Source organism: Mesorhizobium sp. LEGMi-168a (assembly GCF_058312955.1).
Genome location: NZ_JBZEGV010000011.1, coordinates 115,344 through 171,913 on the forward strand (window position 1 = coordinate 115,344; position 56,570 = coordinate 171,913).

The window sequence follows — 56,570 nt, forward strand, 5'->3', positions numbered from 1 at the left end:
CAGGTGGCGAAATACCGTCCCCTTCGTTGTCTGCAGCTTGTTGGCGAGTTCGCTGACGCCGATCTCGCCGGGCTCGAAAGCGACAGCCTCGAGCACTTCGAACGCCAGGTGGACGGATTTCACGCCAAGCCTCTGATCGTTGGATTGGGTCACGTTCTACCTTTCGTTTCAGGGATCGTTCGGACTGGCGCCTGGAGGAGTCGGCTTGTCGACTGATGAATTTCTGTATCATAGTCGGGAACACGGTTTTCTCAAGCGGAACAGATTGAGATGCAAAATCGTCGAAAGACGGTGTCGCGCCTGCGTCGCTATACGTCTTGTTATGAGATACTCTGTTTCTCTTGACAATACGATCAAAGCGATCTTAGAAAGGGTCTCGGCTGGATTGTAATGACCCGTCAGGGGAGATCGTGCCTTGGTCCCGATGGTTCGTCGGACGCTATGGCAGAGCAGGTTGCTCCCCAGGGGCATCGGCAAAGGTGCCGCCAACCGGCGAGGACTGCGTGACTTCGGAAAGGGAGGCGTAAGAGTGGTGCATGCCCGCGGCGGTGCCGTCCAGCGGAGTAGATTTGTCGAGTTCGCGGGGGTCCAGAAGAGCTACGGCAGCGTGAATGTCGTGCGCGACCTCAACCTTGGCATCGAGCGCGGCGAGTTCATCACCCTGCTTGGACCGTCTGGTTCCGGCAAGACGACGTGCCTGATGATGCTGGCCGGTTTCGAAAACCTGTCGGCGGGCGATATTCTGCTCGACGGCGCGTCAATAGGCTCGATGCCGCCGCAAAAGCGCAACATCGGCATGGTTTTCCAGAGCTATGCCCTGTTCCCGCATATGACGATCGCGGAGAACATCGCGTTCCCGCTCCAGGCCCGCGGCATTGGCAAGTCCGAAACGGCCGAACGGGTGGCCAAGGCCTTGGCGATGATACGCCTGGACAGCCTCGGCGGGCGTCTTCCGGGTCAGTTGTCCGGTGGCCAGCAGCAGCGTGTGGCCCTTGCCCGCGCACTGGTGTTCGAGCCGTCCCTGGTGCTGATGGACGAGCCTCTCGGCGCGCTCGACAAGCAGCTTCGCGAGGAGATGCAGTACGAAATCATGCACATCCAGCAGCGGCTTGGCGTCACTGTGGTCTACGTGACCCACGACCAGACCGAGGCGCTGACCATGTCCAGCCGCGTAGCGGTGTTCAATGGCGGCAAGATCGAGCAACTGGGCCCGCCGAAGCAGATCTACGAAGAGCCGGTCAACAGCTTCGTCGCCCGCTTCATCGGTGAGAACAACCGGCTGAACGGCATCGTGCGGACAATCGACGGCGACAATTGCACGATCGACGTGGGCGGCGAGCAGAGCATCCGCGCTGCCGCAATCAACGTCTCGGCAGCGGGGGAGCGGACCACGCTGTCGATCCGGCCCGAGCGCGTCGTCATCGGCGCTGCCGCCGCGAATGCGGAGAACTGCTTCGAGGCGACCATCGACGAGGTCGTCTTCCATGGCGACCATCTGCGCATGTCGGCGACGCTGTGCTCGCAGCCCGGCTTCATCGTCAAGATCCCGAACAGTGCCGGTGTCGGCATGGGTTCGCCGGGCGACCGCATCAAGATCGGCTGGGCAGCACGCGACTGCCGCGCCCTCGACCATGGCTGACTGCGAAGGCGGCCGGATATCAACCTCAAATGAAAACGAGAAGGGGAACAGGAAATGAAGAAATCGAGGCTCATAGGCGGTCTGCTGGCCGCTCTGGTCCTGGGCGCCGGCATAGGCCATGCCTTCGCCGAGGACGTCACCGTCGCCACCTGGGGCGGCACCTATACCGAGAAGCAGCGCAAGTCGATTTTCGACCCGTATACGGCGAAATCGGGCGGCGCCGTGCTCGATGCCGTCTACACCGGCGGGCTTGGCCAGATCCAGGCGATGATCGAGTCCGGCAACACCACCTGGGACGTCATCCAGATGGGCGCGCCTGAAATGTTCAACGCCTGCGCCCAGGGCCTTATCGAGGAACTCGACACGAGCAAGCTCTCCTCGGCGGCCGACTTCAAGGATCCCGGCATCACCAAATGCGGCATCGGCGCCATCGGCTGGGGCATGGTCATCGCCTACAACACCAAGCTTACCGGCGACCAGCCGAAGAGCTGGAACGATTTCTGGGACCTGAAGAAATTTCCCGGCAAGCGCGGCATGAAACGGGAGCCGCAGAACAATCTCGAGGGAGCGTTGCTTGCCGACGGCGTCGCTCCCGCCGACGTATACAAGGTCCTGTCCACACCGGAGGGCGTCGATCGCGCCTTCAAGAAGCTGGATGAGATCAAGGCCGATATCCAGTGGTGGGAGGCCGGCGCGCAGCCGCCCGAATGGCTCGCCAACGGTGGTGTGGCCATGTCCACAACCTTTGTCGGCCGCATCCTGGAGGCGCAGGCCGAAGGCGCCGCCATCAAATTCGGCTGGCCGGGCTCGCTCTATTCCGTCGACTATTGGGCCATCGTCAGCGGCACCAAGAAGAAGGATGCCGCTTATGCCTTCTTGAGCTACGCGACCTCGCCCGAGGCGCAGGCGGAGTTCTCCAAGATCCAGCCGGTGGCGCCGGTCAACCTGAAGGCGTCGGCGCTGCTGTCGCCGGAGCGCATCGCAATCATGCCGGTGGGCGACAATCTCAAGGAAGCGGTTCCCACCGACAGCAATTTCTGGAACGACAATCTGGAAGCGCTGACCGAAAGGTTCAACGCCTGGGCCTCGAAATGAAAAAGGCCGTCCCCGGCGCGGTTCGCCAAGCCGGGGACGCCGGCCGTCTGCAGCGATAGTCGAGCGAGCAAAACCCGAGCATGGCCAGCATATCGATTCCCGCGGATTATAGCCGAAGCGGCTGGGCAGTCCTGATAAGGGTCTGTCGGCCGCTGATGCGCCACGGGCTCCTGCTGCCTTGCCTGCTGTTCATGGCCTTTATCTTCGTCTGGCCGATTCTTTCGCTGCTGGCCAAGGGCGTCTACAGCCCGGAAGTACGCGATACCTTGCCGCAGACTGCCGCGGCGGTGCTCGCATGGGATGGTTTCGGCGAGCCACCGGACGCGGTCTACAACGCGCTGGTGGCCGATCTGCGCGTCGCCGACCGCCGCGACGTCGCCAATGCCGGGCGCCGCCTCAACTACGAAATCCCCAGCTACCGCAGCCTGCTTATCAAGACGGCGTCCGCCTTGCAGAAGGACTCGACCCAGCCGCCGCGCCAGCAACTGGTGGCGATCGACGCCAAATGGCAGGACCGGACCTTCTGGACGGCGATGCGGCGGGCTGCCCCAGCTGTCACGCCTTACTACGTCCTGAAGGCCCTGGATCTCGAGCAGAAGGACGGTGGCGGCATCGGCCGGGTTAAGCCGGAGGAAGCCACCTTCGTCGACGTGCTGGCCCGCTCGCTATGGATATCGGCTGTGGTGACGGCGATCTGCCTTGTGCTTGCCTTTCCGGTCGCCTTCAGGATTTCAGCCGCTTCGCTTCGCTGGCGCGGCCTGCTGCTGCTGCTGGTGCTGCTGCCCTTCTGGACGTCGCTGCTGGTACGCACCAGCGCCTGGGTGGTGCTGTTGCAGGACAACGGCATCATCAACTCGCTGCTGTTGTGGAGCGGCATCGTCAACCAGCCGGTCCACCTGATCTTCAACCGCATCGGCGTCTACATCGCCTTCGTGCATGTCATGCTGCCGTTCATGATCCTGCCGATCTACAGCGTCATGGTCGGCATCTCTAAGGACTATACGCGCGCGGCCTATAGCCTCGGCGCCAGCGGGCCGCGCACCTTCTACAAGGTGTATCTGCCGCTGGTGTGGCCCGGCATATGGTCCGGCTGCCTGCTCTCCTATGTCATTGTCGTCGGCTACTACATCACCCCGCTGCTCGTCGGCGGCAGCCAGGACCAGATGCTGAGCTACTTCATCGCCTTCTACACGAAGCAGACGGTGAACTGGGGCCTGGCCTCCGCACTGGCGATCCTGCTGACGACATGCGTCCTGGTGCTGGTCGGCCTATACGGCCTGCTCGGCCGCAAATCCCAAATCGTGGTGAAGGCCTAAGCGCGATGTCCGGTTCGTCAATGCACAAGCCGAGGCCCGATATCTGGCGCACGCTGGCAAGCGTGGTAACCGTGCTGGTCTTCCTGTTCCTGTTGGTGCCGATCGCGGCCGTGCTGCCGCTTTCCTTCAGTTCAGGCTCGTTCCTCTCCTATCCTATGCCCGGACTGTCGCTGCGTTGGTACGAGGAACTGCTCACCAACTACAAATGGCTGCTCGCGCTCAAGAACAGCGCGGTCGTCGGGGTCGGGGCAGCGGCACTGTCCACCGTGCTTGGCCTGTCGGCAGCCATCGCCATGAACGGGCTTGGTCCGCGGGCCCGCAGCATCGTCAACGGCTTCCTCATCGCGCCGCTGGTCATGCCGGTCATCATCATGGCGGTCGGCCTTTATCTGTTCCTATCCGGCCTCGGTCTCGCCGGCACGATTACCGGCATGATCCTGGCCCACACCGTCATCGGCACGCCCTATGTGGTCATCTCCGCGACCGCGGCGCTTCAGAACTTCGACATGCAGTTGATCCGTGCCGCCAAAAGCCTGGGCGCGTCGCCCTGGATGGCCTACCGACGCGTGATGCTGCCGGCAATTCGCCCGGCCATAGTCGCGGGATCGCTTTTCGCCTTCGTCGCCTCGTTCGACGAGGTCGTGATCGTGCTCTTCCTCGCCGGCCCCGGTCAGGTGACGCTGCCGGTGCGTCTCTTCGAGGGCATCCGCGACGAGCTCACGCCGGTCGTCATCGCCGCCGCGATGGTGATGATCTCGATCTCGATCGGTCTGATGGCGGTCATCGAGATCCTGCGCCGCAAGTCTGTTGCCCGGCGCGGCATGGCGTGAACGGCACGAGAGAGGGATTGCGTCCGCCGGCGTTTGAGCAGCGCTTGCCGATCGCCGGGCTCCACACTTCAAGCCTCGCTGAGCCGGCCGACGCTATGCCGCCAGGGCGTTCCAGCCCGCAGTTTCAACGTCCGGCAAATCCATTCAGGAACGCTGCAAGCGAGCTCCCGAGAATAGGCGAAGGGTAGCCGCCCTCCTGAACGATCAACGTCGGCCTCGTCAGCGCGGCCAGGATTTCCCCCATCCGGCGGAAGCCGGGTTCGTCCACGGCCATGCAGGCGAAGGGGTCGTCCTTGGAGGCGTCTAGTCCCAAGGCGATAATTAGGACGTCCGGCGAGAACTGCCGAACCGCCTCGCATGCTTTCGCAACTGCCGCCAGATATGCTTCTGTCCCGCTCATCAGAGGCACCGGCAGATTTAGATTGTACCCTTCTCCGTAACTGGCTCCGATCTCGTCGGCGTAGCCGGCATAATAGGGGTAGAGGTGAGCTGGATCGCCGTGCACGGATACCGTCAGAACGTCGCGCCGGTTGTAAAAAAGTGCCTGGGTGCCGTTGCCGTGGTGAACGTCGACATCGACGATTGCCACCCGCGCTTCTTGTGAGGCCGCCAGGTTGGCCGCGATGGCTGTGTTGTTCAAATAGCAGAAGCCGCCCGCCTGATCGCGATAGGCGTGGTGTCCGGGCGGGCGGCAAAGCGCGTAAGCGGAGCGTTCTCCCTCCAGCACCCTGGTCATCGCATCGACGGCGGTGTTGGCGCTCGCTCGGGCCGCCTCCCAGGTTCCCTCCACCAGCACGCAACTGGCGTCCGCCTGATAAAAGCCGGCGCGGCCGAGCAGGTCGCGGGGCAGGCGGCTCATGTGGCGGCCGGGATGGACGCTTGATCGGAGTTCGGGACCGACGCCCGGCAGCTTCCGCCACGCCTGGAAGCCGGTTTGCAGGAAGGTGAGGTAATCGCGATCATGCATTGCCGCGATGATCTCGAACGAATGCTCGTGAGGAGGTTGGACAGCAATACCAGCCTCTTCAAGTCCAGAGAGCAGGGCCGCGATCCTTTCTGGCTGTTCAGGACTGGGTCTCAACTCGCCGCCGGCGATCCGGGTCAACGGGCGATGCAGCAGTTGCCGCTCATCGAAGATGGCTAGCATTGGGATCCCCAGGAATGGCGCGGCTGGATCAACGGTCGTTGGTCGCTTTGACACCGTCGCGGCGGACAAATTGCGCAGCGATGAGAACGAAGATCGACAGAACCACCAGCATGGAGGAAATCGCCGCGACAGTCGGGTCGACCTGGTCGCGGATGTTGGCGAACATGCGCTTGGTCAGCGTCGATGTCGCGCCGCTGGAGATGAAGAGCGAGACGACGACTTCATCGAAAGAGGTGATAAAGGCGAACAGCATGCCGGAGATGACCGCGATCCGGATCTGCGGCAGGGTCACCGTCAGGAATGCGCGCAACGGCGAGGCGCCCAGGCTGCGCGCAGCTCGTTCCTGGTTGACGTCGAAGCTGGCCAGGCCATTGCCGACGGCGATGATCACAAATGGAATGGCCAGCGTCGTGTGCGCCAGCACGAGGCCCGTCAGCGTGTTGTTGAGGTTGAGTCGAGCGAAGACGAAGAAGGCGCCGATGGCGACGAAGATGAGCGGAACCATCATCGGCAGGATCAGCGCGCCGCGCACGACGGCATTGAAGCTGCCTGAGCGTTTGTGGAGCCCGTAGCTGGCAAGCGTGCCGAGCACTGTCGCCAGGATCGTCGTCGAAGATGCGACCTTGAGGGAAACGACAGCCGAGCGCAGCCACTCATCGGAGGTGAAGAAGGCTTCGTACCATCTCAGACTCCAGCCGCGCGGCGGGAATTCCAGATACTGGGAGTCGGAGAAGGACAGCGGGATGATGATCAGGCAAGGGATGACGAGGAAGGCCATCACCAGCGCCACCAGCACGTAGAGCCAAAGGCGCTGCCCGTGCGTGATCTGGGTGGAGGAGGCGGGCTGGCTCGGCATCAATGCTCTCCGACCGATGATCCCAAACGCTGCACGCCCCACCTCATCAGCAGCAGGATAAAGCCTGTAACCACCAGCAGCGCCACGCTCAGCGCGCTGGCCGCGCCCCAGTTGGCGAACTTTGACACCGCGTCGGCGATCTGGGTGGACCACATGGCGACGCGGCCACCGCCCAGTAGCGCCGGTGTCAGGTAGAAGCCGAGACAGAGCACGAAGGTCAGGGCGCTGCCTGCGCCAAGGCCCGGCGCAGACAGCGGCAGGAAAACTTGGCGAAACGCCTGCGCCGGCGATGCGCCGCAATTGGCCGCGGCCCTGAGATAGACCGGATCGATGGCGCGCATCGACGAATAGAGCGGCAGTATCAGGAAGGGCAGCATGACATGCACCATGCCGATGACGGTGCCGGTCAAGTTGTTCACCAGCGGCAGGGAGTCGCTGATCAACCCAAGCTGCTTCAGCCAGGTGTTGATGATGCCCTCGCGCTGCAAGAGAACGAGCCAGGCATATGTCCTGACCAGAACGGACGTCCAGAAGGGCAGGATGATGAACACCAGCAGGATTTGCGCCGCGCGCTGCGACAGTTGCGAAAGCAGGTAGGCAACGGGATAGCCGAGCAAGACGCATATACCGGTGACCAGCGCGGACACTTCGAGCGTGCTGAGAAAGCTGTTGATGTAAGCGGGCCGCAGGAGGCGAGCGTAGTTCTCGGACGACAGGGCGCCGGAAGCGTTGAAAAGCGACAGCCAGGTCAGCCAGGAGAATGGAGCCAGCAGCACAAGGGCAACCAGCAGGAGGGCCGGCATGGACAGCCCGAACATTGCGAACCCGTGACGGCGCTCATCGGCGCCAAGCAACTCGACGTTGAGCGATGGGGTTTCGTAGGCTGCCACGCTCACGAGGAGGTTTCCCGCACCAGCACGCTCGCTTCCGGCCTCAGCCACAAAGTAAGCGTCTGCCCGGGCTCCGGCAGAGGCTTGCTCTCGGTCGGCGCGCGCCGGATCGATATTTCATGGTCGCCCGGCAGCTTCAGAGAAATGGAATGGCTGTCGCCACGATAGACGACATCGACAACCAGGCCTTCGATGCGGTTGTCGCGCTCGTCGTCGCCCTGCCAGCCGAGACGCTCCGGCCTGATCATTAGCCATTGCTCGTCTAAAGGGGAGGGCGGCTGCGCCAGTTTCAGCCGGCGTCCGGCCAATTCATATCCGTTGCTGGTCTTGCTGACAGGCAGCATCCTCGTCTCGCCCATGAAGCTCGCCACGAAGTGACAATTGGGTCGGTCGTAGATGTTTGTCGGCGTGTCGAGTTGCACGATCCTGCCGTTGCGCAGCACCGCGATGCGGTTCGACATTGTCAACGCTTCCTGCTGGTCATGGGTGACGTAGACCGTCGTCATCCCGAGCCTGTCGTGAAGGCGTTTCAACTCGATCTGCATATGCTCGCGCAGGTTCTTGTCGAGAGCCGAAAGCGGCTCGTCCATCAAGAGCAGCTTCGGCTCGAAGACGATGGCGCGCGCGAGCGCGACGCGCTGCTTCTGGCCGCCGGACAATTCAGTGATGCGGCGCGCGGACAGATGCGCCATCTGCACGACGTCGAGCGCTTGCTTGACGCGTTCACGAATGTCGGTCACCTCGCGTCGGCGCAGCTTGAGCGGATAGGCGACGTTGTTGAAAACGTCCATGTGCGGAAACAGCGCGTAGTTCTGGAACACCATGCCCAGGTCGCGCTTGTGGGGAGGCCTGGTGATGAACTCGACGCCATCGACCATCAGGCTGCCACTGTCCGGGCGTTCGAAACCGGCAATGACGTTGAGCAGCGTCGTCTTGCCCGAGCCGGAAGGCCCGAGCAAGGTCAGGAATTCACCGGGCTCGATATCCAGCGATACGTCGTCGAGCGCCCTGAACGCGCCAAATGCCTTCGAGACATTTCGTATGGATACGGCGCCCGACGTCATGCCACTCCCTCCTGCCAGAGCCCTTAGTTGGACATCAGGAGGCTATAGTCTTCGCGTACCAACTCACTGTTGTCACGCCACCAGTTCGTGTCGATCGGCGTCTGCTTGGCGACGTTGTCAGGCGACATATTGGATTGCGCGAGCACCTCGGGTGAAAACTTGCCGACTTTGAAAGCCAGGCTGTTGGAGGGCCCGTAATACGGCATCATCTGGGGAATGCGCGCCTGAAGCTCCGGCGACACCACGCCGGCGATGAACTTCTGCGCCGCGGCTACATTCTTGGAGCCCTTGAGGATCGCCATGCAGCCATAGCCGAGAAGGCCGTCCTCATAGGTGAATTCCACCGGCGCCCCATCCTTGATGACCGAAGCGACACGGCTTCCCCAGATGGCCATCATGTCGACTTCCTTGTCCTTGAGGATCTGCGCCGACTGGGCGCCTGACGACCACCACACGGCAATGTTCGGCTTGATCTCCTTCAACCGCTCGAGCGCAAGCTTCGTATCCAGCGGGTAGAGGGCATCCTTCGCCACGCCGGCGCCGAGCAACGTGATTTCCATCATCTCCTGGGGATAGGCGCTGAGCGCGCGCCGGCCGGGAAACGCCTTTACGTCCCAGAAATCCTTCCAGCTGGTCGGATGCTTGTCCTTGTAGACGTCGGTGCGCCAGGCAAGCACGACCGAATAGGTATTGGTCGCGATCCAATCCTTGTCGTAGGCCTTCTTGTCGAAGCCGTCCGCCTTGACCAGCTTATAGTCGAGCGGCTCGAAGAGGCCCTCCTTGCTGCCGACGGCGCATTCGTCGGCGCCGAGATGCACGACATCCCAAGTCGGGCTGCCCGACTGCACCTGAACACGCACGGCCGCGATACCGTCCTGCGTCTCCTCCGAAATCGACACTCCGGCGCCCGCGGCGGCAGGTTGCCATAAGGTTGCACTCAGATCCTTCTGCAGGTTGCCGCCGAGGCCGGCGACAGTGAGCGTATCGTTTGCGAATGCGCTCGACGCTGCGCAAATTACGGCCGTTCCAATCAGGCTCGCAAATGCAAATCGCCTCAAATGCATGGTGTTCTCCCTTTTGATTGAGCTGTTCCGCCGCGCCGGCCCTTCTCTGTGGCTTGGCGTGCGCAAGATCGACAAGACGCCGGGGTCGTGGCAATCTGGTTGATGAGATGAACTATCTGGTTTACGTTGTCAACTAAATTTCGACCCAAGTCGATCTCTCGCCCCAGCTTCGTAAAGGCCAATCATGAACAGATCAAAACAGGGATGGGCGGCTTCCGTCCATTCGCGAGGCGAGGGGGCTCCGAGATCAGCGGCCGGGCAGGATCGCGCCGTTCGCGCGAACCGATCCTTGGGGGAGGATCCTGCACCGGACATCCGGGACTTGTTTTCATTCGAGCTCCAGCGGCTGGCCGGTCTGTCGACGCGCATCGCAACCTTGTCGATCCGGCCGAAATACGGTGTGACGACCCGGGAGTGGCGTGCCCTGGCCGTCTTGAAGTACCTGGGCACTGTGCCATTGCAGGAGTTGGCCAAGCACAGCGGCCTGCTCAAGAGTCAGATGAGTCGCACTGTGTCGGGACTGATCGACAGGGGCTATATCCAGAAGACCGCGAACCCGGAAGATGGCCGCAGCATTCTGTTGCGTCTCAGCGCCGAAGGTCTCGCGCTGTCAGAACAGGTGCTCGACGACTCTTTCGATCGAAACGAGCAGATGCTGTCCTCGCTCACCAATGCCGAGCGGCTGATGCTGATTGAACTCATGCGGCGCGTCATCCGCACCAGTTCGGACTACTTCCACGACCTCAAGCAATTGGCCAGCCAGTCGGACCTCGATCAACTGGACGAGGAATAGCTCGCTTTCAAAATATGGTTGACCATGTGAACGATATAGTTCACAAGAGCAACCAATAATAGGCGGGCAAAGCGCTCGAACATTTGCACTCCGGCGAGTGGTCGGACGTGCGTGCGCTGAGTTCGCGCCATCGCATCGCATGGAGCGGGTTTGCTTTGAGCTGCGTGTGGCAGGCCGAAGCAGGGACAGATTATGACGGAAGCTGCCGCCTCATCACTCGACAAGGTCTTGTCCGTGCCACTGCCGGACTTCGAAGCCGGTGATCTTGCTGCAGCACTGCGCCAACACTTCGGCATCGAAGGCTCGCTTTCGCGTATCAGCGGCGAACGCGATTTGAATTTCAGGGTCGACGCTTCGGACGGTCGTACTTTCGTTTCCAAAATTTCAGGCCCTGCAGATGCCTATGATGAGATCGCGTTCCAGAACGCGGGCCTGATCCATCTGGCCTCGCGGGATCCATTGCTGCCGGTCCCTCGCGTCATCCCTGCACTGGATGGCCGCATGATTGTCCCGCTCGAGCGGAATGGTCGCAATTGCCTGCTGCGTGTCTTGAGCTTCTTGCCTGGCGAGCCGGTGATCGGTCACCGAGCTACGTCCGCCCAGCGCACGAAGCTCGGCGAGCTCAGCGCCAGGCTCGATGTCGCGCTCGCCGACTACGCGCATCCGGCGGCGGAGCGGTCGCTGATCTGGGATCTCGTTCACTTCTCCGCTCTCAGCGGCAAGCTTGGATTTGTCGAGGACGACAGTCAAAGAGCGCTGGCGGGACGGGTTTTCGAGCGGTTCACCAGAGTCGTCGCGCCGCGCATGCCCGCATTGCGCCGGCAGATCATCCACAATGACCTCAATCAGAACAATATCCTGATCGGCCGCGATGGCACCGTTTCCGGCTTCATCGATTTCGGCGACATGGTCCGAACCGTCCTTGTGGCGGAAATCGCCATTGTAGTCGCCCACCAGCTCTATCGCGAAGACGACGTATCGTCGGTCATGACGGAGATCGTCGCAGGCTATGCAAGGGCGCTGCCGTTGCGGGACGAGGAGATCGCCGTCCTGCCGGTCCTGGTTCAGTCGAGGCTGGCGATGCGAGAATTGATCGTCGCCTGGCGCAGCAGGACCAACCCGGCCGCTACCACCTCCTATCGAAACGACATCAGCAAGTTTGGCTGGGCAGCGCTTGCGCGTTGCGAGGCGCTGGATGAGCGGAAAGCTCACGACTGCCTCGCCGAGGCTGCCCGGCTCTGACACGGATTTAAGATAAGGATCAGTTGGATGTATGACGTGCTCATGGAACGCCGGGACCGCTTCCTGGGCCCGGTCTACAAAGAATTCTACAGAACGCCGTTTCTGCCGGTTCGCGGCGAGGGCGTGTGGGTGACGGATAGCGACGGGAAGCGCTACCTCGACGCCTACAACAATGTTCCGCATGTCGGGCACTGCCACCCGCGGGTCGTCGAGGCGGCAAGCCGCCAGCTTGCAATCTTCAACTCCAACACCCGCTACCCGAGCGATCTGATCGTGGACTATGCGGAGCGGCTGGTCGCCACCTTGCCGAAGCCGCTCGAGGTTTGCATGTTCGTCTGCTCCGGCACCGAGGCCAATGAGCTTGCCTGGCGCATCGCCGCGGCGAATACCGGCGCGGATGGCGCCGTCGCGACGCGTTCCGCCTTCCACGGCAACTCGACGATCATCGGGGCGCTCGATACATCGACCATCCCGCCGGAACGTCGGCAGAGCTGGGTCGCCGCCGTGCCGGCGCCAGAATCCCGGGAAACCAGCGATCCGGGCCTCCGGCAGACGGCCGATGAGTATGCCGCGCACTATCGGCATGCCATCGGCGATCTTGCGAATCGAGGACATAGACCCGCGGCGCTGTTTTTCTGCCCGGTCTTTGCAAGCGACGGGCTCTACAACACGCCCGCCGGATATCTGGAGTCGGCGATGACGGAGGTGCGCAAGGCCGGAGCTCTGGTCGTCGCCGACGAGGTGCAGTCGGCCCTCGGCCGTACAGGGACGCATTTCTGGGGCTTCCAGCATGCGGGGATTGCGCCCGACATCGTCACCATGGGAAAGCCGATGGGCAACGGCTTGCCTCTGGCGGTCGTCGCCACCAGTCGCCGGCTGGTCGAAGGCTTTCTCAGGAACGAGCGCTATTTCAACACGTTCGGCGGCAACCAGGTCGTGGCGGCTGCGGGTCTCGCCGTGCTCGACGTCCTGCGCGACGAAGGTCTGCAGCAGAACGCGTCGGACGTAGGTGCCTATCTGCGTGCCAACCTGAAATCCTTGATGCCGCGCGACAGTCGCATAGGCGACGTCCGCGGCACCGGCCTGTTCGTAGGCGTCGAGATCGTCAAGGACCGGGATGGCTACGCGGCAGCTCCCGAGACGGCTCGCGCGATCATCGAGGATCTGAAGCAGCGCGGTGTGCTGGTCGGTATCACCGGACGTCAGCGCAACCTGCTCAAGATAAGACCGCCGATGGTCTTTTCGCGAGAGAATGCCGATCAGCTTGCCGAGACGCTCGGCCGCACGCTGACGTCATTGTCCCAATGAGAGTGAGATAGCTCATGAACCGCGAGGTCGTGATCTGTGAGTGCTTTGCCCGCGATGGCCTGCAGCATGAGCCTACCTCCATGGGCACGCAGGCTAAGATCGGGATCATAGACTCCGTGGCCGAGGCCGGATTTTCTCGCATCGAAGCAACCAGCTATAGTCATCCTGCTCAGGTCCCCGCTTTCGCCGATGCCTCCGAAGTGCTGAGGGGCATTCGCCGGCGCCCGTATGTGTATTTCAAGGCCACTTGTCCGAACCGGAAAGCGGTCGAGCGCGCGCTGGCGGACTTCAGAGCCGGCTATGGTGCGGAAGAGTTGAGCCTGCTCGTCTCGGCGACCGAAGCGCACACCGAACGCAATCTGCGCACGACACGCGAGCAGCAATGGCGCAATGTCACCGAGATGGCCGTGCTGGCCGGGGGTCATTTTCGCCTCATTGGGGTCGTATCCATGGCTTTCGGATGTCCGTTCGAGGGACGTGTCGATCAGGGTGCGGTGATCGCCGACATCGCGCATTTCGCATCGGTTGGCGTACGGCATGTCACGGTGGGCGACACGACCGGTCACGGCACGCCGTCAACCGTGCGCGCGTTGTTCAAGCGCATCGCCCAAGATATGCCGGAGGTGACGGCAATCGCGCATTTCCACGACACGCGCGGCACGGCGCTCGCAAATTGCGCGGCCGCCTACGAGGCCGGCTGCCGTTGGTTCGACAGCGCACTGGGTGGCGTCGGCGGTCATCCGGCGCAGATCCAATACGGTGAGGGCTATACCGGCAATGTCGCGACCGAGGACCTGGTCAACCTGTTCGAGGCCGAAGGCATCGCAACCGGCCTCGATCTGGATCGTCTGAGCGAGGCCTCGCTGCTGTGCGAAAAGCTGCTCGGTCGGCCGCTACAGAGCCGCGTGGCCCGCGCCGGCTATGGATTTGTCAGCTAGGAATTCGGCATGGGACAGACAATGGAAACTCCGCTGCTGGCGATCGAAAGCCGAGGTCCGGTGCGCGTCGTCGTGCTCAATCGTCCGGACAAGCTGAATGCACTCGACACCGCGTTGACGCAGGCCTTGCATGACGCCCTGGAGGCGGCCGATGGCGATGCCGATGTGCGAGCCATCGTGCTCACGGGCGCCGGGCGCGGCTTCTGTGCCGGCGCCGATCTGTCGGAATTCAAACACCTCACCCCGGCCAATCAGGACGCGGTGGAACGTCGGGCGGATCTCACCTGCCGCACCCAGGCGATGCTGCAGAAACTGTCGAAGCCGGTCGTCTCGGCAGTGCGCGGCGCAGCCGTTGGCGGCGGCGCGGGCCTTGCGATCGGCTGCGACATGATGGTGGCGGGCGCCGACCTCAAGTTCGGCTATCCCGAGCTGAAGCATTCGATCGTGCCGGCGCTGGTGATGACCGGACTGCAACGTTCGCTGGGACGCAAGGCGGCTTTCGAGATGATTAGCCTCGGTCGACTGATCGGCGCCGAGGAGGCGCTCAAGCTCGGCCTGGCCAATCGTGTCGTCGAGCCGGATCAAGTAATCGAGGCGGCCGTTGCGATTGCCGAACAATGGGCGGCCGCCAATCCACGCGCGATGGCGGCGGTGAAGTCGCTCTACTACCAGGTCGCCGACTTGCCCTATGACGAGGCGATGGCGGTAGGCCGCGACGTCAACGCCAGGATGCGCGCCTTCAGGGATGACGAAGCATGAGCCCGCTCGAGGGAATACGCATCCTCGATTTCTCGCGGGTGCTCGCGGGGCCGATGGCCACGCAGATGCTGGCCGAGATGGGCGCCGAGGTGACGAAGATCGAGCGCCCGGGGACCGGCGACGAGTCGCGCAGTTTCGAGCCGCGCGTGGCCGGCGGCGAGAGCGCCTATTTCTTCGCCTTCAACAGGGCCAAGCGGTCGCTGACGTTGAACCTGAAATCGGCGAAGGGGCAGGATCTGGCGCGGCGGCTGGCGGTTGCTTGCGACGTCGTGGTGGAGAACTTTCTGCCTGGCGAGATGGAGCGCTTCGGCCTCGGCTATGATCAGCTCGCCAACCTCAATCCCGGACTGATCTATGTATCGAGCACCGGCTTTGGCCAAACCGGGCCTTATCGGGACCGCCCCGGCTACGACACGGTTTTCCAAGCCCTTTCCGGGGTCATGCATCTGACTGGCCATGCCGACGGACCTCCTGCCAAGGCCGGCGTGCCGATTGCCGATCTGAGCTCGGGTCTGTGGGTCGCCATTGCCATACTGGGCGGCCTGGTCGGCAAAGCGCGGCATGGCAAGGGCTGCCGTGTCGACCTGTCGATGATGGATGTACAGGCAAGCCTGCTGGCGCTCGCGGCCGCCAGATTGTTTGCGCTGGACGAAGACGTGGCGCGCGCCGGAACGGAGCATCCGGGCCGCGTTCCTTCCGCCGCGTTTGAATGCCGCGACGGCGGCTGGCTGCATATCAGCGGCAGCGACCAGCACTGGCCCGGGCTTTGCTCCGCGCTCGGGCTTTCCGAGCTCGCGGCGGATCGCGCGCTCGACAAGAACGCCGAACGTGTCGCCCAGCGTGAACGCGTCATGGCGGCAATTCGCGCCGCCATCCTCATGCACGAACGCGCGCAGCTGGCCGAAAAGTTGCGGGCGGCCGGCATCCCCGCCGGAGAGGTTAACACCGTTCGCGAGATACTGAACGATCCTCATATGACGGCAAGAGGCGTCGTTGGCGCCTTCGAGCATCCGAGCGCGGGGCGCTTCCCGGCCCTGCGGACGCCCGTGCGATTCGATGGATTCGACGATCCACAGATCGGCTGCCCGCCGCGGCTTGGCGCCGACACGGGTCGGATACTGTCCGAGGAACTCGGGCTTGACGCCCGCGAGATTGCTGCGCTGAAAGCCGAAGGAGTGATTTGAGCATGAGCGTGCCAGTACCGGTTATCTGCCGCCGCGATGGACCTGTCGTCCATATCGTCCTCAGTCGTCCGGAAGCGCGCAACGCGCTGAACCTGCAAATGTGTCTCGACCTGCGCCGTCATTTCGAGGAACTGGATGGCGACAAGGACATAAGGGCGGTGCTGCTGACCTCGACCGGCCCGGTCTTCTGCGCCGGCGCCGATCTCAAGGAGCGTGTCGACAAGGACGAACGCTGGGTGCTGGAACGCCGCAGGGCCTCATTCGCGGCCTATGACGCGATCGCCCGCTGCGGCAAACCGGTGGTGGCGCTTACACAAGGGCCAGTGGTCGGATCCGGGGGTGAAATATTGATGAGCTGCGACTTCGCCATTGCATCCGAGAAGACCACCTTCCGTTTTCCCGAACCGCAATGGGGAACCGTCGGCGCTACACAGCGCCTCCAACGCGTCATTGGCAAGGCGCGAGCCAAGGAGCTGCTGTTCACCGGCCGCATCATGCCGGTCGAGGAGGCCTATCAGCGCGGCCTCGTCGCGCGCGTTGTGCCGCACGAGGACCTGGCCAAGGCGGGCGAGGAGGTTGCGGCAAGCATCGCGGCCGCCCCGCCGCTGGCGATCGCGCTGACCAAACAGGCTGTAGACCTTGGCCACGAGACGGACCTCGGCAACGGCATCCGCATCGAGCTCGCAGCGATCGAGCGTTGTCTTGCCGACGGCGGCTGGCGCGACGGCATCAGGAACTTCATCCGACAGACCGAGGCTGGAGCGGGCAATGGCGAAGGCTGAGCTCGATCTCGCGGGCTTCTTTCCGCTCACGATCGCAGAGGCGCTGCGCCGCACGGAGGCAACCGCTCCCGATGTCGAGGCGATTGTCGCCTCGGACGGGCGCATCGCCTGGGGTGCCTTGGCCAAAGAGGTCGGATGTGTGAGTGCCGGCCTTTCTGCCCAGGGCATACGCAAGGGCGACCGCGTCGGCCTTTGCCTCGGCAACTCCGTGCGCTGGGTGACGATCTTTCTAGCCCTCGGTTCGCTTGGCGCGGTCACCGTGCCGATCAACACTCGCTTCGTCGCAAGCGAAATGGCCTATGCGTTGCGCCAGTCGCGCGTCAGCACGTTGATCACCTGCGACAAGCTCTTCAAAATCGATTTCATCGCCATGTTGCGGGAGGTCTGTCCGGCTGTCGATCGGCGGCTCCCCGACGATGTGATGCCGGCGCTGGCGAAGGTCATCGTGATCGGTGATGACGTCCCGCAAGGCGCGGTCGGATGGGGTTCTGTGGAGGCCGCAAGTGCCACCGGCGCCCCGGATATCGAGGCATGCAGCGCCAACGATCCGCTGCTTATCCAGTACACGTCCGGCACCACCTCCTTTCCGAAGGGGGTGGTGCTGACCCATTGCAACATGCTTGCCAATGCCTGGTTCTCGGGCTTCAGAATGGGGTTGCGGCCAGCCGATCGCTTCCACAGCGCCCGGCCATTCTTCCATGTCGCCGGCACGACGCTTTCCATCTTGTCGGTGCTGCAGCACGCCGCCACGCTGGTCAGCATGGACCGCTTCGAGGCGGGAGAGGCGCTCAGGCAGATGGAGGCGGAGCGCTGCACGCATTTTTCCGGCAACGACACCATGGCTCTGATGCTGCTCAACCATCCCGATAGGGCGCGGCGCAAGCTCCATCTGCGCGGCGCGTGGCTGGCCGCCTCGCCGACGATCGTGCGGCGGGTGATAGACGAGCTCGGCGCCCGCGAATGCGTGGTTGGCTATGGGCTTTCGGAGGCATCTCCCAACGTCGCGCAATCCTGCTTCTGGGAACCGGAGGAGATCCGGGTCACAGCCGCGATGCGGCTTGAGCCAGGCGTCAGCGTGCGCATCCGCCGCGCCGATGGCAGCGACGCGGAGGCCGGCGAAAGCGGCGAGATCCTAGTGCGCGGCTGGAACGTCATGCTCGGCTATTTCGACAAGCCGAAGGAGACCGCCGAAGCGCTCGACCCCGAGGGCTGGCTGGCGACCGGCGACCTCGGCGTGCTCGATCGCAGCGGGCGCCTGACCTTTCTCGGCCGCGCCAAGGAGATCATCCGTGTCGGTGGCGAGAATGTCTCGCCGGCCGACGTGGAGAACGCATTGCACCGCCATCCGGCGATCAGGCAGGCCGCGGTCGTCGGCGTGCCCGAGGAGCGGTTGGTCGAAGTGCCCGCCGCCTTCGTCATCCTCAACGAGGGTCATTCGGCGGCCCCCGAAGACATCAAGGCCTGGGCAAAGGGCGAGATGGCCGGCTTCAAGGTGCCACGTCACGTCTGGATCGTCGACAGCTTCGAGGCCATCGGCATGACCGCCAGTTCCAAGATCCAGAAGAAGCAGCTTGCCGCGCATGCGCGTGGCCTGCTCGGCCTCTGAGGCGGCATCGTGCGGATCGACACACAAGTCACGCGGCTTCTCGGCATCGATCTGCCGATCATCCAGGCCGGCATGTCCTGGGCGTCGTCGAACGCGGCCTTGCCGCTCGCCGTGTCACGTGCCGGCGGTCTCGGCGTCATCGCGGCCGGTCCCATGTATCGCGACGACCTTGCACGGGCCATCGACGCGGTTCGCGCCGGCACCGACCGGACCTTTGCCGTCAATCTGCCGCTTTACCGCAAGGGCGTGGACGAGATCATCGATCTGCTGGTCGAGAAACGCGTGCCGGTGCTGATCGCCTCGCAGGGCGGGCCCAGGAAATATCTGGAGCGCTTCAAGGCGATCGGCACCATTTGCCTGCATGTGGTGGCTGGCGCCGAGCATGCGCTGAAGGCCGCCGACGCGGGTGTGGACGGATTGATCGCGGTCGGCGGCGAGGCGGGCGGCCACCCGCCGCCGGAGCTCGTGTCGACGCTGGTGCTCGGCCGCGCGATCGCCAAGGCGGTGCCCGACATGCCGCTCGTCCTCGGCGGCGGCTTTGCCGATGGTCGCGGCCTGGCGGCCGCGCTCGCGCTCGGCGCCGGCGCCGCGCAATTCGGCACCCGCTTCATGCTCTCGCGAGAGGCCAGGCTCCATGACGCCTACCGGCAGCGCCTCCTCGGCGCCTCGATCTCCGACACACTCGTCGTCGGCCGCGGCCTCGGCATGATCCGCGTGCTCAGGAACCGCTTCGCCGAAGCGATGAACGAGGCCGAAAACAGCGGCGTCGCCGACGAAGCGCGCCGCGAGATCTTTGCCGCCAGCACATTGAAGGCCGCTGCCTTCGACGGCGATGTCGACCAGGGCAAGCTGGAAGCTGGCCAGAGCGTCGGGCTTGTCGGCGACATCTTGCCGGCCGCCGAGATCGTCCGCTCGATCGCCTTGGAATATGCCGCTGCCGTGGCCGTGCTGCCGCGTCCGACCGAGAACTAGAAGAGGAACGCCTCATGCTCGACAAGTGGTTGCGACACTGCGGGCCATGCGGGACGCCGTCGGACAGGCACGCCTGAGGGGCACTGGTTTGCAGACCTACGACTACATCATCGTCGGCGCCGGATCCTCCGGCTGCGTGCTTGCCAACCGCCTGGTGAGTGCCGGCAGAAATGTCCTGCTTCTGGAGGCCGGTCCGCGCGACAACACGCCCTTCATAAATATCCCGGCGACGTTCGTGCGCGTGCTCGGCACAAAGCGAACCTGGATGTACCGGACGGAGCCCGAACCCGGCGCCAACGGTCGCGTGCTGACCGTACCGCAGGGACGTACGCTGGGCGGCGGATCGTCGGTGAACGCGATGATCTACATTCGCGGGCAGGCCGAGGATTACGATACATGGCGCGATCTCGGCTGCGCCGGCTGGGGCTATGAGGACGTGCTGCCGATCTTCCGGCGCAGCGAGGACAACGAGACTTTCTCCAACGCCTTTCACGGCGTCGGCGGCCCGCTCAAAGTGTCGGAGCCACGCTATCGTCATCCGATCAGCTCGGCCTTCGTGCGAGCCGCGCAGGAGGTCGGCCTGCCTCACAATCCCGACTTCAACGGCGCGGCGCAGGCTGGTGTCGGTTTCTATCAGACGACCACCTTCGCCGCCCGGCGCGGATCGACGGCAGCTACCTATCTGAAGGCTGTCCGTCACTCGAAACTGCTGACGCTGCATGTGGAAGCAGCGGCGGAAGGGGTGGTGCTCGAAAACGGCGCCGCGGTCGGCATCCGCTACCGCAAGGCCGGGCAAGTCCTAGAAGCGCGCGCGAGGGAGGAGGTCGTGCTGTGTGCCGGCGCGCTGGCGACACCGAAGCTGCTGATGCTGTCGGGAATCGGTCCGCAAGCGGAACTGGCCGGTCTCGGAATTCCGGCGACGCGGCATCTGCCGGGCGTGGGCGAAAACTTCCAGGACCACATCACCGCGTCGGTCTACGGGATCACCGACCGGCCGATCTCGCTCAAGGGCCAGGACAAGGGGCTGCGAGCTGTCGCGAACGGCCTGCAATATCTGTTCGCGCGATCGGGTCTTCTGACGTCCAACGTGGTCGAGACCGGCGGTTTCGTCGACACCAGCGGGCACGGCAGGCCGGATGTCCAGTTCCACGTCACCCCGGCGCTGGTTGGAGATGCCACTCGCGAAGCGATGGACGGGCACGGCGTGTCGATCAATCCGTGCATCCTGCGTCCGGCTTCGCGCGGCAAGGTCTCGCTGCGCAGCCGGGAAGCCAACGACCCCATCATGTTCGTCGGCAACAATCTCACTCGGCTGGAAGACCTCGACACCCTGGTGCGCGGCCTGAAGCTCGCTCGAAAAATCCTTCGCGCGCCATCGATGCGGGCGCTCGGCTTTCGCGAGCTTGCGCCGGGCGATGGTGACAAAAGCGATGCGCAGCTCGAACAGCACGCACGCGCCTTCGCAAAGACGGTCTATCACCCGGCTGGCACCTGCAAGATGGGTATCGACGAAATGGCCGTTGTCGACAACCGGTTGCGGGTGATCGGCGTGCCACGGCTTCGCATAGCGGACGCCTCGATCATGCCGACGCTGGTCAGCGGCAACACCAATGCGCCATGCATCATGATCGCCGAACGCTGCGCCGATTTCCTGCTGGCTCGCGATCACGTTTAGGATTGCCGAGCCGGACCTGACGCGTTGTCAGGCCGCGAGGGGCAGGCAGCGATCGTTCCTAGCCCTTGCTTGAGACGCAGATCGCAACGGCGCGAACCGCTCCCGGTTCGCTCGAACCGGCGTGCATTCCTCTGCTTAAAAAGAGCCTGCGGAGACTTCGTCCAAAGGAGGGCCGTGAGTTCGATCGTCTGGCGTAAATCGCACTAAAGTTGGCGTAACATGCCAAGAATTGTCTGACAGACACTGCGACGCTGATTGCAACAAAAAAGGGGAAGGCAGGGCCGGGAATGGCCTTGTCTGAAGTCGCAAAGACCCGAAACCAGGCCGGAAGTGCGTGAGCAGCCCTTGCTGGGTCCGCAGGCGCGCGGCCAACCGACAGCATAGGAATGGGAGTGCCAGAATGACATCTTTGCGTGTCGCGATCGATATAGGCGGGACGTTCACCGACGTCTGCATCATGGACGACGCCAGCAAGTCGATCCGCGTCACCAAGGTGCCCTCGACGCCAAACCCGATCGACGGCTTCATGGCCGGACTGCAGCGGGGCAATGTCGCGCTGGGTGACGTCGCGCTGCTGGCGCATGGCACGACGGTTGCCACGAACGCTCTCATCACGCGGCGGCTGCCTCGCGCGGCGATGGTCTGCACCAAAGGGTTTCGCGACATCATCGAGATTAGGCGCGCCGACAAGGAGGATCTCTGGGATACCTACAAGGATGTGGCACGGCCTTATATTCCACGCCGGGACCGTCTGGAAGTCGCCGAACGGATGGATGCCAATGGCAGGGTTCGCCAGCCGCTGGACGAGGATGAAGCGCGCCACGTCGCCCGCATCCTGAAGAAGCGCGGCGTTGCTGCCGTCGCGGTCTGCTTCATGAACGCCTTCGCCAATGGCGCCAACGAGCGACGGATGAAGGAAATCCTGCTCGAGGAGCTGGACGGCATCCCTGTCACGACCTCGTCGGAAACCCTACCGGAAATCTTCGAGCACGAGCGCTTCTCGACCACCGTGGTCAACGCGGCGCTCGCGCCCGTCGTCGGCGACTATTGCAACGCGCTGGACGCGCGGCTCAAGTCCGAAGGCTACAAGCGCGATCTCCTGCTGCTGCACTCTGGCGGCGGTGTGATGACAGCCCGCGGCGCCAAGCAGTTCGCCGCCCGCCTTGCCGGTTCAGGTATCGCCGCCGGCGCCATCGCCAGCCGTCACATCGCCTCGCAATGCGGCTTCCCGAACTCAATCGGCCTCGATATGGGCGGCACCAGCTGCGACGTCTCGCTGGCCAGCGAGGGGCGCTCCCGGGTCACCAAGGATTGGTTCATCGAATTTGGTTATCCGATCCGCTTTCCGGCGATCGAGCTTCTGACGATCGGCGCCGGCGGCGGCTCGCATGCCTGGATCGACCCGGCCGGCTCGCTGCGCAACGGCCCGCAGTCGGCCGGCGCCAATCCTGGACCCGCCTGCTACGGCCGAGGCAACATGATCCCCACCAACACCGACGCCAATGTCGTGTTGGGGCGCCAAGGCACCAGCCTCGCCGGCGGACACATGTCGCTCGATCCGAAGCTCGCGCAAGCGGCGGTGGCCAAGGGGGTCGCCGAACCGCTTGGACTGGAAGTGCATGCCGCCGCAAACGCGATCGTCCAGGTGGCGAACGCCAACATGGCGGACGCCGTGCGGCTCATCTCGATCAGCCGCGGCTACGATCCGCGCGATTTCGCTCTCGTCGCCTTCGGCGGCGCTGGCGCGCTGCACGGCGCCGAGATCGCGCTTGAGCTCGCGATCCCGGTCGTGATCGTGCCGCCCAATCCTGGCGTCACCTCGGCGCTCGGCTGTCTGCTCGTCGATGTCCAGCACGATCTCGGCCAGACCTTCATCAGCGAGGCGAGCAAGACCGACATGGCGACGTTAATGTCGCTGTTCGCCAAGCTCGAAGACGAGGCCTGGGACCTGCTGCGGCAAGAGGGGGTCGAACGCCAGGACGTCATCCTCGAGCGTTCCGTCGACATGATGTACCAGGGCCAGTGGCGCTCGCTGTCGGTGCCGTTCGGCGCGGCGCTGCAGTCCGTGGACCAGCTCGTCGCCGCCTTCCATGCGCTGCATGAGCGCGAGTACAATTTCCGCCGCGACGACGCGCTGGTCGACATCTACCGCGTCAATCTGAGCGCCATCGGCGTCACGCCGAAAGCCACGCTCGCCGAGCATGCCCTGTCGAGCGAGGAACCGGTGCCGAAGGAGCGGCGCACGGTGTGGTTCGACGACAAGCCGTTCGCCGACACGCCGATCTATCAGCGCGAGGAGATGAAGGCGGGCGCCAGGCTCGTCGGCCCGGCCATCATTGAACAGTTCGACTCTACCACCGTCGTGCCGCCCGATGTAACCGCCGAGATCGACCGCTTCCTCAACATCGTCATCCGCTTCGAGGCCTGAGCCATGAACACTGCCGCCGCAATGCAGCGCGCCGAAGGATTTGCCCTCGATCCTGTGACCTTCGAAGTGCTGAAGAACTCGTTCATCAACTCCGTCAACCAGATGTCGGAGCAGATACTCAGGACCTGCTACTCCTTCGTCATCTACAACCGCGACTTCTCCAACGGGCTGAGCGACGTCAATGGCGATTCCGTCGCCCAGGGCGACCAGGATCTCGCCGGCCATGTCGGCACGCTTCATCTGACCTGCAAGGACGTGATCCGCGTGTTCAAGGGCCGCATGGAGGACGGCGACGTCTACGCCATCAACGACCCCTATGCCGGCGGCACACATTTCTCCGACGTGCGGCTGATCCGTCCGATCTTCATCGACAGCGAAGTCATCGGCTTCGCCCAGTCGAACGGCCACTGGACCGATGTCGGCGGCTCGACGCCCGGCTCCTTCGACGTGATGGCGCGCGACATGTTCCGCGAGGGCATCCGCATCACGCCGGTCAGGCTGTGGCATGCCGGCCGCTTCTGCGACGACGTGGCGAACCTGATCGCCGCGCAGACGCGCGATCCGGCCTCCATCATCGGCGACATGCAATCGCAGGCGCAGGCGACGATGATCGCCGCGCGCGAGATCCAGCGCCTCGTCGCGAAATACGGCAAAGAGACAGTCAAGGCCGGCTTCGCCGACGTCCAGAACTATGTCGAGCGCGCCACTCGCCAGCGGCTGGCCGAACTGCCACGCGGTACCTGGGAGACGGAGGATTTCCTCGACCGCGACCTTGGCGCGGGCGAGGGGCTGATCCCGATCAAGATCAAGCTGACGCTCACCGGCGAGAAGGCGATCTACGACTTCACCGGCTCGCATCCGACGGTCGCCTCGCTCTACAACTCGGCCTTTGGCGGCACCTTCTCGGCCTGCGTGGCGGCGATGAAGAACTTCTTTCCGGACCTGCCGCTGAATTCCGGATTCTACCGCACGATCGAGGTCATCGCGCCCGAGAACACCATCGTCAACGCCAAATGGCCGGTCGCCGTGACAGGCTTCCTGATGCCCTTCGACAAGATCGTCAATTCGGTCGCCGAAATGTGGTCGCGCATCATTCCCGAGCGCGCCATGGCCTGCACCTTCCATTCCGAATATTTGCTCACCGGCGGCCAGGACGCGCGCAAGCCCGAGCGTCCGACCTTCATGTTCTACGACTGGCTACCCGGCGGCTGGGGCGGGCGCAACGGCAAGGATGGCTGCAACCTGACGACCTTCCTGTTCGGCACCGGCCTGCGCTCACAGCCGGTAGAGGGCCAGGAGCGCGGCTCGCCGATCATCACCGATGAATACCAGGCGCTGCCGGATTCGGCTGGCCCCGGCAAATGGCGGGGCGGCGTCGGCGTGATCAAGCGCGGCACCATGCTCGAGGTCGACGCCACAGTCATGTCCTATATCTGCGACCGTGAGCGGTCCGTCGTGTGGGGCATCCAGGGCGGCCTGCCTGGCGTGCCTCACGGCATCACGTTGACGCGCGCGGGATCGGACAAGGGCGAATGGATGGGCGCGGTCTTCTCCGATGTGCCGGTTCGGCCTGGCGACCATTTCAGCCGTCCGACCTCGGGCGGCGGCGGCTTTGGCGATCCGCTCGAGCGTGATCCGCAAGCCGTGCGCGAGGACGTGATCGACGACTATGTCACCGTCGGCCGTGCCAGGATCGACTATGGAGTCGTCCTCAAGGTCATCGATGCGGACCTGCTCGAATACGAGATCGACGAGGAGGCGACGCGCACTGAGCGTGCTTATATCCGCGCCAACCGCATCGCCTGGGCGCGTGAGGATGCGGAGGCCGTCGCGGCCCGCTATCGGGCCAGCGAGATCGGCATGCTGGACGCGATCCGCCGCCACGCCGTCATCCTCGACTGGGGCTCCGGCGAACTGCTCCAGAAGACGACGCGCCAGTACCGCGGTGCGTTCGAGAAGCGTACCGTCGCATTCTGGAGCAAATAGCGGGATGGGTGAGCTTGCCCTCCAATCGGTCGACCTGGCCTTCGGCGGACTGAAGGCCCTGCGCGGCGTGTCGCTCGTTCTGGGCGGGCGCGGGGTCATCGGGCTGATCGGGCCGAACGGAGCCGGCAAGACCACCTGCATCAACGTCATGACTGGGATGATCGCCCCCACTGCGGGGACCATCACCCTGGACGGCGACAGCATCCTCGGCCTCGCGCCAAGCGAATTGCGCCGCCGCGGCATCAGCCGGACGTTCCAGGCCGGCCGCCTGTTTTCCGCGCTGACGGTGCACGAAAATGTCGCGGCGGCGGCGGTCGGTCTCGGCAAGTCGCGCGGCCAGGCCGATCTCGCGGCCGACGCCACGCTCGATTGGATGGGCATCGCAGCACTTGGCGAGCGGCGGGCGGCAACGCTCTCCTATGCGGACCAGCGGCGGACCGCGATCGCGCGCGCCCTGGTCGAGAAGCCCGCCTTCCTTCTGCTCGACGAGCCGGCGGCCGGCATGTCGCAGCAGGAGGCCACCGAGCTTGGTGTCCTGATCCGCCGCATCCACCAGGAGTTGGGTGTCGCGGTCCTGCTCGTGGAGCACAACATCACGCTCGTCCTTTCGGTCTGCGACCACATCCATGTGCTCGACAGCGGCGCCGAGATCGCCGCCGGCGCGCCGGACGCGATCCGCGCCAGCGCGGCTGTGCGCGAGGCCTATCTCGGCACGTCGCTGGAGCGCCAGGAAGCGGCACGGGCGGAGGTTGCGGCATGACGATGCTCTCGCTTCACGACGTCAGTGTCAGCTACGGACCGCTCACCGCCATCCGCGATGTCTCGCTCGACGTGGAGCCTGGCGAGATTGTTTTCCTTGCCGGCCCGAACGGCGCCGGCAAGTCCACCCTGATGCGGGCGATTGCCGGCGTGCTGGCGCCGAGCCAGGGCAGCATCGCCATCGCAGGGAAGTCGACGGCCGGCCTGCGCAGTGAAGCAATCGTGCGGCTTGGCTTCACGCTGGTGCCGGAAGGCCGCGAGATCTTCGGTTCGCTGTCGGTCGCCGAGAACCTCGCCATTGGCGCTTACCTACGTAGCGACCGCGCAGGGATACAGGAGGATATGGACTTCGTCCTGGCGGAACTGCCGGCGCTGAAGCCGCGGCTGCACGATCCTGCGGGCCTTTTGTCCGGCGGCCAGCAGCAGATGCTGGCGGTCGGGCGAGCGCTGATGACGCGCGCCTCGCTGATCGCCATCGACGAGCCATCGCTCGGCCTCGCGCCGAAGCTGATCGACCAGGTCTACGATATCCTGCTGGCGCTGCGGGCAAAGCGCGACCTCACGCTCCTCATCGCCGAACAGAGTTTCCTGCGCGCCGTCGAGGTCGATGCGCGCCTGCTCATGCTGCGCAGCGGCCATGTCGTGCGCTCCGGCAAGGCGCGTGACCTGGCGGCGGAAAGATCGCTCGAGGGCAGCTTCTTCGGTTTCGAAGGAGCGGCCGCATGATGCTCAACCTGGCGCAGAACCTGATCGACGCGCTGAGCCTCGGCAGCATCTATGCGCTCACCGCGCTTGGCATCGGCATGATCTTCAGCGTCATGCGCCTCGTCAATTTCGCGCAGGGCAACTACATCGCCTTCTGCGCCTTTGCGCTGCTGGTGCCGGCAGGCGAGGGCATCTCGCGCCCGTTCATAGGCCTTCTGCCCGGCTGGGCGCTGGTGCCGGTCGTGCTCGCCATCGGCGTGCTGCTGGCCATGGCGTCGGAGGTGCTGCTTTTCCGCCACCTGCGCGGCGCGCAGCCGGCGACGATGATGATCGCGTCCTTCGGGCTCGGCTCGGCGCTGCAGAACCTGCTGCTGATGATGTTCGGCAGTCGTCCGATCGCGCTCGATCTGTGGCCGGCGCTGACGCAGCCGGTCATGTTCGGCGGCCTCATGGTGCCGCGACTGCAACTCGTCATCCTGGCGGTCACCGCGCTTGCTCTCCTGGCGCTCACCCTCTTCCTGCAGCGCACGCGTTTCGGCACCGCCATGCGGGCCTCGTCGGAGAACTTCCTCATGGCGCGCATGCTGGGCGTGCCGGCCGACCGGGTCATCCTCGCCGCCTTCGGCATTTCCGGCGCGCTCGCCGCCACCGCCAGCCTGCTCACCTTGCCGCAGACCGGCATCGCCGACATCCGAATGGGTGACGGCATCCTGCTCGTCGCCTTCGTCGCCACCGTCGTCGGCGGGCTCGGCAGCCTCACCGGCGCCGTCGTCAGCGCCTATTTGATCGGCCTTGCCAGCGTCTTCCTGCAGATCGCCCTGCCGCTCGCGGCGCGTCCCTATCGCGATGCTTTCGTCTACGCGGCGGTGATCGTCGTGCTCATGCTGAAGCCGGACGGCCTGTTCTCGGCCGGCAGCCGGTCGCAGAGGATCTGAGATGAGCGTGGGCCGCCCCCTTCAGCGTCTCGTCGCCAGGCATGCGACGCCGGTCATTTTGTCCCTGGCGCTGCTCGTCGCGGTTCTGCTGCTTACAGGCTTTGCTTCGCCGCTCATCGTGCGCGTTGGTATCGGCACGCTGATCAGCGTCGTGCTCGTGGTGGGGCTTTTCATCTTCGTTGGGAACTCCGGCATTCTGAGTTTCGGCCACCTCGGCTTCGCGACCGTCTCTGCCTACGCCACCGCCTGGCTGACCATGCGGCCGGCGATGAAGCAAATGCTGCTGCCTGGGCTGCCGGAGATCATCCTCGCTGCGCAATTGCCCTCCTTAGTTGCCACGATCGCGAGCGGACTGCTGGCGGCGCTGGTGGCGCTTGCCAGCGGCGTCCTCATCATGCGGCTTTCGGGGGTAGCCGCATCGATCGCCACGCTCGCCCTGCTCGCCATTATCAATACGGTCTATGCCAATTCCGACCCGATCACTGGCGGCGTCGGATCGCTGGCCGGCATCCCGACCGGCCTCGGCATCTGGACTGTGCTCGGTTGGGCAATCTTTGCCATTCTTGTTGCGCATGTCCATGCTACGTCAGCGGCTGGGCTGGCGCTGAGATCGTGCCGGGAAGATCCGATCGCGGCTCAAGCTTGCGGCATACGTGGTTTTCGCGTTCGCCTGCTCGCCTATGTGTTGAGCGGCTTCGTCTGCGGCATCGCTGGCAATCTCCAAGCGCGCTATCTCGGCGTCATCAGCCCGGATTCTTTCTATTTCGGGGCGACGCTGCTCGCCCTCGCCATGCTGATCGTCGGCGGCATGCTCAGCCTGACTGGCGCCGTGGCTGGAGTGCTGGCGATCTCGGCAGCGATGGAAGTTCTGATCCGGCTGGAAGGCAGCGTCGAGCTGTTCGGCTTCAGCTTCAGCATCCCTGCCGGGACCGCGAACTTCCTGATCGCGGCCGCAATGTGCGTGGCGCTTGTGAAGCGTCCGCAAGGTCTCGTCGGCGATCGCGAGATCACACTGCCCGCTTCCCTGCTCGGGAAGCTCGATCGCGACCTGAGCAACTCAAAAAACAACGTTGGGACAACCACAGTGGAGCACACACTATGAAGGGGAATATGCTTCTGCGCGGCCTCGCAGCGACCTGCGCCGGTCTTGGCCTAATATCCGCAACTGTAGCTCCGGCCTTTGCCGAAGATATGAAAGTCGGTTTCGCGATCGCCCAATCGGGCTGGATGGAAGCCTACGACAAGGGCGCGACTCAGGCCGCGCTGCTTGCGATCGAGGAGATCAACGCCAAGGGTGGGCTGCTCGGCCAAACCTTGAAGCCGGTGATCGAGGACACCCGCACCGACCTTGCCCATGCAGCTCAGGCCGCCCAGACGTTGCTCGCTGACGGCGTCGGTGTGATGATCGTCAGTTGCGACTACGACATGGGCTCGCCCTCGGCGTTGGCCGCCGAGTCGGCAGGCACTATCTCGATCTTCTTGTGCGCCGCCGACATCAAGGCCGGCGTTCAAGGCATCGGTCCACATTCCTACAGCGCCTCTTCGGTTGCCAATGCCGAGGGCGCGACAATGGCCGAGTGGTCCTACACCAAGCGCAAGGCGCGCACCGGCTACCTGCTGGTCGATACCAGCATCCAGTATGATCGCAGCCTGTGCGCCGGTTTCGACTGGCAGTTCCCGCAGCTCGAGGGCGCCAAGGTCGTCGGCCAGGACACGTTCAAGAACGGCGATACCAGCATTGCCTCGCAGATCACCCGCATCAAGGCGCTGCCAGCGCAGCCCGACGTCATCATGCTGTGCTCCTACATCCCGGGCGCCGCCAGCGTGGCGCGCCAGCTGCGCGCGGCCGGCATCACCTCCACGATCCTGAACGGGACGGCGATGGACGGCGACTACTGGCTGGACTCCACTCCGGGTCTGAAGGATTTCGTCGGCCTGGCGAAGGGGTCCTTCCGCGGCGACGATCCGCGCGCCGACGTCAACGCCTTTGTCGAGCGCTACAAGGCAAAATACGGCGCGCCGCCGGTCAACCAGAGCGTCTTCGACGGCTATGTCGCTATCCAGCTGTGGGCAAAGGCTGTCGAGAAAGCCGGGAGCTTCGATTCCGATGCCGTGGTCAAGGTGCTCGATACCTACAAGGACGAGCCCTCGCTGCTCGGCCCACGCACTTTCACGCCCGACGTCCACATCCAGACGCAGATTCCGTTCCTGGTGACGGACGTGGTCGACGGCAAGTCGAAGGTGATCGACCAGTTCACGATCTCGAAGAACATCCCGCTGGACGTGCTGCTGGCGAAATGACACCGCGGGGGCCGGCTTAGCCGCCGGCCCCCAATCCGAAACTCAAAACGAGGCGCGCGACGTCATGCGCCGCGCGACGAATGCCTTTTTCCTGGAGGACGCCATGACCGTTTCGATCCCCAACTCGACCGCTGCGCGCGACAAGGCTTTCGCCTTGCATCCCTTTGTCGATCCGCTCGCCAACATCGAGCCTTTCGTGGTCACGCGCGGCAAGGGTGTCCGGGTCTTCGACGAGGAGGGACGAGGTTATATCGATGCGGTCGCCGGCCTGTGGTGCGCTTCGCTCGGCTTCGACAATGAGCGACTGGCGCGCGCGGCCTATGAGCAGATGCGCAAGCTGCCCTTCTATCACGCCTTCACCGGCAAGACGAACCAGCCGCTGGTCGACCTGTCGGAGCGATTGGTGCAACTCGCGCCATCGCCGATGAGCAAGGTCTTCCTCGCCAATTCCGGCTCGGAGGCGAACGACACCGCCATCAAGTTGATCTGGTACTACAACAACGCGCTTAAGCGGCCCGAGAAGAAGAAGATCATCGGCCGTGTGCGCGGCTATCACGGCATCACGCTGGCGACGGCCTCCGTCACCGGCCAGGTGATCAACCACACCTCGTTCGACGTGCCGCTGGCGCGCTTCCACCACGTACAGACGCCGCTCTTCTACCACAACGGTCTGCCCGACGAGAGCGAGGAGGATTTCGCCAGCCGCTGCGCCAAGGAACTTGACGATCTGATCGTCGCCGAGGGGCCGGACACGGTCGCGGCGATGTTCATGGAGCCGATCATGGGCGGCGGCGGGGTGATCGTCCCGCCACGCACCTACTACGAGAAGATCCAGGCGGTGCTGCGTCGCCACGACGTGCTGGTGGTGGCCGACGAGGTGATCTGCGGCTTTGGCCGCACCGGCTCGTATTGGGGGTCGCAGACCATGGGGATCGAGCCGGATATCCTGACCTGCGCCAAGGCGCTGTCAGCAGCCTTCCTGCCGATCAGCGCCGTGCTGATCGGAAGGAAGATCGTCGATGCGGTCGCCGAGGAGACGCACGCGATTGGGACCTTCGGCCACGGCTTCACCTATTCCGGCCATCCTGTGCCGGCCGCGGTCGCGCTCGAGACGCTCAAGATCTATGAGGAGGAGAACATCATATCGCGGGTGGCCGAGACCGGTGAGTTCCTGCAGGCAGAGCTGAAGAGGCGCCTCGGCGACCATCCGCTGGTCGGCGATGTCCGTGGCGCCGGCCTGATCGCCGGCGTCGAGATCGTCGCCGACAAGGCGGAGCGGCGCAATTTCGCCACCGCCGACAGGATCGGCCCGACGCTGGTGCGCTTGTGCGAGGCGAACGGGGTGATCCTGCGCTCCTGCCCTAACGACACGATCGCGCTCAGCCCGCCGCTGATCATCAGCAGGGCCGAAATCACCGAGATCATCGACAAGATGGAAGCCGGCCTCGACCTGATCCACTCGACGCTGCGCAGCGGCAAGCCCGCTACAGCAGCCGCCTAGTCGTCGCCATCCCTTCAGGAGGTTTCCATGACCGCTTCTTTCTACATCGACGGCGAGTGGACGCGTGGCTCAGCCACGCGGTCCGCGCCGGTATTCGACCCTGCCACCGGTGCGACCCTCGGTGAGGTTCCCTTCGCAGAGACGGCCGACCTCGATCGCGCACTTGAAGCCGCCCAGCGCGGCTTCAAGCTGTGGCGCGACAAGAGCGCCTTCGATCGCTCTGCCATCATCCGCAAGGCGGCGACGCTGCTGCGCGAGCGGCACGAGATGGTGGCTGCAGCGATCAGCCGCGAAATGGGCAAGCCGCTTGCCGAGGCGCGTCTCGAAGCGGTGATCGCCGCCGACCATATCGACTGGAACGCGGAAGAGGGCCGTCGCGCTTATGGCCGCGTCATTCCCGGGCGCGGCCCCGACATCACCCAGACGGTGTTGAAGGAACCGGTGGGACCGGTGGCTGGCTTTAGCCCTTGGAACTTTCCGGTGACCCAGCTCGTGCGCAAGATCGCGGCCGCGCTTGCGGCAGGCTGCTCGATCATCGCCAAGGCGCCGGAGGAGACGCCGACCTCGACCATGGAACTGGTGCGTTGCTTCGCCGATGCGGGCGTGCCGGCCGGCGTCGTCAACCTCGTCTTCGGCGTCCCGGCGGAAATCTCGGAATATCTGATCCCATCGCCGGTCATCCGCAAGATATCGTTCACCGGCTCGGTGCCGGTCGGTCGCCATCTCGGCGCGCTCGCCGCCCGCTATGTCAAGCGCTCAACGATGGAACTCGGCGGCCATGCCCCATTCATCGTCGCCGACGACGTAGACGTTGGTAAGGTCGCCGGCCTCGCTGTCGCAATGAAGTTCCGCAACGCCGGCCAGGTCTGTGCCTCGCCGACGCGCTTCCTCGTCCATGAGCGCGTCTTCGACGGTTTCGTCGCGGATTTCGTCGCCCGCAGCGCGGCGATCAAGGTCGGTCCGGGCCTGTCGCCGGAGAGCCAGATGGGCGCACTGGCGCACGGCCGCAGGCCGGACGCGGTTGAGGCTTTCGTGCAGGACGCCAGGGATAAAGGAGCCTCCGTGCGCACCGGCGGGCGTCGCCTCGGCAATGAAGGCTACTTTTACGCACCGACCGTGCTCACCCATGTGCCGCTCGGCGCGCGGATTATGAACGACGAGCCGTTCGGACCTGTCGCAGTGATCAATCCCGTCTCGTCGCTGGACGAGGCGATCGCCGAGGCGAACCGCCTGCCCTATGGCCTCAGCGCCTACGCTTTCGCGAATGGTCTGGAAGCCGCCGACCGTATCGCCAACGAGGTGGAGGCCGGTACCATATCGCTCAATCATTTCGGCCTTGCGATGCCCGAGACGCCGTTCGGTGGCGTCAAGGACAGCGGCTGGGGCAGCGAAGGTGGGCTGGAAGGGCTGCAGGCCTATCTCCAAGACAAGTTCGTCACCCGCAAGCGCGCCGCCTGAGCGGGCTAAGTCCTGTAGTTTGATGGCCGTCGATGAGAGAGAAGCCCATGACTACACAGGTCATTCAGTCCCGTGGCATCTATCATGGGCTTCCCACCTATCCAGAGACGCTTCGAGGGCTGACGGCAATCGTTGCCGGCGCAAATGGCATCTCCGGCTCGTACATCGTCAGAGTGCTGGCTCAGTCGCCGCAGCGCTGGTCGAAAATCTGGGCCATTTCGCGCCGGCCGGCGACGAGCGAGACCCCTGGGCCCGGGGTCGAGCATATGGCGATGGATCTGCTCGATGCCTCGCCGCAATCCATTGCCGCGCAGCTGACGGCGAAGGACGTGAAAGCGGACTACGCCTTCTTCTGCGCCTACCTGCAGCCACCGGCCGAACCGGGCAGGACGATCTGGGAAGACGCCGAACGATTGACCGAGGTCAATCTCAAGCTGCTGCAGAATTTTCTCGAGGCGCTGGTCCTTGCAGACTCCCTGCCAAGGCGCGTGCTGGTGCAGTTCGGCATGAAATATTACGGCGTGCATCTTGGCCCGGTCACATATCCGCAGGAAGAGACCGATCCAAGGGTGGGCGAGGGGCTCGAGCCGAATTTCTATTACGCGCAGCACGACTATCTGAAGGCGTTCTGCGCGCGGCACGGCATCAGTTGGGTGGAGACACGCCCGGGCTGGGTGCTTGGCGCCGTGCCCGACGCCGCGATGAACATCACGCTGCCGCTGGCTATGTATGCCTCGATCCGCAGGCACATGAACGAGCCGCTGGTGTTTCCTGGCGATCTCGCCGCCTGGGAATGCCCGGCGACGAATTCGTCGGCGATGCTGAACGGCTACATGGCTGAATGGGCGGTGCTGTCGGAGACCACCGCCAACGAGAGCCTCAACATGACGGACGACAGCGCCTTCACCTGGGGCAGGCTATGGCAGAAGCTGGCCGGCTGGTACGGCATCGATTACACGCCGCCGTCCGACGACGTTTCGGCCTACCGGCAGGTCGATTTCAAATATGATCCGCCGCGCGGTTTTGGACCGAGAGGCCGCATGCGGTTCACCTTCACCTTTTCGGAATGGGCGAAGCGTCCGGCGGTGCAGGAGGCCTGGGCGGAACTCGCGCGCCTGCACGGCCTGGCCCCAGTGCGTCTGACCGACATCGACCGCATCTTCGGCCTGCTCGACTATATCCTGTCGGCCGTTCCGCAGCTCCTCAACGCCGACAAGGTAAAGCGCCTCGGCTTCTTCGGCACGGTCAGCAGCTATGAAAGCTACCGCTCGGTGATCAATGAGATGGCCGGCATGAAGATGTTGCCGCCGCTGGGCCACTGATCACGCAAATGCCGCTGACTACCGCGCCTTCTTGCGCAACGGGCTTCGGCTTGGCGCGCCGCCGGTCCAGGCCCGGAAGGCGCGCGAAAAGACCGAGCCATCGGCATAGCCGGCGCTGATGGCGATCTCTGTGATCGAGTTGATGCGCCCCTGCGCGAGCAGGTTCTCGGCCACGCGCTGGCGCTCTTGTCGCACAATGTCGCGAAAGCTCGTGCCCCGCTCCGCCAGCGCGCGCTGCAGGCTGCGTACCGGCATGTCGAGCTTGGCCGCCACGTCGCCGATCTGGACCGTCCGTCGCCCCATCGACTGAGCAACGATCAGGCTGGCCTGGCGCACCAGATCCTCGCCATGCGTGGTCGCTTGGCGGGCGAGTTGAAGATGCGCTTCGACAATCGGCAGCAGGGCGTAGCTCACCCGCTCGGAACGAAGCATCAGGTCCTGCCGGGCGATCACCAGCTTGTTGACGGGCTGGTCGAAGAAGACCGGCGCTCGAAAGATACCCTCGTAGACACGGGCCCGCGAAGGGTTGGAATGTCCGAGATGGACTTCCGTTGGCGCCCAGGCCCGCCCCATGCGGGTGCGGATCAGGCTACACATATTGGCCAGGGAATATTCGACGTCCTGTCTTGTCGAAACGCCGAGCTGATGCACGCGATAGACATAGTCGGCGCCCTCGGGCGTGTCGATGAATTCGAGTTCCCAGCCTTCCTGCATCGACGCGCCCCAATGCGAGAAATGCAAAAGCGCCTCGCGCAGGGTGCGCGACGTGGCCATCAGCAGGCCGAGCGAACCGACCTGCTCCTGGCGGATCTCCGCGCCGATTCTGAGGCCGAGACAGGGGTCGCCGACGAGATCGGCCGCCTGCTGCTGGACCGCCAGGAAGGTCGCAAACGGCAGCCGGAAATGCGGTTCGACGAGGTCGGAACTCTTCAGCCCGTGCGCTGACAGCATCTGCGTCGCGTCATGGCCTCTCGCCTCGACGGCCTCGACAAAGGGCAAGAGCAGATAACTCCTGATCAGATGCACAGCGCTCAACGGCGATCTCCACGCTCGGATGCGATTGGACCAAATTTTGCCGGCTTCGCCAAGCTTTGCGTGCGGGCGTATCGGGCGCTTGTATGTGTGTGCAGTGGCCGACCTATTTGTGGGAGTAGAGCGTGACGCCTGGAGTCGGCAAGTCAACTCTGAGGATCACCGCCTGCTCGGCTTCAGTGATGAACAAGGTGCGTCGCTCCGCACCGCCATAGGCAATGTTGGTGGTGCGGAGCCCGGCCGAGGACCGGATCCGGAACAGCGGCTCACCCAGGCGGCTGAACAGCCAGACCGTCCCAGCCCCGGCGTGCACGACGGCGAGATTGCCGTCCTCGTCGAGCGCCATGCCGTCCGGTCCTGTGGGGCTGCCGGACAGCTGCAGGAATATGCCTGCCTTGTGAATGCCGGCATGGCCGGGCAGCAGCGGCAACGACAGCACCTGGTTGGTTCGCGTCACGGCGACGTAGAGCAGTGTTTCCTCGCGGTTGAGCACGAGACCGTTCGGACCGGCCAGGCCCTCCATGATGAGGTCGAGCTCACCCGTGGCGCGCAGCCGGAAGACCCGGCCGAACGGCGCCTCCAGCGCGCTGTCGCCCTGGTCGGTGAAGTAAAGGTCGCCGGTGGAGGAGAAGGCGAGGTCGTTGAGGCCGTGGAAACAGTCGGAGCCCGGGCCAGCCAGCCGTGTTTCGCGGGTTCCGGCGACGGGATCGAAGACCAACAGGCCGTGAATGCGGTCGGCCACGAAGATGCGGCCGTCGCGGTGGATCTTCAGGCCGTTCGGCTCGCCCTCATAATCGGCGAAGACAGTGGCTTCACCGGTTGGCGAAAAGCGGAATATGCGACCATGGGCAAGGTCGACCGTATAGAGATTTCCGTGCCTGTCGAACGATGGGCCTTCGAGGAACGAATGCAGCGGTCCGCCGCGCCGCGTCGCGATCCAGCGGCTGGTTTCACCGCTGCGGTACAGACTGTGGGGCACCCGGTAAGCGATTTCCGTGCGGATTTCCGTGGCTGGTGGGTACACGCCGGCCTCCAACAGATGTGCATTGATCCGCGCCTATTTTGATCTTATAGTTTGAAATACGCAACAAGAGTCTGGATTTTAGGACATGACCGAGATCGTTCGAATCGGCAGCGGTGCGGGCATGGCCGATGACCGGATTGCGCCGGCGCAGGCAATCGCCGAGCGTGGAGGGCTCGACTATCTGGTGATGGAATGCCTTGCCGAGCGCACCATCGCCCGCGAGACGCTAGACCGCTCCAAGGATCCGACGCGCGGCTATACGCCCTCGCTGCGCCAGCGCATCCGCTCAGTGCTGCCGGCTTGCCGTGCCAATGGCGTGCGTATTGTGACCAATATGGGCGCCGCCAATCCGAAGGGTGCAGCCGCAGCTATCGCGGAAGAGGCCGAAGCGTTGCGGCTTGCGCAGCCGTCCTGCGCCGTTGTGCTTGGCGACGATGTCTCGGATCTGCTGCATCAGCACGGTAGCCTGACGACGCTGGAGGACGGCCTGCCGCTGGAGGAAATCCTGCCGAGAATGGCCTCGGCCAACGCCTATCTCGGCGCCGATGCGGTGCGTGTCGCGCTTGATACGGGCGCGGAGATCGTGGTCACGGGGCGAGTTGCCGATCCGTCTTTGTTCCTGGGGCCGATGCTGCATCATTTCGGCTGGTCCTATGACGATCTCGATCGCCTGGCCGCCGGCACCGTCACTGGCCATCTGCTGGAGTGCTCCGGCCAGCTCACCGGCGGTTGCTTCGCCGACCCCGGCCGCAAGGAGGTCGAGGACCTCGCGGGCCTCGGCTATCCCTTCGCCGACGTCACACGTGACGGGAAGGTCATCCTGTCGAAAACGCCGCAGAGCGGCGGCCGGCTGGACCGCGCTACATGCACGGAGCAGCTCCTCTATGAGATCCACGATCCGTCGCGCTACATCACGCCGGACTGCGTGCTCGACATCACTGGTGTCGATTTCATCCAGCGCGGCAGGGAGCGCGTCGAAGTCATCGGCGCCGCCGCCCGCCCGCGCACCGACAGCTACAAGGTGGTCGTAGGTTATTTCGACGGCTACATCGGCATCGGCGAGATGGGCTTTGCCGGGATCAACGCGGTTGCGCGCGCGCGCCTCGGTGCGGAAGTGGTCAGGGAAAGGCTCCACAGCCTTGGCTATGCCTATCCGGAAATGCGGGTCGACCTTATCGGCATTTCGAGCCTCCACGGCGAGGATCCTTTCCGCCCGGAGCCGTACGAGGTCAGGCTGCGGGTCGCCGCGCGGAGCGCCGACCGCAACGCGGCCGCCGCCGTTGGCGCCGAAGTGCGCGGCCTGCACATGCAGGGTCCAGCCGGCGCGGGCGGCGGCTACAGCCTGGGCGTCCAGGAGGTCCTGGCGGTGAAGTCGGTTCTGCTGCCGCGCCGTCACGTTAGGCCTCGGGTGGAGGTAGTCGGCCATGTGCAATGAAGGCGCGTCATACAAGAATGCGACCCGCACCCGCGTTTACGACCTTGCGCATTCTCGCGCCGGGGACAAGGGCAACACGTCGAACGTCTCGGTCATTGCCTATGACGAGAAGGCCTGGAACATCCTGCGCAAGTGTCTGACGGCGGAACGCGTCACGGAAGCCTTCCGCCATGTCGCGGCAGGCCCGGTGCGCCGTTATGAACTGCCGAAATTGTGGGCACTGAACTTCGTCATCGAGAATGCACTAGGGGGCGGCGTGACGCGGTCGCTGGCGCAAGATCCGCATGGCAAGAGCCTGAGCACGTTGATGCTGACGATCGAGCTGGGCGAGGCGGAGCGCGGGGATTGATGGACAAGACACTGCGCAAGGGCCTGCAACTCCTCGAAGCGCTTGCCGTCAGCAATGCGCCGCGAGGTGCCACCGAACTCGGCCGCGAACTGGATCTGACGCGCTCGAATGTCTCGCGCCTGCTCGGTACGCTCGCAGATCTCGGCTATGTGCGCCGTGCCGATGAATCCGGCCGATACTTAGCGACCCTGAAGGCTTGGGAAACCGGCATGCGCATCATGAGTCGTGATCCGCTCCGACGCACCGCGCAGCCTTTTCTGCGTGCGCTCCATGCCGATACCGGTCTCAATGTCTTCCTCGCCGTACTCGACGGCGACGACGTCCTCTACCTCGACAAGGTCGAAGCCGAGACCATCTCGCACGTGTCGGCACAGCCGGGTACGCGCCTGCCGGCGTTCCTGATTTCGTCCGGGCGTGCAATGCTGGCCTGGCAGGAACCCGATGCTGTGGCAACCAAGGTTGCCGCCCATCCGCGCGCCGGCGGGCTGGACATCGGCGCCTTCGAGGCAGATCTGGCGCTGTCGCGGGAGCGCGGCTGGGCAATGACGGTGGACGGTTCCCGCGAAGGTGTCATCAGCCTCGCGGCACCGGTTTTCGCCTCCGAGCGAGCAGTCGCGGCCGTCGCCATGTCGGGACCCAAGGCCGATCTTGACCAGGCACGGCGTGCAGCCGCTCTACCTGCGCTACTCAATGCGGCGGCCAGAATATCAGAGGCGCTCGGTCATCTTTGAGAAGCTTCAAAAGGTGTTGGTGCCAGCGTTGAATGCGGCAAAAACCTTTAGCGCTTTTATGGGAAAGTTCCCTGTTAGGGCTGCGGATATTTCCCTGTTAGCCAAACTAGGGAAAATCCACCTAAAGCATTGAATCCACTACACGATTTCGGGTGAAAAATAGCTCTGGCACCTAAAAATACCGAAAACTCGCTGTTTTTGCGCGTCTAACAGGGAAAATCAGACAGAGACTGGTTCGCATGTGACTGCCAGCGCCACCAACAATTTAAACGTTTGATTTTATTGTATTCTCCAGCCATTTTGGACTCGAACCCCTTGGGGTCTTTGTAGAATCGGAAGCCCCACGGGGCGTTGGTTGGTAAGGCTTCTTCCATGCCGGCCTCGAGAACCTGAATGACTCAACAGGCCCTTTGACGTGACGGGAGCCGAATCTCCCAGGAAGGCGCGGGGAGACATCGCAGCGGGTCAAAAGGTGTCGGGGCGTAATCAGTCGGTGAAGATTGCCCCAGAAGCTGGGCAGCATGCGGCTTGCGTCACTCGGCGGCGCAGCGTCACCGACCGGCGCGACGCGGCCCTTCGGAATCGGAAGTCATGACCTAAAGCCGTCTCGCAGTCCCGAGCGGGACATGGCTCTAAGCCCCGGAAGGCCGTCCTTCGATTCCGCTTCCCGATTGGCCTTCTGCCTTCGCCAAACCGACCTCCAGGCGCTCGATCAGCGCCCGATAGCGCGGATGATCGCGCACAGGATTCATATCCACGTCCTGCGCCATCCAGTGCACTTGCTGCAATCCGAGCTGCGGCACGCAGTGCTCCAGCGTGTCGATCGCCTTTTCGACGGCGCCGATCGCCGCCAGGAAACACGCGACATTGTAGTGGCTGTTATAGTCCGCCGGGTCGATGGTGATCGCGCGCTCGGCCCACTGGAGGGCGCGTTCGTCCAGGCCGAGATTGTGGAGGATGTAACAACCATAGGCATAGGCTGCCCCATCGTCCGGATAGAGCTGCATGGCTTTCTCGATGCGGGTCAGCAACGCCCCTGAAAGCCTGCGGGCTTCCTCCTCGTCGCCCAAGGTCTTGCGGCAATCCCAGAGCATGCACATCGCACCGTAGCTGTTGCGGTCAACCTCCGCCGCCTTCTCGTAGGTGGCCGCGGCCTCTGCAAACTTGCGCTCCATACGCAGCACGTCGCCCAAGGTCCTGTGCGCCTCGTAGAGATCGGGATCGAGCGCGATTGCTCGCCGGCAGGCGGCGCCCGCGAGCTCGATTTGCTCCTTCTGGAAAAGCGCCATCGCGTGGGCCACGTGCGCTTCCGCCAGCGTCGAGTCCAAGGCCAGCGCGCGCTGCGCCTCGGCGTTCAAGGTGACAAGGTTTGCGCTGGGATCTCCGGATCTCAGCAACATGCCTTCAGCCAGCGCCAGCCCGGCCCGCGCCAGCGCGTACTTGGGATCGATCTCGAGCGCCCGCTGGTAGAGGCGTCGGGCGGAAAGGTGATTGCGACGGCCCAGGCGCAAGAAATGCTGCCGTCCCATGAGGTAATATTGATAGGCTTCGACATTCTCGGTCGTGCGTTTGCCGATGGCAGCATACTCGGCCGGCATCAGCCGGATCTTCAGGGCATCGACGATGGCCCGCGCGATCTCGTCCTGGAGCGCAAATATGTCGTTGAGATCACGGTCGTAGCGCTCGGCCCACACATGATGCCCACTCATCCCGTCGATCAGCTGCGCGGTGATGCGAACGCGACTACCCGCCTTGCGTACGCTGCCTTCCAACACATGCGAAACGCGCAATTGCCGCGCCGCTTCGCCGACATCCATCGACCTGCCTTTGAGGGCAAAGGTGGTGTTGCGCGCGGTGACTGCCAGCGCCCCGACCTTGCTGAGGTCCGTAATGATGTCCTCGGTGATGCCGTCAGAGAAATATTCCTGCTCTGGGTCGCCGCTCATGTTGGTGAAAGGCAGCACCGCGATCGATGGTCGGTTGCGGAACAGAAGCGCATCCTTGGCCGACGGCACGGACGAGCTGGTAGGGGATTGCTCGATGGACATGACACGGTAAGCGCGTACCGGCTCCGCAATGTTGTGAACCCGTTGCTCGCCGATATCCGTATAGACGTATTCGAGTTTGCCTTTTACTTGATCGTAAATGGCGCGCCCGATGCAAACGCCGCCAGGCTCCGCGAGCTTTTCAAGCCGTGCCGCGATGTTCACACCGTCTCCGTATATCGTGTCGTCTTCGACGATCACGTCGCCGAGGTTTACGCCCATACGGAAGGCCATACGCCGGTTTTCGGGGAGCCCGGCGTTCTCGCCGCCCAGCTCGCGCTGCAGCTCGATCGCACACTGCACGGCATTGACGGCGCTCCCAAACTCGATCAGCAGGCTGTCCCCGGCCGAGCCGACGATGCGTCCGTGGAACCGGGCGATTTTGGGCTCGAATACCTCAGATCGGAGCCGCCTCAGCCGTCCCAGCGTTCCCGACTCGTCGGCCGCCATCAGCCGCGAGTAACCTGCCACGTCGGCAGCCAAGATCGCTGCAAGCCTGCGTTGCTCTTCTCGCAAGGGACGGACCTCCCGCCAGTTGGAACAATCTAAGCCTAAGAAACGGCGCGAGCGAGCCCTTGTTCGGACGCCTGGAATCCGAAATTGGCGTCAGGGAAGCATATCGTAGCGAAATTCGACTGCGCGGCAGGTCGCAGAACCATACGGAACAATGCGGGAAGACTTTTGATTTAAACCCACAAAATAATCAATGAAATCAACAATTTGAGCACATCCTCCGGGCTCGCCATTGTCGTTGTTTGTCAATGATTTAACGATCTTTTCTTTCTTCAGCTAGCCAAGTCTCGGTGGCGAACCTTTACGCATCGCTTTGATTTTGTGGACTTGTGGTGGGCTACCGAGGCCCCGTCAGAGGCAAAGGACCACGGTTAGCAATAGGCCCGCGTCGTGTCGCCAATCCGCAGCGCTGATGGCTCATCTCGGCCATTCGGCGCTCCTTGGTCCAGGCCAATCGCAACGCATCCGACATGATCAGCGGCTCCGCAATGTCGCCATCGACGGTGGTTGGTGAATGGGCGGGTGGTCGGGTACGTCCGGCCGAGTTGTGGCGCCTATCCGCCGGAAAATGAAATTCTCCGCGCCGTTTTCATCTGCCCCGGGCGTGGCCTCCGCCAACGCGGCGTCGATCAGCATCGCCATGCGAGTGTGGATCGGCGACTTGATGCAGGCTGGATCCGTAGCCGCGGCGTCGCCGGCAATCGCCATCGCCTGACATCTGCAGCCGCCCCAGTCGACCTCGCGACGCTCGCAGCTTCGACACGGCTCCTGCATCCACTCGGTGCCGCGGAAGGCGTTGAATGCCGGTGAATCGGTCCAGATTTCGGCAAGCGTGCGCTCTCCGAAGCGCTCGAAGCGAAGCGAAGGAATGGTCTGCGCGGCATGGCACGGCAGCACCATGCCGTCCGGGGCGACCATGAAGGCGTCGCGCGCCCAGCCGCCCATGCACGGTTTGGGATAGGTGGCAAAATAGTCCGGCGTGACGAAATCGATGTTGATGACGCCGGCGAGCCGCTCGCGCGCCGCCGCGACGATGTCGGCCTGCCGGTCGACCGCAGCAAGATCGGGCATCAGCGCATCGCGATTGGCCAGCGCCCAGCCGGCATACTGGACATTGGCGATCTCAAGCCGCTCCGCGCCCAGCGAAAGGGCAAGATCGATGAACTCCGGCACTTCCTCGATATTGTGACGGTGGATTGGCGCATTGATGGTAAGCGGCAGGCCGACCGCCCGCGCGCGGCGTGCCGTCTCCAGCTTCTTTTGGTGGCTGCCCTGATGGTTGCCGATGCGATCGGTGGTTGCCGGCCGGGCGCCCTGAAAGCTCAGTTGCAGGTGGTCGAGCCCGGCTTCGGCAAACGCCTCGATGCGGCCTTCGGCTATGCCGATACCGGCGGTGATGAGGTTGGCGTAGACGCCGCGCGCCGAAAGCCCGGCGATCAATTGCTCCAGGTCTCGGCGCAGCGTCGGCTCGCCGCCGGAAAGATGCACCTGCAGAACACCGAGATCGGCGGCCTGCGAGAAGAGATCGAGCCAGGTCTGCGTGTCGAGCTCGCGATTGGCTTTCAGCAATTCGAGCGGGTTGGAGCAATAAGGGCACTGCAGCGGGCAGCGATGCGTCAGTTCCGCCAGCATGCCGATCGGAGGGAGAATGGGCTCGCTCATAGCTTCACCAAAAGCTTGTCCGACCATTCCTGCAGGAAGGCGATGACGTCGGCCGCCACGGCCTCCTGCTCGGCGTCATAGTCGGCCGCAAGATCGGCGATGATGTGGCCGACCGTGGACTGCCCGTCGCAGCGGCGCAATATGTCGAGGCTGATCTCGTTCGGCCAGAATACCTTCTCCGGCGAGAGCACGGCGAAGGCCTGCCGCACGGGGTCGTACTGTATGCGCACATGCTTCGGCAGCGATGGCACCGATTGCAACGACACTATGGCCCTTTCGCGCAGCGCCATCATGAGGCTGCCTGCGGGCGGAAGGCGCCGGGCGGTATGTTTCCCGGCGCGCCATAAGCATGTTGAAGCGCGTCGAGCATGGCCCAGAGTATATCGCATTTGAACACAAGCGCATCGATCGCCTGTTGCTGGCGCTCCGCCGTATCGGCATGGGCCAGCACATAGGCGAGGGCGAAGTCGGCGTCGCGCGATGCCTGCTCGGGCCGCCGGCTGAAATAGGCCAGCGTATCCTCGGTGATGTAGTCGTATTTCGCCAGCATCGCCGGCACCCGCTCGCCGATGATGAGCGGCGAGAACATCTCGGTCAGCGAAGACGCGACCGCCTCGAGCAGCGTCCGGTTCGTGCAGAAGGAAAGGTACGCGCCGACGGCGAAACGGGTCGCCGGCAGCGCCAGCCTTTCGCTCTTGACGGCTTCGGCATCGAGCCCGAGCGAGGTTGCCAGATGCAGCCAGCGCGCGATGCCGCCGCTCCAGCCGTCCTCGCCGTCGTGGTCCTGGATGCGTTTGCGCCAGGCAGCGCGAAACGCCGGATCCTCGGCATGTGCCAGGATCATGGCGTCCTTGCGCGGAATGACGGCCTGGTAGCAATAGCGGTTCAGCGCCCAGGCCTGCATTTCGGCCTTCGACAGGGCGCCGCCGGTCATTCTGTGATGGAAGGGATGGCGGTTGTGATAGCGCTCGTCACCGACCCGCCGCAGCACGGCCTCGAGCTCGCTCTTGGACAGGCCACCTCTGGCCGCGTCGCGGAAATCGCTCAAAATTCCATCTCCATGCCATCGCTGGCGACTTCCCAGCCAGCCGCTTTGACCGCCGCGTGTTCGGCGGAATTCTCGTCGAGAACAGGATTGGTGTTGTTGATATGGACGAAGATACGGCGGCCGATCCTCACATCGGCCAGGCTGGCAATCGAACCCGCCTCTCCAGACATTGCGATGTGCCCCATGCGCGCACCGGTTTTCTGGCCGACGCCGGCAATGATCATCTCGTCGTCCGTGTAGACGGTGCCGTCGAACAGAAGGCAGGCGGCCTCGGCCACGCGAGTGCGCAGGGAGGCATCGATGCGCGCGCAGCCCGGGATGTAGAAGACAGCGCCGCGACTGCCGACACCGGCGATGCGGACTCCGATCGTATCGCCCGTGTCGGAGCTGAAATCGGCGCTGGGATCGCCGCTTTGCTCGAGATAGAGCGCGATCTTCCCGGGCACGGGAAAGGCGTCGACGACCACGCCGGTCTCATGGCCGTCCGCATTGCAGATCGCCAGTTCCTCCGTTGGCGCCAGAAGGCGCCGCGGCACGATCGCCGGATCGAGAACATTGAAAATCGAATTCGCCTCCAGCGTCGCCAGCACCTGTGCCGTTGCATAGATTGCGAAAGGCTGTCGCTCACGCAGGCTGAGCAGGCCGGCGATATGGTCTATGTCGGCATTGGTCAGTACCACCGCGCGGATAGGCGTCGAACGCAGCGGCGCGTCGGCTGCTGGCTGCAGTTCAGGCGTTTGCGCAATCTGCTGGCGAATGTCGGGCGACGCGTTGAAGAGAACCCAGCCTGTCCCGTCCGCGGATGCGGCGATGCATGATTGGGTTCGTGAATGCACGCTGGACATCCCGGCGCGAGCCGCGCGGCTCAGGCGATAGTTGCAATTCCATTGCGGAAAGCCGCCTCCCGCCGCCGATCCGATGATCTTCACGCGCATGGCAGTGCCTGCTCCGCGGCCCATTTGGCCGGCAGAAAACTCACGGCGGTAAACAACTTCGCGCCCGCCTTTCCCGCGGCAAAGCCCGTCGCCAAGACCTCACGCGGCAAGCGGGTGCATGCCCCTGTTGCCAGGAACATGCACCCTTGCGGCCTACTTCCTGGGAGGAATTTCAGCAGGCAGATACCGCGAAATTTCGAAGCCCGCAGCAACCTGGCACATGGTCGGTTTCTTCCAGCTCTTCTTCTTCATGGCATTCTCCTCTTTTGCCAGCCCGAAGGGGCTGGTCGTGTCGTTGGCGCCATTGCGGGCACTGCAATGGCTCGTCCATCACCTCACAAATGGACAAATGAAACACTTGGTTCTCAAACAACTTAAGAAAACTATCGGTCTCGAAGATCGGTTCCTGCCTCCATCGCCTGTCCAGTTTCGCACCCATCAAGCTCATCCCGGCGCGGCCGTGATCGCGTTGTCATGTTCGTCGATCAGCGGCACGTTGTAGTCGAGCAGGAGCTTGTTGATCTCTGCCTGATTCTCCCGGATCACCTTGTTGAGCGTACGCTTCCATTCCTGGTCGGATGGACGTACTCCCATGGTGATGCGGTAGGACATGCGCGAGCCGGTCTTTTCCTTGACCAATGGGACGATCGCGACATTCGCGTCGAGTTGCTTGACGTAGTAGCCTGCCATCGGTCCCCACAGGATCGCTGCGTCGATCTTGCCGGCAAGCATGTCCTTGATCACGACCTCTCCCATCGACGGGGTGACGCGGGTATCGACAGCCAGCGGGTAGATTTTCGCCGTTCGCAAGAGTTTGTTGGCGGCCATGTTGGCGGTCGGCGGCGTGCGTTCGACCACGCCAATCCTTTTGCCGGTGAGTTTCGGATCCTCGATCGTCTCGACACCCTCGAGGTCGTCGCCCTTCGGATGCACAAGCACATAGGAGGAGCGATAGTATGCGTTGGTGTTCTGCACCAGCTCATCGCCCTGGGCATAGCCCATGATGACGTCGCATCGGTTGGCGGCAAGCGTGTTGCGCACGAAGCCTATGACGGTCGGAAACCATGTGTAGGCGACCGACTTCCTTCCCGTCTTTCTGGCAACCAGCTCGGCCAGCTTGTTTTCGAAACCTTGGCCGTTCTGGTCGGTGAACGGCATGTTCGAAGGATCGGCGCAGACACGCAGCGTATCCGGGTCGACCAGTTCGCCCGCTGCCCCGAGGCCTGCGCCTTGCGCCTGGGCGTTCGACGGCGACATGGAGAGCGCGCCGAGGATCAGCAAGACAATGCGCGGCTTCGATGCAACGCGAGCGGTCACTTCATCCCCCCATGCAGGTTTTTTCGGCATCCTTGGCCGCCTGAGCCTTGTCTTCGTGCTTGGGCGGCCTGCCGCGGGGTGCCGCGCCATCGGCGCGGGCGCGCAGATAGACGTAGAGATCGTCCATGTAGCAATAGACGTTCTTGTTGTCGCCGAAGGCAGGCATGACGTTTTCCTTGCCGTTGCCGGTATTTTTGCGGCCCTGGGCGACGATCGAGAGGAAAGTGGGATAGTCGATGTTTTTCAGGCTGTTCGCCAGGGCCGGCGCGTAGCTCGAACCCGTCCCGTCCTGTCCGTGGCAGACATGGCAGTCCGAGTGATAGCGGCGATAACCGCTGAACGTGTACCAATCCACGGTTCCGTTTTCGATCTTGTAGGTTGGATTTCCATCCGCGTCCAAATACTTGCCGCCCTCGTCCTTCACCACCTTGGCTTTTTCGGCGCTGTCCTCGGCCTGTGCCAAAGTTGAGCCGGCCAAAGGCAGAAGGGTCAGGGCGAGAACGGTAACTGCGATGCGAAAAGACATTCAGACGCTTCCTTAATTTGCCAAGGACAAGGGGTTTGCCGTCGCGAACGGCATCGATCGAAGTGGGTGGGCGCCACATCGAGAGCCCGGCTGTAACCTCCGGGTGATCCGGGCTCTCGTATTTTCAGGCCTTCGATCTAAGGCCTCTCCCGGATATCAGTCCGGAAGGCCGAAGACGGTCAGCTGGCCGCCCAGCGTCGTGTAGTCGGCAAGTGCTGCGTAGCCACCGACTGCTCCGAGACCGGCGGTTCCGACGACCGCGGCCTGATCGCCTTGAGCGCGGCCCTGATCGACGGCGCCATGCCAGGCAGCGGCGTTGTCGGGTGACAGCAATCCACCGGCGAGGCCGATGCCGGCCCATCCGCCGACGCCGGACAGAACGGCGATGTACTGCTTGCCGTCATGCTCGAACGGCGTGACGTTGCCGATGATGCCGGACGGGGTCTTGAACTTGTAGAGTTCCTTGCCCTTCTCATCGACTGCCTTGATGTAGCCTTCGAGCGTTCCGTAGAAGATGACGTCGCCGGCGGTCGCCAGCGCGCCCGACCACACCGAGAACTGCTCGGGCTTCGACCAGACGATCTCGCCCTTGGCAGCATCCCAGGCGATGAAGTTGCCCATGTTGCCGTCACCGCCAGGCGCGGGATACATCGACACCGTGGCGCCCACATAAGGCTGGCCGGCCGTGTAGCTCACCTTATATGGCTCATAGTCCATGCACACATGGTTGGTCGGCACATAGAACAGCCCGGTCTTCGGCGAGTAGGCGGCCGGCTGCTGGTCCTTGGTTCCAAGCGCTGCCGGGCAGATACCCGTCGAGTTGGTGTCTTCGCCGTTCTGCTGGGTCGAGTATTTCGCCACGACCTGCGGACGACCGTATTCCTTGCTCTTGGGGTCCGTGTTGACCTCAGTCGCCCAGTTCACCGCCGGATCGTACTTCTTGGCAACGAGAAGTTCGCCGGTGCCGCGATCCATGGTGTAGGCGAAGCCGTTGCGGTCGAAATGCACCAGCACATCATGCTTTTTGCCTTTGACCTCCATGCCGTCGACCAGGATCATCTCGTTGATGCCGTCGTAGTCCCATTCGTCATGTGGGGTCATCTGGTAGACCCATTTGGCCATGCCGGTATCGGCATCGCGGGCGAAGATGGTCATCGACCAGCGATTGTCTCCGGGGCGCTGAACCGGGTTCCATGTCGAGGGATTGCCGGTGCCGTAGTAGACGAGATTGAGCTTGGGATCATAGGAATACCATCCCCATGTCGTGCCGCCTCCGGTCTTCCACTGCTCGCCTTCCCAGGTGTTCGTGCCGGAGTCCTTTCCGACCGGCTTGCCAAGCTGGGTGGTCTTCTCGGGGTCGAGCAGGGTGTCTGCATCCGGACCTTCCGAATAAGCCTTCCAGGCGAGCTTGCCGTCCTTCAGATTGTAGGCGGCCAGCCAGCCGCGGACACCGAATTCCGCGCCGGAGACACCGACGAGAACCTTGTCCTTGACGACCACGGGCGCCGACGTGCCGGATTCACCTTTTCCGCCATCGGTGTTTTCGCCGTTCTTGACCGACCAGACAGGCTTACCGGTCTTGGCGTCGAGCGCCACGACGGTAGTGTCGGCCTGGTTGAGAATGATCATCGCCGGGCGGCCGCCATCGGCAGGCGCATAGGCGACGCCGCGATTGACCGTGTCGCAGCACATAATGGGAATGACGTTCGTGTCCTGCTTGGGCTCGTACTTCCAGAGGATCTTTCCGTCCTTGTTGAGATCGAGGGCGTAGACGGTGTTCGGGAACGGCGCGTGAACATACATCACGTCGCCGATGATCAGCGGTCCGCCTTCATGGCCGCGCAGCACGCCGGTCGAGAAGGTCCACTTGACCTGCAGGTTCTTGACGTTCTCCTTGGTGATCTGCTTGAGCGTCGAATAACGGGTGTTGGCGTAATCACCCGTCTGCATCACCCAGTCCTTGGGACTTTTGGCCATTTTCGCGAGTTCTTCGTTGGCTGACGCTGTATAGAGCGCGCCAAACGACAGTAGCGCAGAGGTCGTTGCGATGTAGGTAGCTTGCGTAAGTGCGCGCATTAAAATCCTCCCAGGTTGATAACAAGAAATCGATCTTCAAGCTCGTAAGAGCTTGCACACGCGATTCATCGTGGGAAGTATTTCCGGCAGCGTGTCACGACCTAAACCAGTTCAGAAGAGGCAAATTCCTGACCTCTACCTACCTAGCCTAGCCCTGCACCCGCCCAGTTGGCCTACGAAAGACTGCCGCCGCTCCCGAATTACAGCGGCGTCCTTGAAGCCGGAAACAAGGTAAGGCTATGTCATTGCAAAATGTCAGGCAAGGAAAAACCCTTTGGAAATTTTGCGGTGCAATATTTTTTTGTTGCATCGCAATATATAGAGGAAGAGTGGAAACTTTTGACGATGCCAAGCTGCAGAATGGTGGTAAATGGATAATAAAAAGGAATGAATCGCGCTTAAATGTATTATCCATGTGATAGCGGTTGTATTTTATTTAGACATATTTTGGCGACGGTGTTGGTGATGGCCATTATTTTTTATCGGTCGTGAGTGAGGTGCGGAAAGAACCTAGGAAGACGGATGCAAGGCGAGTCACGAAGCAGCTCCGAAACGCTGTCGACGATGGGCCGGGCATTCCTCCTTTGGTCCTATATGGCGGCGATGAGAGCTTGACCGGGCTTTCGGCATGTCGCCAACTGGCGCGGATTATGCAGTCTCGATGCACCGCGCCCCCGGCAACCGGAGGATTCTCATGATCAGATATGTTGGATTTTCGATCCTGCCGCTCCTCCTTGCACCGGCACCGGTCCTTGCAAATTCAGCCGGCGTTGCGGGAGACTACCCGACGGCGACGGTCGTAGATTATGTGCTCGGCTGCATGCAGACCAATGGCCAGACGCGTCAGGCGTTGGAGAGTTGTTCCTGTTCGATCGATGTCATCGCCTCGATCCTCCCGTACGACCATTACGAGAGGGCCGAGACCTTCAAGAGCATGTCTCTGACGACAGGCGAAAATGCGGGCCTGTTTCGCGAAAGCGCGCCGGCGAAAGCCGCGCGAACGGAGTTGAAGCGCGCGCAAGCGGAAGCCGACGTTCGCTGCTTCTAGAGTATCCTTGCCGGTTGGGTGGCGAATCCATTTAAGGGTTCACGCCACGCCCGGAAATTTTTCGAAGAACGACCGCAAAAGGTCGCCGATCGCCTGTCGATCACGATTTTCCCGCTGCAGCCCAACTTCGAACACGCCGAGCACATGGGCTGGCCGCGGCGAGAGCACGATGATGCGATCCGACAGCATCAGGGCCTCGGTCAGATTGTGCGTCACCATCAGGGCGGTCGTAGGTCGCGCCGACCAGACGGTCAGAAGCATGTGCCGAAGCCGTTCGGCGGTACTTTCATCGAGCGACACGAAGGGCTCGTCCAGGAAAAGCATCGCCGGCTCGGTCGCGAAGGCTCTCGCAAGCGCTGCCCGACGCGCGAGGCCGAGCGAAAGTTCGGCCGGATAGAGCGAGCGCATGCCGGCGAGGCCGAGAGTGTCAAACAGCCCGTCGAGATTTTTCGTTCGCAGGCCTTTTGGCAGTGCCAGCCTGACATTCTGCTCCACCGTGCGCCACGGCAGCAAGGTCGGTTCCTGAAACACGGCGGCTATGCGGTTCGAGCCGCCTTCAGGCAGCTGGAAAGAACCGGAGAACTGCCTGTCGAGACCAAGCAGAATACGCAGCGTCGTGGTCTTGCCGCAGCCCGATGGTCCGAGCAAGCAAGCGAATTCGCCTTGCCGGACCTCGAATGAAAGGTTCTTGAGCGCCGTGACCGAGACGCCTTGCGCGGACCTGAAAGTCTTCTCGGCGATGTCGACCCTAAGCGGGGCGGCGGCGCCAACGGGTCGCGTGTCGTTCAACGGGCTGCACCAGAAGAAGTTCGATGACAAGCATCACCGCCACGAATGCCAGCGTGTAGGCAAGAATGGCGGCGACGTCGAAGAGCTGGAAATAGAGATGGATCTGGAAGCCGACGCCGTTGGAGCGGCCGAGCAGTTCGACCACCAGGACGATCTTCCAGATGAGCGCGATGCCCGATCGCGAGGCTGCGGCCAGATAGGGCTGCAGTTGCGGCAGCAGGATATGGCGAACGCGATCGAGGGGACTGAAGCGGTAGACGACTGCCATTTCGGCGTAACTGGGATCGAGCGCCCTGGCGCCCTCGCGCATGGTCACCACGACGTTCGGGATCTTGTTGACGGCAACCGCGCCTATCGCCGCCACCTCGGTGAGGCCGAACCAGATGTAGGCCAGCACGATGATCACCAGCGCGGGGATGTTGAGGAACAGGACTACCCACGGACTGAAAAACCGATCCGCGCCGCGATAGCTGCCGAGGAGAATGCCGATCACCGAGCCGACAATCATCGCGACGACGTATGCCGCGGCAACCCGGCCCAGCGTGGCGCCGAGATGGTAGAAAAGATCGCCGCTCGCCGCCTCTCGGAGCAACACCTGCCAGACCTCTCCCGGCCCCGGAAAGGCTCGGCTCCGCCAGGCATTCGCCGCCAGGCTCCACAGCAGGCAAAGTCCGAGCAGAGAAATTGTTACTGTCATCGCCGGCATCAGCGCCGCTGCATGACCGAGTCGGCTGGACGTATCGGCCGTGGCGCCAGGCGCGCGATCGTCAGTATCCCGTGCAGTCATTCCAGGGACCTCTGCCAGAACGTGCCCGGGGCCATTTCCGGCGCGCCGCCGACCAGCTTTTCGCCGCCGATCCCGGCCAGCACGCGGTAGAGCTTGCCCGCATCGGCCGCTTCCTCGGCGATTGGCCGCTTGGGGATGCCCTCGCGATAGCGGTCGCGCAGCTTTACCAGTTCCCCGCCTTGCGCACGGACAATCGGCGCAAGGCGCAGCCACTCATCGTCGGACTTGGCCAGCAGATCCTTGGCCTGCGCGGAAGCCTTGAGAAAGCCGCGGATGGCATCCGGATTTTCGCTCGCCCATTTGTCGTGGAACACATAACCGAGCGCGGATACCGGGCCCGAAGCTCCAAGCGCCTTCTGCGCATCGTCGGCGCCAATCAGCCGACGAAAGCCGCTAGCCTCGAGCCGGGCGCAAAAGTGCCAGAAATTGAGCACCGCATCGAGTTCGCCCTGGATTGCCTTTTCCGAAATCAGCGGCGGCGCGCCAAAGACGACATCGCTGATCGCTGGCAGGTCGAGGCCGTGATCGCGTCTGGCCAGCGCCTGGATCAGCAGCCAGCTCTTATCGAGAGCCCCGCCGGCGACGCCGATCTTCTTTCCCTTGAGGTCGGTGATCGTGCGGATCGGCGAAGTCTGCTTCACCATGATCGCCCCGACGGCCGTCGAATAGGGGGCCAATGTGACATCGCCCCCGTCCGAGCGCTGGCGCGAGACCCACAGCCAATCGGTCACGATGATATCGATCGCGCCGGCCAGCATCGCGACATTGGTCGCATCCTCACCGGCGAAATAGACAACGTCCAGCTCGATCCCGTTCGCCGCGTCGAACTTGTGTTGCTTCAGCGTATCAAGCTCCCAGCTCACCGTGCCGAACTTCAGCACGCCAATACGAACCTTGGATGCGGCGGAGGCGGCAATGGGGTGTGAGCCAAGAATCGCGGCCGTTCCAAGGGCCGCCAAACGGAGCGTTTCCCGCCGCGAAATCATGAAGTTCCCTCCCGGGACTGCAACACACCAGGGGCTTCGGTCAGATCGCTTGGTCCTTCGTCGGGAAAGCGCATTTCCAGCGCCTGACCTTCAAGGTCGGGTGTTCCTGCGACCATTTCGCGATTTCGCTGGGCGCCAGCATCATGCATTGGAACAGAGAGCCACGGCTCTCGAAATAGAGATGCTCGTCTCGGCAATCGCCAGGATTGGCGCTCAGGCAAACCGTCAATATGAGGTCGACCATATTCATCCGGCACCTCTTGCGTGCAAAAACGCCTGCTCTGGCGAAAATCCTGCCGCCCCACTACCTGGGTAAATCTCAGCCTGGACAATCGGCCTGCCGGGTTCCCGAGGTGCCCATGGGAATCCAGAATGACCTGAGGCTACGCGTTCGCCCTGAGGCCGTCAACAAAGGCGAAAGGACAAGGCGGCCGGAGTGCTCTGGACTTTCGTATGGTTGACTTCATCAAAGCAATGGCATGCAAATCAACCGGGGCATGTTGACGATCAACGAGGGAATGCCATGCGCGCTATCGCATTTTTCGCCGCCGTATCCTTGGTGACTTTCATCACGAACCAATCTCATGCGCAGGATGCCGCGGCGGGTGAGAAGGTCTTCACCAAATGCAAGGTCTGCCACGTCGCGGACAAGGACCAGAACAAAGTCGGCCCGTCATTGAACGGCGTCATCGGCCGCACGGCCGGCACGCATCCCGGATTCAGTTATTCCCAAGCCATGGTTGCGGCCGGAAAGTCCGGCGTCAAATGGGACGAAGCAACGCTGACGACCTATCTCCATGATCCAAAGGCCATGGTGAAAGGCACAAAGATGGCGTTTGCTGGCCTTAAGGACGACAAGGACGTGGCCAACGTCATTGCCTATCTCAAGCAATTCTCGAAATAACGGCAATTCTCGAAGTAACTGCTTCGCCGGACGTTCGATTTGCGTAATTGCCGCTGCCCGTCAGGCGGCGGCACCCAGCCTCTGCATCGCGGAAGGCAGATCGAGCAGGCTGTCGCAGACAAGGTCTGCGCCAAGCTCTTCGACGGGGACCTGGGTGTAGCCGCCGCGCATCAGAATGACGGGCACGCCGGCGGCGCGCGCGGCGCCGACGTCGCTGCTGCTGTCTCCCACCATCAGCGTGTCGGTGGGTTCGACCCCAAGCTGGTCGAGCGCCAAAAGCAGAGCGTCAGGCGCCGGTTTCAGGTGTGTCACCGCGTCTCCGCCGACGATCGCGCCGAGATATTCCGTCAAGTGGAAATGCAGCAGGATTTCGCGGGTCGCCAATTGCGGCTTGTTGGTGACAACGCCCATGGCTGTTCCGTTCAGGTGGAAGTGCGTGAGCACCTCCCTGACGTCAGGCATCAGCCTCGTCAGGCCGGTCAGATGTCTGCGGTAGATCGGCGCCATGTCGCCGTTGGCTTCGTCGAGCGCGCTGCTGGAAAGCGGTGACCCCGAGGCTGCGAAGGCCCGCTCGACCAACTTACTGACGCCGCCGCCGATCATTGCCTTGACCTGATTCACGCTGAGCGGCGGCAGATCGCGGCCGGCCAGCAGCTCGTTCACGGCGGCCGCTATGTCGGGCGCCGAATCGACCAGCGTGCCGTCGAGATCGAACAGGATCGCCCTCGGTGACCGAAACTGTCTGCTTGCGCCGACGTTCATGCGGCATCCTTCCATTTGATCGAGCAGCCGATCGAAGCGATCTGGTCAAGCGGTCCGTCACCAGTTCGGGCAACCTGTTTCATCGCCTCGAACAGATCGCGCCTCAGGCCCGGCGTTCCGGCGTCCCGCCGCGATGCGTCCAGCCGGCCACGATATTGCAGCGTCAGCTCGCTGTTGAGGCCGAAGAAATCCGGCGTGCACACGGCTCCATAGGCGCGCGCCACTGCCTGCGACTCGTCGTGGAGATACGGGAAGCTGAAGGCGTGCGCCCTGGCGAAGAGCTTCATGTTGTCGAAGGAATCGTCCGGATAGGCGTTGGCATCATTGGAGTTGATCGCGACGAAGCCTATCCCTTCCGCCTTGAGGTCGTCGGCATCACGCACGATGCGTGAAATCACCGCCTTCACATAGGGGCAGTGATTGCAGATGAAAGCGACGACCAGCCCGTTGCGACCGGCTTGGCCGAAGATCGAATGCGATTTGCCGTCGACGCCGGGCAAGAAGGCATCGACGGCTTTCCAGCCGAAATCGCAGACAGGTGGGATCGCCGCCATGTCATCCTCCGATCAAGCAGTTCACGCGGCTCGCCGGATCGCTCCGTCGGCGGCCTGTCTGATCGCGCCGATATTGGCGCGATAGGCAGCCTCTGTACCACCCTTGAAGACGGCAGATCCAGCGACGAGCACATTGGCGCCTGCCGCGGTAACCAGGGGAGCTGTCTCGGGCGTGACGCCACCGTCTATCTCGATGTCGATCGGACGTTGGCCGACAAGCGCCTTGACGCGCCTGACCTTGTCGATGACCGCCGAAATGAAGGCCTGGCCGCCGAAACCCGGATTGACCGTCATCAAAAGCACCAGATCGAGCCGGTCGAGAACATATTCGATGACGCTTTCCGGGGTCGACGGATTGAGCGACACGCCGGCCTTCTTGCCGAGGCTCCTGATCGCCTGCAGCGAACGGTCGAGATGCGGCCCGGCCTCGGCATGCACCGTAATGATGTCGCAGCCGGCATCGGCGAAAGCAGCGAGATAGGGATCGGCCGGCGCGATCATCAGATGACAGTCGAAGACCTTGTCCGTTCGATCGCGGATTGTCTTGATCACCGGCGGGCCGAAGGTGATGTTGGGCACGAAATGCCCGTCCATCACGTCGAGATGGATCCAGTCGGCGCCTGCTCGCGCGACCGCTTCGACCTCGTCGCCGAGCCGCGAGAAATCGCACGACAGAACGGAAGGGGCGATGATGGTCTTTGCGGTCATTTGCTTTCTCCTTCCCCGGGGCTTAGCGCGAACACACGGCTGGCGGTGATGTCCTCGGCCGAGATCGTCGACAGCGCCTTCGCGTCGAGCGGCCCCTTGGCGCTCTCGAACAGGCGATTGGCCTGCCGCAGCCGTGCCCGGTCGAGCGCGTTGCGGATCGAGCGGGCATTGGCGAAATGCGGCTGCGCGCGGCGGCGTGCGATGTAGTCGGCCATCGCGGCGGTTGCCTTGGTGTCGAACAGGTAATTTTGCTGATCGAGCATTTGTTCCGCGATCCTGAGAAGCTCGTCGTTTGAATAATCGGGAAAGTCGATGTGGTGGGCGATGCGCGAGCGGAATCCCGGATTGCTTTCGAAGAAGCGGTCCATCCGCTGCGCATAGCCGGCAAGGATCACCACCAGGTCGTCGCGCTGGTTCTCCATCACTTGCAGCAGGATCTCGATCGCCTCCTGGCCGTAGTCGCGTTCGTTCTCGGGGCGATAGAGATAGTAGGCCTCGTCGATGAACAGCACGCCGCCCATCGCCTTCTTCAGGATCTCCTTGGTCTTCGGGGCGGTGTGGCCGATATATTGGCCGACGAGATCGTCGCGGGTCACCGAAACCAGATGGCCCTTGCGGATATAGCCCAGCCGATGCAGCAGGTCGGCCATGCGCAGCGCGACGGTCGTCTTGCCGGTGCCCGGATTGCCGGTGAAGCTCATATGCAGCGTCGGCGTGTCGTGCGCGAGGCCCATGCGGCGGCGGGCCCGCTCGACCAGCAGGAGCGCCGCCGTCTCGCGGATGC

54 protein-coding genes (2 of these 54 cut by a window edge) are annotated in these 56,570 nt (G+C 63.3%); 30 read left to right on the top strand and 24 right to left on the bottom strand.

The genetic code is table 11. The features are described from left to right. Positions 1–123: the 5' portion of an IclR family transcriptional regulator gene (locus AC4FWB_RS16725; RefSeq protein WP_491027331.1), read on the bottom strand. 678 nt of this gene lie to the left of the window's left edge; the window shows 123 of its 801 coding nt (coding positions 1–123); its start codon is at positions 121–123; its stop codon lies off the left edge, out of view. Positions 124–529: 406 nt separating this feature from the next. On the opposite strand from AC4FWB_RS16725, the gene AC4FWB_RS16730 reads away from it, so the two are divergent. The 4 genes from AC4FWB_RS16730 (at position 530) to AC4FWB_RS16745 (ending at position 4,880) form a co-directional block, all read left to right on the top strand. Further along, complete coding sequence (locus tag AC4FWB_RS16730; protein ID WP_491027332.1) at positions 530–1,639, top strand: ABC transporter ATP-binding protein; 1,110 nt, start codon at positions 530–532, stop codon at positions 1,637–1,639. A gap of 54 nt (positions 1,640–1,693) precedes the next feature. Beyond that, positions 1,694–2,734, top strand: coding sequence for an ABC transporter substrate-binding protein (locus tag AC4FWB_RS16735; protein ID WP_491027333.1), 1,041 nt, complete (start codon positions 1,694–1,696; stop codon positions 2,732–2,734). 155 nt (positions 2,735–2,889) lie between these two features. Further along, the gene (locus tag AC4FWB_RS16740) at positions 2,890–4,050 is read left to right on the top strand and encodes an ABC transporter permease (RefSeq protein WP_491027334.1); all 1,161 of its coding nucleotides are present in this window, start codon (positions 2,890–2,892) and stop codon (positions 4,048–4,050) included. A gap of 5 nt (positions 4,051–4,055) precedes the next feature. Then, positions 4,056–4,880, top strand: a complete 825-nt coding sequence (locus tag AC4FWB_RS16745) for an ABC transporter permease (protein WP_491027335.1) — start codon at positions 4,056–4,058, stop codon at positions 4,878–4,880. A gap of 124 nt (positions 4,881–5,004) precedes the next feature. Here AC4FWB_RS16745 and AC4FWB_RS16750 read toward each other — a convergent pair whose 3' ends face one another. From AC4FWB_RS16750 to AC4FWB_RS16770, 5 genes are read right to left on the bottom strand one after another with little or no spacing between them, the layout of a single operon-like run. Then, complete coding sequence (locus tag AC4FWB_RS16750) at positions 5,005–6,027, bottom strand: histone deacetylase family protein (RefSeq protein ID WP_491027336.1); 1,023 nt, start codon at positions 6,025–6,027, stop codon at positions 5,005–5,007. A gap of 28 nt (positions 6,028–6,055) precedes the next feature. Next, positions 6,056–6,883, bottom strand: a complete 828-nt coding sequence (locus AC4FWB_RS16755; RefSeq protein ID WP_491027337.1) for an ABC transporter permease — start codon at positions 6,881–6,883, stop codon at positions 6,056–6,058. Next, positions 6,883–7,779, bottom strand: coding sequence for an ABC transporter permease (locus AC4FWB_RS16760; protein WP_491027339.1), 897 nt, complete (start codon positions 7,777–7,779; stop codon positions 6,883–6,885). The genes AC4FWB_RS16755 and AC4FWB_RS16760 overlap by 1 nt, the downstream gene beginning before the upstream one ends. Beyond that, positions 7,776–8,837, bottom strand: coding sequence for an ABC transporter ATP-binding protein (locus tag AC4FWB_RS16765; RefSeq protein ID WP_491027340.1), 1,062 nt, complete (start codon positions 8,835–8,837; stop codon positions 7,776–7,778). The genes AC4FWB_RS16760 and AC4FWB_RS16765 overlap by 4 nt, the downstream gene beginning before the upstream one ends. Before the next feature lie 23 nt (positions 8,838–8,860). After that, positions 8,861–9,736, bottom strand: a complete 876-nt coding sequence (locus tag AC4FWB_RS16770; RefSeq protein ID WP_491027341.1) for an ABC transporter substrate-binding protein — start codon at positions 9,734–9,736, stop codon at positions 8,861–8,863. A 76-nt stretch (positions 9,737–9,812) separates the two neighbouring features. On the opposite strand from AC4FWB_RS16770, the gene AC4FWB_RS16775 reads away from it, so the two are divergent. From AC4FWB_RS16775 to AC4FWB_RS16875, 21 genes are all read left to right on the top strand, one after another. Further along, entirely contained in the window at positions 9,813–10,004 is a 192-nt protein-coding gene (locus AC4FWB_RS16775) for a hypothetical protein (RefSeq protein WP_491027342.1), read from the top strand. A 219-nt stretch (positions 10,005–10,223) separates the two neighbouring features. Next, positions 10,224–10,694, top strand: coding sequence for a MarR family winged helix-turn-helix transcriptional regulator (locus AC4FWB_RS16780; protein WP_491027343.1), 471 nt, complete (start codon positions 10,224–10,226; stop codon positions 10,692–10,694). Positions 10,695–10,886: 192 nt separating this feature from the next. Then, positions 10,887–11,936 (top strand): phosphotransferase, encoded by a 1,050-nt coding sequence (locus tag AC4FWB_RS16785; protein ID WP_491027345.1) that lies wholly within the window; start codon positions 10,887–10,889, stop codon positions 11,934–11,936. A 27-nt stretch (positions 11,937–11,963) separates the two neighbouring features. Further along, on the top strand, positions 11,964–13,244 hold the full coding sequence (locus AC4FWB_RS16790; RefSeq protein ID WP_491027347.1) for an aspartate aminotransferase family protein: 1,281 nt from the start codon (positions 11,964–11,966) through the stop codon (positions 13,242–13,244). A 14-nt stretch (positions 13,245–13,258) separates the two neighbouring features. Further along, positions 13,259–14,182: a hydroxymethylglutaryl-CoA lyase gene (locus tag AC4FWB_RS16795; protein WP_491027348.1), complete on the top strand. Its 924-nt coding sequence runs from the start codon at positions 13,259–13,261 to the stop codon at positions 14,180–14,182. A gap of 9 nt (positions 14,183–14,191) precedes the next feature. After that, a complete protein-coding gene (locus tag AC4FWB_RS16800; protein ID WP_491027349.1) occupies positions 14,192–14,941 on the top strand; it encodes an enoyl-CoA hydratase/isomerase family protein in 750 nt (249 codons plus the stop codon). Beyond that, positions 14,938–16,125: a CaiB/BaiF CoA transferase family protein gene (locus tag AC4FWB_RS16805; protein ID WP_491027351.1), complete on the top strand. Its 1,188-nt coding sequence runs from the start codon at positions 14,938–14,940 to the stop codon at positions 16,123–16,125. Before AC4FWB_RS16800 ends, AC4FWB_RS16805 begins: the two co-directional genes overlap by 4 nt. 2 nt (positions 16,126–16,127) lie before the next feature. Then, complete coding sequence (locus AC4FWB_RS16810; protein WP_491027352.1) at positions 16,128–16,907, top strand: enoyl-CoA hydratase/isomerase family protein; 780 nt, start codon at positions 16,128–16,130, stop codon at positions 16,905–16,907. After that, positions 16,894–18,513, top strand: a complete 1,620-nt coding sequence (locus tag AC4FWB_RS16815) for an AMP-binding protein (protein ID WP_491027354.1) — start codon at positions 16,894–16,896, stop codon at positions 18,511–18,513. The genes AC4FWB_RS16810 and AC4FWB_RS16815 overlap by 14 nt, the downstream gene beginning before the upstream one ends. Positions 18,514–18,522: 9 nt before the next feature. Beyond that, the gene (locus AC4FWB_RS16820; RefSeq protein WP_491027355.1) at positions 18,523–19,485 is read left to right on the top strand and encodes an NAD(P)H-dependent flavin oxidoreductase; all 963 of its coding nucleotides are present in this window, start codon (positions 18,523–18,525) and stop codon (positions 19,483–19,485) included. A 46-nt stretch (positions 19,486–19,531) separates the two neighbouring features. Continuing rightward, positions 19,532–21,160, top strand: a complete 1,629-nt coding sequence (locus AC4FWB_RS16825; RefSeq protein ID WP_491027356.1) for a GMC family oxidoreductase — start codon at positions 19,532–19,534, stop codon at positions 21,158–21,160. 400 nt (positions 21,161–21,560) lie between these two features. Then, on the top strand, positions 21,561–23,588 hold the full coding sequence (locus AC4FWB_RS16830) for a hydantoinase/oxoprolinase family protein (RefSeq protein WP_491027357.1): 2,028 nt from the start codon (positions 21,561–21,563) through the stop codon (positions 23,586–23,588). Between the two features lie 3 nt (positions 23,589–23,591). Beyond that, positions 23,592–25,574 carry a hydantoinase B/oxoprolinase family protein gene (locus AC4FWB_RS16835; RefSeq protein ID WP_491027359.1) on the top strand — a complete coding sequence of 661 codons (1,983 nt, stop codon included), beginning with the start codon at positions 23,592–23,594 and terminating at the stop codon, positions 25,572–25,574. Between the two features lie 4 nt (positions 25,575–25,578). After that, a complete protein-coding gene (locus AC4FWB_RS16840; RefSeq protein ID WP_491027360.1) occupies positions 25,579–26,334 on the top strand; it encodes an ABC transporter ATP-binding protein in 756 nt (251 codons plus the stop codon). Continuing rightward, a complete protein-coding gene (locus AC4FWB_RS16845; RefSeq protein WP_491027362.1) occupies positions 26,331–27,059 on the top strand; it encodes an ABC transporter ATP-binding protein in 729 nt (242 codons plus the stop codon). The genes AC4FWB_RS16840 and AC4FWB_RS16845 overlap by 4 nt, the downstream gene beginning before the upstream one ends. Beyond that, positions 27,056–27,973 (top strand): branched-chain amino acid ABC transporter permease, encoded by a 918-nt coding sequence (locus AC4FWB_RS16850; protein ID WP_491027363.1) that lies wholly within the window; start codon positions 27,056–27,058, stop codon positions 27,971–27,973. The genes AC4FWB_RS16845 and AC4FWB_RS16850 overlap by 4 nt, the downstream gene beginning before the upstream one ends. Position 27,974: 1 nt before the next feature. Beyond that, complete coding sequence (locus AC4FWB_RS16855; RefSeq protein ID WP_491027364.1) at positions 27,975–29,075, top strand: branched-chain amino acid ABC transporter permease; 1,101 nt, start codon at positions 27,975–27,977, stop codon at positions 29,073–29,075. An 89-nt stretch (positions 29,076–29,164) separates the two neighbouring features. Continuing rightward, a complete protein-coding gene (locus AC4FWB_RS16860) occupies positions 29,165–30,274 on the top strand; it encodes an ABC transporter substrate-binding protein (protein WP_491027365.1) in 1,110 nt (369 codons plus the stop codon). Positions 30,275–30,377: 103 nt separating this feature from the next. Continuing rightward, positions 30,378–31,775 (top strand): aminotransferase, encoded by a 1,398-nt coding sequence (locus tag AC4FWB_RS16865; protein WP_491027366.1) that lies wholly within the window; start codon positions 30,378–30,380, stop codon positions 31,773–31,775. Between the two features lie 27 nt (positions 31,776–31,802). Continuing rightward, positions 31,803–33,233, top strand: coding sequence for an NAD-dependent succinate-semialdehyde dehydrogenase (locus AC4FWB_RS16870; protein WP_491027367.1), 1,431 nt, complete (start codon positions 31,803–31,805; stop codon positions 33,231–33,233). Positions 33,234–33,280: 47 nt separating this feature from the next. Beyond that, on the top strand, positions 33,281–34,555 hold the full coding sequence (locus tag AC4FWB_RS16875) for an SDR family oxidoreductase (protein WP_491027368.1): 1,275 nt from the start codon (positions 33,281–33,283) through the stop codon (positions 34,553–34,555). Between the two features lie 18 nt (positions 34,556–34,573). On the opposite strand, the gene AC4FWB_RS16880 is transcribed toward AC4FWB_RS16875, so the two are convergent. Together AC4FWB_RS16880 and AC4FWB_RS16885 are read right to left on the bottom strand one after the other, a co-directional pair. After that, complete coding sequence (locus AC4FWB_RS16880) at positions 34,574–35,581, bottom strand: AraC family transcriptional regulator (RefSeq protein ID WP_491027420.1); 1,008 nt, start codon at positions 35,579–35,581, stop codon at positions 34,574–34,576. 112 nt (positions 35,582–35,693) lie between these two features. Continuing rightward, entirely contained in the window at positions 35,694–36,611 is a 918-nt protein-coding gene (locus AC4FWB_RS16885; RefSeq protein WP_491027369.1) for an SMP-30/gluconolactonase/LRE family protein, read from the bottom strand. Between the two features lie 85 nt (positions 36,612–36,696). Between AC4FWB_RS16885 and AC4FWB_RS16890 the strand changes: the two genes are divergently transcribed. From AC4FWB_RS16890 to AC4FWB_RS16900, 3 genes are read left to right on the top strand one after another with little or no spacing between them, the layout of a single operon-like run. Further along, positions 36,697–38,046 carry an acyclic terpene utilization AtuA family protein gene (locus AC4FWB_RS16890; RefSeq protein ID WP_491027370.1) on the top strand — a complete coding sequence of 450 codons (1,350 nt, stop codon included), beginning with the start codon at positions 36,697–36,699 and terminating at the stop codon, positions 38,044–38,046. After that, entirely contained in the window at positions 38,036–38,395 is a 360-nt protein-coding gene (locus tag AC4FWB_RS16895) for an AtuA-related protein (RefSeq protein ID WP_491027371.1), read from the top strand. The genes AC4FWB_RS16890 and AC4FWB_RS16895 overlap by 11 nt, the downstream gene beginning before the upstream one ends. After that, complete coding sequence (locus tag AC4FWB_RS16900; protein ID WP_491027372.1) at positions 38,395–39,126, top strand: IclR family transcriptional regulator; 732 nt, start codon at positions 38,395–38,397, stop codon at positions 39,124–39,126. Before AC4FWB_RS16895 ends, AC4FWB_RS16900 begins: the two co-directional genes overlap by 1 nt. A gap of 632 nt (positions 39,127–39,758) precedes the next feature. Here the strand turns inward: AC4FWB_RS16900 and AC4FWB_RS16905 are convergent. From AC4FWB_RS16905 to AC4FWB_RS16945, 9 genes are all read right to left on the bottom strand, one after another. Continuing rightward, a complete protein-coding gene (locus tag AC4FWB_RS16905; RefSeq protein ID WP_491027373.1) occupies positions 39,759–41,654 on the bottom strand; it encodes a TPR end-of-group domain-containing protein in 1,896 nt (631 codons plus the stop codon). A 504-nt stretch (positions 41,655–42,158) separates the two neighbouring features. After that, positions 42,159–43,346 carry a pyrroloquinoline quinone biosynthesis protein PqqE gene (gene pqqE, locus AC4FWB_RS16910; RefSeq protein WP_491027374.1) on the bottom strand — a complete coding sequence of 396 codons (1,188 nt, stop codon included), beginning with the start codon at positions 43,344–43,346 and terminating at the stop codon, positions 42,159–42,161. Continuing rightward, complete coding sequence (gene pqqD, locus AC4FWB_RS16915; RefSeq protein WP_491027375.1) at positions 43,343–43,639, bottom strand: pyrroloquinoline quinone biosynthesis peptide chaperone PqqD; 297 nt, start codon at positions 43,637–43,639, stop codon at positions 43,343–43,345. Before pqqD ends, pqqE begins: the two co-directional genes overlap by 4 nt. Then, entirely contained in the window at positions 43,636–44,394 is a 759-nt protein-coding gene (pqqC, locus tag AC4FWB_RS16920; protein ID WP_491027377.1) for a pyrroloquinoline-quinone synthase PqqC, read from the bottom strand. Before pqqC ends, pqqD begins: the two co-directional genes overlap by 4 nt. After that, complete coding sequence (gene pqqB / locus AC4FWB_RS16925) at positions 44,391–45,329, bottom strand: pyrroloquinoline quinone biosynthesis protein PqqB (protein ID WP_491027379.1); 939 nt, start codon at positions 45,327–45,329, stop codon at positions 44,391–44,393. The genes pqqC and pqqB overlap by 4 nt, the downstream gene beginning before the upstream one ends. 153 nt (positions 45,330–45,482) lie before the next feature. Next, positions 45,483–45,581 carry a hypothetical protein gene (locus AC4FWB_RS16930; RefSeq protein WP_108723373.1) on the bottom strand — a complete coding sequence of 33 codons (99 nt, stop codon included), beginning with the start codon at positions 45,579–45,581 and terminating at the stop codon, positions 45,483–45,485. A 192-nt stretch (positions 45,582–45,773) separates the two neighbouring features. After that, entirely contained in the window at positions 45,774–46,586 is an 813-nt protein-coding gene (locus AC4FWB_RS16935; protein WP_491027421.1) for a substrate-binding domain-containing protein, read from the bottom strand. A gap of 61 nt (positions 46,587–46,647) precedes the next feature. Continuing rightward, positions 46,648–47,172, bottom strand: coding sequence for a c-type cytochrome, methanol metabolism-related (locus AC4FWB_RS16940; protein WP_491027381.1), 525 nt, complete (start codon positions 47,170–47,172; stop codon positions 46,648–46,650). Between the two features lie 156 nt (positions 47,173–47,328). Continuing rightward, a complete protein-coding gene (locus AC4FWB_RS16945; RefSeq protein ID WP_491027382.1) occupies positions 47,329–49,248 on the bottom strand; it encodes a methanol/ethanol family PQQ-dependent dehydrogenase in 1,920 nt (639 codons plus the stop codon). Positions 49,249–49,942: 694 nt separating this feature from the next. Here AC4FWB_RS16945 and AC4FWB_RS16950 point away from each other — a divergent pair. Beyond that, positions 49,943–50,296 carry a hypothetical protein gene (locus tag AC4FWB_RS16950; RefSeq protein WP_491027384.1) on the top strand — a complete coding sequence of 118 codons (354 nt, stop codon included), beginning with the start codon at positions 49,943–49,945 and terminating at the stop codon, positions 50,294–50,296. Between the two features lie 39 nt (positions 50,297–50,335). Here AC4FWB_RS16950 and AC4FWB_RS16955 read toward each other — a convergent pair whose 3' ends face one another. From AC4FWB_RS16955 to AC4FWB_RS16965, 3 genes are read right to left on the bottom strand one after another with little or no spacing between them, the layout of a single operon-like run. After that, positions 50,336–51,085, bottom strand: coding sequence for an ABC transporter ATP-binding protein (locus AC4FWB_RS16955; protein ID WP_491027385.1), 750 nt, complete (start codon positions 51,083–51,085; stop codon positions 50,336–50,338). After that, on the bottom strand, positions 51,045–51,872 hold the full coding sequence (locus AC4FWB_RS16960; RefSeq protein ID WP_491027387.1) for an ABC transporter permease: 828 nt from the start codon (positions 51,870–51,872) through the stop codon (positions 51,045–51,047). Before AC4FWB_RS16960 ends, AC4FWB_RS16955 begins: the two co-directional genes overlap by 41 nt. Beyond that, positions 51,869–52,858, bottom strand: coding sequence for an ABC transporter substrate-binding protein (locus AC4FWB_RS16965; RefSeq protein ID WP_491027388.1), 990 nt, complete (start codon positions 52,856–52,858; stop codon positions 51,869–51,871). Before AC4FWB_RS16965 ends, AC4FWB_RS16960 begins: the two co-directional genes overlap by 4 nt. 523 nt (positions 52,859–53,381) lie before the next feature. Between AC4FWB_RS16965 and AC4FWB_RS16970 the strand changes: the two genes are divergently transcribed. Further along, the gene (locus AC4FWB_RS16970; RefSeq protein WP_059185958.1) at positions 53,382–53,762 is read left to right on the top strand and encodes a c-type cytochrome; all 381 of its coding nucleotides are present in this window, start codon (positions 53,382–53,384) and stop codon (positions 53,760–53,762) included. A gap of 60 nt (positions 53,763–53,822) precedes the next feature. On the opposite strand, the gene gph is transcribed toward AC4FWB_RS16970, so the two are convergent. The 4 genes in view from gph to cbbX are tightly spaced (at most 21 nt apart) and all read right to left on the bottom strand, a layout consistent with a single transcriptional unit that may run on beyond the window. Then, the gene (gene gph / locus AC4FWB_RS16975) at positions 53,823–54,524 is read right to left on the bottom strand and encodes a phosphoglycolate phosphatase (protein ID WP_491027389.1); all 702 of its coding nucleotides are present in this window, start codon (positions 54,522–54,524) and stop codon (positions 53,823–53,825) included. Beyond that, positions 54,521–55,078, bottom strand: a complete 558-nt coding sequence (locus AC4FWB_RS16980) for a thioredoxin family protein (RefSeq protein WP_491027390.1) — start codon at positions 55,076–55,078, stop codon at positions 54,521–54,523. The genes gph and AC4FWB_RS16980 overlap by 4 nt, the downstream gene beginning before the upstream one ends. 21 nt (positions 55,079–55,099) lie before the next feature. Beyond that, on the bottom strand, positions 55,100–55,786 hold the full coding sequence (gene rpe / locus AC4FWB_RS16985) for a ribulose-phosphate 3-epimerase (RefSeq protein WP_491027391.1): 687 nt from the start codon (positions 55,784–55,786) through the stop codon (positions 55,100–55,102). Further along, positions 55,783–56,570 carry the 3' portion of a CbbX protein gene (cbbX, locus tag AC4FWB_RS16990; protein ID WP_491027392.1) on the bottom strand. 151 nt of this gene lie beyond the right edge of the window, so 788 of the gene's 939 nt are visible here — the last part of the coding sequence; its start codon lies off the right edge, out of view; the stop codon is at positions 55,783–55,785. The genes rpe and cbbX overlap by 4 nt, the downstream gene beginning before the upstream one ends.

What these genes read in the sequence shown, in the direction of transcription:
- AC4FWB_RS16735 (WP_491027333.1), top strand. Translation starts at nt 1,694, where the DNA reads ATGAAGAAATCGAGGCTCATAGGCGGTCTGCTGGCCGCTCTGGTCCTG.
- AC4FWB_RS16740 (WP_491027334.1), top strand. Translation starts at nt 2,890, where the DNA reads ATGCGCCACGGGCTCCTGCTGCCTTGCCTGCTGTTCATGGCCTTTATC.
- AC4FWB_RS16745 (WP_491027335.1), top strand. Translation starts at nt 4,056, where the DNA reads ATGTCCGGTTCGTCAATGCACAAGCCGAGGCCCGATATCTGGCGCACG.
- AC4FWB_RS16750 (WP_491027336.1), bottom strand. Translation starts at nt 6,027, where the DNA reads ATGCTAGCCATCTTCGATGAGCGGCAACTGCTGCATCGCCCGTTGACC.
- AC4FWB_RS16755 (WP_491027337.1), bottom strand. Translation starts at nt 6,883, where the DNA reads ATGCCGAGCCAGCCCGCCTCCTCCACCCAGATCACGCACGGGCAGCGC.
- AC4FWB_RS16765 (WP_491027340.1), bottom strand. Translation starts at nt 8,837, where the DNA reads ATGACGTCGGGCGCCGTATCCATACGAAATGTCTCGAAGGCATTTGGC.
- AC4FWB_RS16785 (WP_491027345.1), top strand. Translation starts at nt 10,887, where the DNA reads ATGACGGAAGCTGCCGCCTCATCACTCGACAAGGTCTTGTCCGTGCCA.
- AC4FWB_RS16790 (WP_491027347.1), top strand. Translation starts at nt 11,964, where the DNA reads ATGTATGACGTGCTCATGGAACGCCGGGACCGCTTCCTGGGCCCGGTC.
- AC4FWB_RS16795 (WP_491027348.1), top strand. Translation starts at nt 13,259, where the DNA reads ATGAACCGCGAGGTCGTGATCTGTGAGTGCTTTGCCCGCGATGGCCTG.
- AC4FWB_RS16800 (WP_491027349.1), top strand. Translation starts at nt 14,192, where the DNA reads ATGGGACAGACAATGGAAACTCCGCTGCTGGCGATCGAAAGCCGAGGT.
- AC4FWB_RS16805 (WP_491027351.1), top strand. Translation starts at nt 14,938, where the DNA reads ATGAGCCCGCTCGAGGGAATACGCATCCTCGATTTCTCGCGGGTGCTC.
- AC4FWB_RS16810 (WP_491027352.1), top strand. Translation starts at nt 16,128, where the DNA reads ATGAGCGTGCCAGTACCGGTTATCTGCCGCCGCGATGGACCTGTCGTC.
- AC4FWB_RS16815 (WP_491027354.1), top strand. Translation starts at nt 16,894, where the DNA reads ATGGCGAAGGCTGAGCTCGATCTCGCGGGCTTCTTTCCGCTCACGATC.
- AC4FWB_RS16825 (WP_491027356.1), top strand. Translation starts at nt 19,532, where the DNA reads ATGCGGGACGCCGTCGGACAGGCACGCCTGAGGGGCACTGGTTTGCAG.
- AC4FWB_RS16830 (WP_491027357.1), top strand. Translation starts at nt 21,561, where the DNA reads ATGACATCTTTGCGTGTCGCGATCGATATAGGCGGGACGTTCACCGAC.
- AC4FWB_RS16835 (WP_491027359.1), top strand. Translation starts at nt 23,592, where the DNA reads ATGAACACTGCCGCCGCAATGCAGCGCGCCGAAGGATTTGCCCTCGAT.
- AC4FWB_RS16840 (WP_491027360.1), top strand. Translation starts at nt 25,579, where the DNA reads ATGGGTGAGCTTGCCCTCCAATCGGTCGACCTGGCCTTCGGCGGACTG.
- AC4FWB_RS16845 (WP_491027362.1), top strand. Translation starts at nt 26,331, where the DNA reads ATGACGATGCTCTCGCTTCACGACGTCAGTGTCAGCTACGGACCGCTC.
- AC4FWB_RS16850 (WP_491027363.1), top strand. Translation starts at nt 27,056, where the DNA reads ATGATGCTCAACCTGGCGCAGAACCTGATCGACGCGCTGAGCCTCGGC.
- AC4FWB_RS16855 (WP_491027364.1), top strand. Translation starts at nt 27,975, where the DNA reads ATGAGCGTGGGCCGCCCCCTTCAGCGTCTCGTCGCCAGGCATGCGACG.
- AC4FWB_RS16860 (WP_491027365.1), top strand. Translation starts at nt 29,165, where the DNA reads ATGAAAGTCGGTTTCGCGATCGCCCAATCGGGCTGGATGGAAGCCTAC.
- AC4FWB_RS16865 (WP_491027366.1), top strand. Translation starts at nt 30,378, where the DNA reads ATGACCGTTTCGATCCCCAACTCGACCGCTGCGCGCGACAAGGCTTTC.
- AC4FWB_RS16870 (WP_491027367.1), top strand. Translation starts at nt 31,803, where the DNA reads ATGACCGCTTCTTTCTACATCGACGGCGAGTGGACGCGTGGCTCAGCC.
- AC4FWB_RS16875 (WP_491027368.1), top strand. Translation starts at nt 33,281, where the DNA reads ATGACTACACAGGTCATTCAGTCCCGTGGCATCTATCATGGGCTTCCC.
- AC4FWB_RS16890 (WP_491027370.1), top strand. Translation starts at nt 36,697, where the DNA reads ATGACCGAGATCGTTCGAATCGGCAGCGGTGCGGGCATGGCCGATGAC.
- AC4FWB_RS16895 (WP_491027371.1), top strand. Translation starts at nt 38,036, where the DNA reads ATGTGCAATGAAGGCGCGTCATACAAGAATGCGACCCGCACCCGCGTT.
- AC4FWB_RS16900 (WP_491027372.1), top strand. Translation starts at nt 38,395, where the DNA reads ATGGACAAGACACTGCGCAAGGGCCTGCAACTCCTCGAAGCGCTTGCC.
- pqqE (WP_491027374.1), bottom strand. Translation starts at nt 43,346, where the DNA reads ATGAGCGAGCCCATTCTCCCTCCGATCGGCATGCTGGCGGAACTGACG.
- pqqD (WP_491027375.1), bottom strand. Translation starts at nt 43,639, where the DNA reads ATGATGGCGCTGCGCGAAAGGGCCATAGTGTCGTTGCAATCGGTGCCA.
- pqqB (WP_491027379.1), bottom strand. Translation starts at nt 45,329, where the DNA reads ATGCGCGTGAAGATCATCGGATCGGCGGCGGGAGGCGGCTTTCCGCAA.
- AC4FWB_RS16930 (WP_108723373.1), bottom strand. Translation starts at nt 45,581, where the DNA reads ATGAAGAAGAAGAGCTGGAAGAAACCGACCATGTGCCAGGTTGCTGCG.
- AC4FWB_RS16935 (WP_491027421.1), bottom strand. Translation starts at nt 46,586, where the DNA reads ATGTCGCCGTCGAACGCCCAGGCGCAAGGCGCAGGCCTCGGGGCAGCG.
- AC4FWB_RS16940 (WP_491027381.1), bottom strand. Translation starts at nt 47,172, where the DNA reads ATGTCTTTTCGCATCGCAGTTACCGTTCTCGCCCTGACCCTTCTGCCT.
- AC4FWB_RS16945 (WP_491027382.1), bottom strand. Translation starts at nt 49,248, where the DNA reads ATGCGCGCACTTACGCAAGCTACCTACATCGCAACGACCTCTGCGCTA.
- AC4FWB_RS16950 (WP_491027384.1), top strand. Translation starts at nt 49,943, where the DNA reads ATGATCAGATATGTTGGATTTTCGATCCTGCCGCTCCTCCTTGCACCG.
- AC4FWB_RS16960 (WP_491027387.1), bottom strand. Translation starts at nt 51,872, where the DNA reads ATGACTGCACGGGATACTGACGATCGCGCGCCTGGCGCCACGGCCGAT.
- AC4FWB_RS16965 (WP_491027388.1), bottom strand. Translation starts at nt 52,858, where the DNA reads ATGATTTCGCGGCGGGAAACGCTCCGTTTGGCGGCCCTTGGAACGGCC.
- AC4FWB_RS16970 (WP_059185958.1), top strand. Translation starts at nt 53,382, where the DNA reads ATGCGCGCTATCGCATTTTTCGCCGCCGTATCCTTGGTGACTTTCATC.
- gph (WP_491027389.1), bottom strand. Translation starts at nt 54,524, where the DNA reads ATGAACGTCGGCGCAAGCAGACAGTTTCGGTCACCGAGGGCGATCCTG.
- AC4FWB_RS16980 (WP_491027390.1), bottom strand. Translation starts at nt 55,078, where the DNA reads ATGGCGGCGATCCCACCTGTCTGCGATTTCGGCTGGAAAGCCGTCGAT.
- rpe (WP_491027391.1), bottom strand. Translation starts at nt 55,786, where the DNA reads ATGACCGCAAAGACCATCATCGCCCCTTCCGTTCTGTCGTGCGATTTC.